The organism is Mycolicibacterium cosmeticum (assembly GCF_000613185.1).
GTDB lineage: Bacteria > Actinomycetota > Actinomycetes > Mycobacteriales > Mycobacteriaceae > Mycobacterium > Mycobacterium cosmeticum.
Genome location: NZ_CCBB010000003.1, coordinates 1523542 through 1579917 on the forward strand (window position 1 = coordinate 1523542; position 56376 = coordinate 1579917).

General features: G+C 69.6%; 58 protein-coding genes and 2 tRNA genes (2 of these 60 cut by a window edge). 40 read left to right on the plus strand and 20 right to left on the minus strand.

The window, feature by feature from the left end; all coding sequences use genetic code 11:
- The 9 genes from BN977_RS26530 to BN977_RS26570 all read left to right on the plus strand — a co-directional run.
- A protein-coding gene (locus tag BN977_RS26530; RefSeq protein WP_036402765.1) for an SDR family oxidoreductase crosses the window boundary here: on the plus strand, window positions 1–430 show its 3' portion. Its footprint begins 293 nt before the window's first position; 430 of the gene's 723 nt are visible here — the last part of the coding sequence; its start codon lies beyond the left edge, outside the window; it ends in the stop codon at window positions 428–430.
- Between the two features lie 30 nt (window positions 431–460).
- The gene (locus tag BN977_RS26535; protein WP_036402767.1) at window positions 461–1111 is read left to right on the plus strand and encodes a nitroreductase; all 651 of its coding nucleotides are present in this window, start codon (window positions 461–463) and stop codon (window positions 1109–1111) included.
- A gap of 85 nt (window positions 1112–1196) precedes the next feature.
- The gene (locus BN977_RS26540) at window positions 1197–2045 is read left to right on the plus strand and encodes a GNAT family N-acetyltransferase (protein WP_036402769.1); all 849 of its coding nucleotides are present in this window, start codon (window positions 1197–1199) and stop codon (window positions 2043–2045) included.
- Window positions 2042–2902 (plus strand): lysophospholipid acyltransferase family protein, encoded by an 861-nt coding sequence (locus BN977_RS26545; protein ID WP_051561925.1) that lies wholly within the window; start codon window positions 2042–2044, stop codon window positions 2900–2902. The genes BN977_RS26540 and BN977_RS26545 overlap by 4 nt, the downstream gene beginning before the upstream one ends.
- A 47-nt stretch (window positions 2903–2949) precedes the next feature.
- Entirely contained in the window at window positions 2950–4134 is a 1185-nt protein-coding gene (locus BN977_RS26550; protein ID WP_036402771.1) for a cysteine desulfurase family protein, read from the plus strand.
- Window positions 4134–5201 (plus strand): tRNA 2-thiouridine(34) synthase MnmA, encoded by a 1068-nt coding sequence (gene mnmA, locus BN977_RS26555; protein ID WP_036402774.1) that lies wholly within the window; start codon window positions 4134–4136, stop codon window positions 5199–5201. Before BN977_RS26550 ends, mnmA begins: the two co-directional genes overlap by 1 nt.
- 25 nt (window positions 5202–5226) lie before the next feature.
- Window positions 5227–6240 carry a uroporphyrinogen decarboxylase/cobalamine-independent methonine synthase family protein gene (locus BN977_RS26560; protein ID WP_036402777.1) on the plus strand — a complete coding sequence of 338 codons (1014 nt, stop codon included), beginning with the start codon at window positions 5227–5229 and terminating at the stop codon, window positions 6238–6240.
- Window positions 6241–6292: 52 nt separating this feature from the next.
- Window positions 6293–6943: a hypothetical protein gene (locus BN977_RS26565; RefSeq protein ID WP_131590222.1), complete on the plus strand. Its 651-nt coding sequence runs from the start codon at window positions 6293–6295 to the stop codon at window positions 6941–6943.
- A gap of 59 nt (window positions 6944–7002) precedes the next feature.
- Window positions 7003–7908, plus strand: a complete 906-nt coding sequence (locus BN977_RS26570) for an alpha/beta fold hydrolase (protein ID WP_036402781.1) — start codon at window positions 7003–7005, stop codon at window positions 7906–7908.
- Between the two features lies 1 nt (window position 7909).
- Here BN977_RS26570 and BN977_RS26575 read toward each other — a convergent pair whose 3' ends face one another.
- On the minus strand, window positions 7910–8308 hold the full coding sequence (locus BN977_RS26575; RefSeq protein WP_036402784.1) for an MmcQ/YjbR family DNA-binding protein: 399 nt from the start codon (window positions 8306–8308) through the stop codon (window positions 7910–7912).
- 72 nt (window positions 8309–8380) lie between these two features.
- Between BN977_RS26575 and ligA the strand changes: the two genes are divergently transcribed.
- Complete coding sequence (gene ligA / locus BN977_RS26580) at window positions 8381–10438, plus strand: NAD-dependent DNA ligase LigA (RefSeq protein ID WP_036402787.1); 2058 nt, start codon at window positions 8381–8383, stop codon at window positions 10436–10438.
- Between the two features lie 61 nt (window positions 10439–10499).
- Entirely contained in the window at window positions 10500–10754 is a 255-nt protein-coding gene (locus BN977_RS26585) for a metallothionein (RefSeq protein WP_024450478.1), read from the plus strand.
- Between the two features lie 3 nt (window positions 10755–10757).
- On the opposite strand, the gene BN977_RS26590 is transcribed toward BN977_RS26585, so the two are convergent.
- Window positions 10758–11417 (minus strand): ACT domain-containing protein, encoded by a 660-nt coding sequence (locus BN977_RS26590; RefSeq protein ID WP_036404513.1) that lies wholly within the window; start codon window positions 11415–11417, stop codon window positions 10758–10760.
- Window positions 11418–11490: 73 nt separating this feature from the next.
- On the opposite strand from BN977_RS26590, the gene gatC reads away from it, so the two are divergent.
- From gatC to gatB, 6 genes are all read left to right on the plus strand, one after another.
- Window positions 11491–11790, plus strand: coding sequence for an Asp-tRNA(Asn)/Glu-tRNA(Gln) amidotransferase subunit GatC (gatC, locus tag BN977_RS26595; RefSeq protein ID WP_024450476.1), 300 nt, complete (start codon window positions 11491–11493; stop codon window positions 11788–11790).
- On the plus strand, window positions 11787–13271 hold the full coding sequence (gene gatA, locus BN977_RS26600) for an Asp-tRNA(Asn)/Glu-tRNA(Gln) amidotransferase subunit GatA (protein WP_036402790.1): 1485 nt from the start codon (window positions 11787–11789) through the stop codon (window positions 13269–13271). Before gatC ends, gatA begins: the two co-directional genes overlap by 4 nt.
- 63 nt (window positions 13272–13334) lie before the next feature.
- Entirely contained in the window at window positions 13335–14498 is a 1164-nt protein-coding gene (locus BN977_RS26605; RefSeq protein WP_051561927.1) for a sensor histidine kinase, read from the plus strand.
- Between the two features lie 22 nt (window positions 14499–14520).
- Window positions 14521–15177: a response regulator gene (locus tag BN977_RS26610; protein ID WP_036402792.1), complete on the plus strand. Its 657-nt coding sequence runs from the start codon at window positions 14521–14523 to the stop codon at window positions 15175–15177.
- Between the two features lie 55 nt (window positions 15178–15232).
- On the plus strand, window positions 15233–16264 hold the full coding sequence (locus BN977_RS26615; protein ID WP_024450472.1) for an ATP-dependent 6-phosphofructokinase: 1032 nt from the start codon (window positions 15233–15235) through the stop codon (window positions 16262–16264).
- Between the two features lie 44 nt (window positions 16265–16308).
- Window positions 16309–17811 (plus strand): Asp-tRNA(Asn)/Glu-tRNA(Gln) amidotransferase subunit GatB, encoded by a 1503-nt coding sequence (gene gatB, locus BN977_RS26620; protein WP_036402794.1) that lies wholly within the window; start codon window positions 16309–16311, stop codon window positions 17809–17811.
- A 12-nt stretch (window positions 17812–17823) separates the two neighbouring features.
- Here gatB and BN977_RS26625 read toward each other — a convergent pair whose 3' ends face one another.
- Window positions 17824–18954 (minus strand): PQQ-dependent sugar dehydrogenase, encoded by a 1131-nt coding sequence (locus BN977_RS26625; RefSeq protein WP_046873324.1) that lies wholly within the window; start codon window positions 18952–18954, stop codon window positions 17824–17826.
- A gap of 160 nt (window positions 18955–19114) precedes the next feature.
- On the opposite strand from BN977_RS26625, the gene BN977_RS26630 reads away from it, so the two are divergent.
- The gene (locus BN977_RS26630) at window positions 19115–19936 is read left to right on the plus strand and encodes a DoxX family protein (protein ID WP_036402796.1); all 822 of its coding nucleotides are present in this window, start codon (window positions 19115–19117) and stop codon (window positions 19934–19936) included.
- Here BN977_RS26630 and BN977_RS26635 read toward each other — a convergent pair whose 3' ends face one another.
- Entirely contained in the window at window positions 19937–20335 is a 399-nt protein-coding gene (locus tag BN977_RS26635; protein ID WP_051561928.1) for a PH domain-containing protein, read from the minus strand.
- 275 nt (window positions 20336–20610) lie between these two features.
- On the opposite strand from BN977_RS26635, the gene BN977_RS26640 reads away from it, so the two are divergent.
- The 3 genes from BN977_RS26640 to ilvC all read left to right on the plus strand — a co-directional run bounded on the left by BN977_RS26640 (window position 20611) and on the right by ilvC (window position 24058).
- On the plus strand, window positions 20611–22467 hold the full coding sequence (locus BN977_RS26640) for an acetolactate synthase large subunit (protein WP_024450467.1): 1857 nt from the start codon (window positions 20611–20613) through the stop codon (window positions 22465–22467).
- Window positions 22464–22970 (plus strand): acetolactate synthase small subunit, encoded by a 507-nt coding sequence (gene ilvN / locus BN977_RS26645; protein WP_036402799.1) that lies wholly within the window; start codon window positions 22464–22466, stop codon window positions 22968–22970. Before BN977_RS26640 ends, ilvN begins: the two co-directional genes overlap by 4 nt.
- Before the next feature lie 74 nt (window positions 22971–23044).
- On the plus strand, window positions 23045–24058 hold the full coding sequence (ilvC, locus tag BN977_RS26650; protein ID WP_024450465.1) for a ketol-acid reductoisomerase: 1014 nt from the start codon (window positions 23045–23047) through the stop codon (window positions 24056–24058).
- A gap of 59 nt (window positions 24059–24117) precedes the next feature.
- Here ilvC and BN977_RS26655 read toward each other — a convergent pair whose 3' ends face one another.
- Genes BN977_RS26655 through BN977_RS26665 form a run of 3 tightly spaced genes read right to left on the minus strand, consistent with a single transcriptional unit; the run spans window position 24118 to window position 26215 of the window.
- Window positions 24118–24543 (minus strand): hypothetical protein, encoded by a 426-nt coding sequence (locus BN977_RS26655; protein ID WP_024450464.1) that lies wholly within the window; start codon window positions 24541–24543, stop codon window positions 24118–24120.
- Window positions 24540–24755 (minus strand): hypervirulence associated TUDOR domain-containing protein, encoded by a 216-nt coding sequence (locus tag BN977_RS26660; RefSeq protein ID WP_024450463.1) that lies wholly within the window; start codon window positions 24753–24755, stop codon window positions 24540–24542. The genes BN977_RS26655 and BN977_RS26660 overlap by 4 nt, the downstream gene beginning before the upstream one ends.
- 32 nt (window positions 24756–24787) lie before the next feature.
- Entirely contained in the window at window positions 24788–26215 is a 1428-nt protein-coding gene (locus tag BN977_RS26665; RefSeq protein WP_036402802.1) for a phytoene desaturase family protein, read from the minus strand.
- A gap of 61 nt (window positions 26216–26276) precedes the next feature.
- Here BN977_RS26665 and serA point away from each other — a divergent pair, with 61 nt between their 5' ends.
- From serA to BN977_RS26680, 3 genes are read left to right on the plus strand one after another with little or no spacing between them, the layout of a single operon-like run.
- Window positions 26277–27872: a phosphoglycerate dehydrogenase gene (serA, locus tag BN977_RS26670; protein ID WP_024450461.1), complete on the plus strand. Its 1596-nt coding sequence runs from the start codon at window positions 26277–26279 to the stop codon at window positions 27870–27872.
- Entirely contained in the window at window positions 27869–28879 is a 1011-nt protein-coding gene (locus BN977_RS26675) for a 3-isopropylmalate dehydrogenase (protein ID WP_036402805.1), read from the plus strand. The genes serA and BN977_RS26675 overlap by 4 nt, the downstream gene beginning before the upstream one ends.
- Before the next feature lie 5 nt (window positions 28880–28884).
- Window positions 28885–29472, plus strand: coding sequence for a hypothetical protein (locus BN977_RS26680; protein ID WP_036402808.1), 588 nt, complete (start codon window positions 28885–28887; stop codon window positions 29470–29472).
- A gap of 7 nt (window positions 29473–29479) precedes the next feature.
- Here the strand turns inward: BN977_RS26680 and ahpD are convergent, their stop codons facing one another.
- Both ahpD and BN977_RS26690 read right to left on the minus strand, forming a co-directional pair.
- A complete protein-coding gene (gene ahpD / locus BN977_RS26685; RefSeq protein WP_024450458.1) occupies window positions 29480–30013 on the minus strand; it encodes an alkyl hydroperoxide reductase AhpD in 534 nt (177 codons plus the stop codon).
- A 37-nt stretch (window positions 30014–30050) separates the two neighbouring features.
- Entirely contained in the window at window positions 30051–30638 is a 588-nt protein-coding gene (locus BN977_RS26690) for a peroxiredoxin (RefSeq protein ID WP_036402811.1), read from the minus strand.
- 181 nt (window positions 30639–30819) lie between these two features.
- On the opposite strand from BN977_RS26690, the gene BN977_RS26695 reads away from it, so the two are divergent.
- Window positions 30820–31425, plus strand: coding sequence for a dihydrofolate reductase family protein (locus tag BN977_RS26695; RefSeq protein ID WP_036404525.1), 606 nt, complete (start codon window positions 30820–30822; stop codon window positions 31423–31425).
- On the opposite strand, the gene BN977_RS26700 is transcribed toward BN977_RS26695, so the two are convergent.
- A complete protein-coding gene (locus BN977_RS26700; RefSeq protein ID WP_036402814.1) occupies window positions 31422–32609 on the minus strand; it encodes an MFS transporter in 1188 nt (395 codons plus the stop codon). The two genes, BN977_RS26695 and BN977_RS26700, sit on opposite strands and share 4 nt — an antisense overlap.
- Before the next feature lie 85 nt (window positions 32610–32694).
- Between BN977_RS26700 and BN977_RS26705 the strand changes: the two genes are divergently transcribed.
- The 5 genes from BN977_RS26705 to BN977_RS26725 all read left to right on the plus strand — a co-directional run bounded on the left by BN977_RS26705 (window position 32695) and on the right by BN977_RS26725 (window position 36477).
- The gene (locus tag BN977_RS26705; RefSeq protein WP_051561929.1) at window positions 32695–33873 is read left to right on the plus strand and encodes an alpha/beta hydrolase; all 1179 of its coding nucleotides are present in this window, start codon (window positions 32695–32697) and stop codon (window positions 33871–33873) included.
- Window positions 33874–33882: 9 nt separating this feature from the next.
- Window positions 33883–34665 carry a fumarylacetoacetate hydrolase family protein gene (locus BN977_RS26710; protein ID WP_024450453.1) on the plus strand — a complete coding sequence of 261 codons (783 nt, stop codon included), beginning with the start codon at window positions 33883–33885 and terminating at the stop codon, window positions 34663–34665.
- Window positions 34666–34668: 3 nt separating this feature from the next.
- Window positions 34669–36129: a glutamate--tRNA ligase gene (gltX, locus tag BN977_RS26715; protein WP_036402815.1), complete on the plus strand. Its 1461-nt coding sequence runs from the start codon at window positions 34669–34671 to the stop codon at window positions 36127–36129.
- A 130-nt stretch (window positions 36130–36259) separates the two neighbouring features.
- Window positions 36260–36334, plus strand: a tRNA-Gln gene (locus tag BN977_RS26720).
- Between the two features lie 70 nt (window positions 36335–36404).
- A tRNA-Glu gene (locus BN977_RS26725) sits at window positions 36405–36477 on the plus strand.
- 53 nt (window positions 36478–36530) lie between these two features.
- Here BN977_RS26725 and BN977_RS26730 read toward each other — a convergent pair.
- The 3 genes from BN977_RS26730 to BN977_RS26740 form a co-directional block, all read right to left on the minus strand.
- The gene (locus BN977_RS26730) at window positions 36531–37727 is read right to left on the minus strand and encodes a DUF1501 domain-containing protein (RefSeq protein WP_024450451.1); all 1197 of its coding nucleotides are present in this window, start codon (window positions 37725–37727) and stop codon (window positions 36531–36533) included.
- A gap of 12 nt (window positions 37728–37739) precedes the next feature.
- On the minus strand, window positions 37740–39017 hold the full coding sequence (locus tag BN977_RS26735) for a DUF1800 domain-containing protein (protein ID WP_051561931.1): 1278 nt from the start codon (window positions 39015–39017) through the stop codon (window positions 37740–37742).
- A 148-nt stretch (window positions 39018–39165) separates the two neighbouring features.
- Window positions 39166–39867 carry an IclR family transcriptional regulator gene (locus tag BN977_RS26740; RefSeq protein WP_024450449.1) on the minus strand — a complete coding sequence of 234 codons (702 nt, stop codon included), beginning with the start codon at window positions 39865–39867 and terminating at the stop codon, window positions 39166–39168.
- Window positions 39868–39944: 77 nt separating this feature from the next.
- Here BN977_RS26740 and leuC point away from each other — a divergent pair, with 77 nt between their 5' ends.
- From leuC to BN977_RS26755, 3 genes are all read left to right on the plus strand, one after another.
- Entirely contained in the window at window positions 39945–41390 is a 1446-nt protein-coding gene (gene leuC / locus BN977_RS26745; protein ID WP_024450448.1) for a 3-isopropylmalate dehydratase large subunit, read from the plus strand.
- 12 nt (window positions 41391–41402) lie between these two features.
- Window positions 41403–41996, plus strand: a complete 594-nt coding sequence (gene leuD / locus BN977_RS26750; protein WP_024450447.1) for a 3-isopropylmalate dehydratase small subunit — start codon at window positions 41403–41405, stop codon at window positions 41994–41996.
- A 202-nt stretch (window positions 41997–42198) separates the two neighbouring features.
- Window positions 42199–42864 carry an HU family DNA-binding protein gene (locus BN977_RS26755; RefSeq protein WP_036402820.1) on the plus strand — a complete coding sequence of 222 codons (666 nt, stop codon included), beginning with the start codon at window positions 42199–42201 and terminating at the stop codon, window positions 42862–42864.
- A gap of 92 nt (window positions 42865–42956) precedes the next feature.
- Here the strand turns inward: BN977_RS26755 and mutT1 are convergent, their stop codons facing one another.
- From mutT1 to cofC, 3 genes are read right to left on the minus strand one after another with little or no spacing between them, the layout of a single operon-like run.
- The gene (mutT1, locus tag BN977_RS26760) at window positions 42957–43949 is read right to left on the minus strand and encodes an 8-oxo-(d)GTP phosphatase MutT1 (RefSeq protein WP_407661213.1); all 993 of its coding nucleotides are present in this window, start codon (window positions 43947–43949) and stop codon (window positions 42957–42959) included.
- A 45-nt stretch (window positions 43950–43994) separates the two neighbouring features.
- Window positions 43995–46157, minus strand: coding sequence for an RNA degradosome polyphosphate kinase (locus BN977_RS26765; RefSeq protein WP_024450444.1), 2163 nt, complete (start codon window positions 46155–46157; stop codon window positions 43995–43997).
- Window positions 46158–46190: 33 nt separating this feature from the next.
- Complete coding sequence (gene cofC / locus BN977_RS26770; RefSeq protein WP_227456158.1) at window positions 46191–46871, minus strand: 2-phospho-L-lactate guanylyltransferase; 681 nt, start codon at window positions 46869–46871, stop codon at window positions 46191–46193.
- Between the two features lie 43 nt (window positions 46872–46914).
- Between cofC and BN977_RS26775 the strand changes: the two genes are divergently transcribed.
- From BN977_RS26775 to BN977_RS26785, 3 genes are read left to right on the plus strand one after another with little or no spacing between them, the layout of a single operon-like run.
- Entirely contained in the window at window positions 46915–47913 is a 999-nt protein-coding gene (locus BN977_RS26775; protein WP_234709671.1) for an NAD(P)H-dependent glycerol-3-phosphate dehydrogenase, read from the plus strand.
- A gap of 8 nt (window positions 47914–47921) precedes the next feature.
- Window positions 47922–49025: a cystathionine gamma-lyase gene (locus tag BN977_RS26780; RefSeq protein ID WP_109790353.1), complete on the plus strand. Its 1104-nt coding sequence runs from the start codon at window positions 47922–47924 to the stop codon at window positions 49023–49025.
- 40 nt (window positions 49026–49065) lie between these two features.
- Window positions 49066–50169, plus strand: coding sequence for a D-alanine--D-alanine ligase family protein (locus BN977_RS26785; protein ID WP_036402827.1), 1104 nt, complete (start codon window positions 49066–49068; stop codon window positions 50167–50169).
- Here the strand turns inward: BN977_RS26785 and BN977_RS26790 are convergent.
- The 3 genes from BN977_RS26790 to BN977_RS26800 are packed head-to-tail and all read right to left on the minus strand — an operon-like array spanning window position 50166 to window position 51510.
- Window positions 50166–50696 (minus strand): hypothetical protein, encoded by a 531-nt coding sequence (locus tag BN977_RS26790; protein WP_036402830.1) that lies wholly within the window; start codon window positions 50694–50696, stop codon window positions 50166–50168. The two genes, BN977_RS26785 and BN977_RS26790, sit on opposite strands and share 4 nt — an antisense overlap.
- A gap of 15 nt (window positions 50697–50711) precedes the next feature.
- Window positions 50712–51257: a DUF3515 domain-containing protein gene (locus BN977_RS26795; protein ID WP_024450438.1), complete on the minus strand. Its 546-nt coding sequence runs from the start codon at window positions 51255–51257 to the stop codon at window positions 50712–50714.
- A 10-nt stretch (window positions 51258–51267) separates the two neighbouring features.
- Complete coding sequence (locus tag BN977_RS26800; RefSeq protein ID WP_024450437.1) at window positions 51268–51510, minus strand: Lrp/AsnC family transcriptional regulator; 243 nt, start codon at window positions 51508–51510, stop codon at window positions 51268–51270.
- A 93-nt stretch (window positions 51511–51603) separates the two neighbouring features.
- Here BN977_RS26800 and BN977_RS26805 point away from each other — a divergent pair, with 93 nt between their 5' ends.
- Window positions 51604–52554 (plus strand): thiamine-phosphate kinase, encoded by a 951-nt coding sequence (locus BN977_RS26805; protein ID WP_036402833.1) that lies wholly within the window; start codon window positions 51604–51606, stop codon window positions 52552–52554.
- 27 nt (window positions 52555–52581) lie between these two features.
- The gene (locus BN977_RS26810; protein WP_036402836.1) at window positions 52582–53265 is read left to right on the plus strand and encodes a uracil-DNA glycosylase; all 684 of its coding nucleotides are present in this window, start codon (window positions 52582–52584) and stop codon (window positions 53263–53265) included.
- Between the two features lie 82 nt (window positions 53266–53347).
- On the opposite strand, the gene rpmB is transcribed toward BN977_RS26810, so the two are convergent.
- On the minus strand, window positions 53348–53542 hold the full coding sequence (gene rpmB, locus BN977_RS26815) for a 50S ribosomal protein L28 (RefSeq protein ID WP_024450434.1): 195 nt from the start codon (window positions 53540–53542) through the stop codon (window positions 53348–53350).
- 210 nt (window positions 53543–53752) lie between these two features.
- On the opposite strand from rpmB, the gene BN977_RS26820 reads away from it, so the two are divergent.
- Window positions 53753–55357, plus strand: a complete 1605-nt coding sequence (locus tag BN977_RS26820) for a fatty acid kinase ATP-binding subunit FakA (RefSeq protein WP_036404533.1) — start codon at window positions 53753–53755, stop codon at window positions 55355–55357.
- A 2-nt stretch (window positions 55358–55359) separates the two neighbouring features.
- A protein-coding gene (gene recG / locus BN977_RS26825) for an ATP-dependent DNA helicase RecG (protein WP_036402839.1) crosses the window boundary here: on the plus strand, window positions 55360–56376 show its 5' end (the start). It continues 1200 nt past the right edge of the window; 1017 of the gene's 2217 nt are visible here — the first part of the coding sequence; it begins with the start codon at window positions 55360–55362; its stop codon lies beyond the right edge, outside the window.

The following is a 56376-nucleotide window of genomic DNA, read 5'->3' on the forward strand; positions in this document are numbered from 1 at the left end:
AGTCGACGCGCTGCCCGAGAGCGGGTACATGCGGGCCAAGGTGGCCCAGGAGCACACCATCACCGCGTCGGGCCTGCCGTACACGATCGTGCGGGCCACCCAGTTCCAGGAGTTCGCCGAGGGCATCGTCGCGTCGCTGGACGCCGGCGACGTGGTCCGCGTACCGGACGCACTCATCCAGCCGGTCGCGGCCGACGATGTGGCGGCCGCGGTCGCCCGCGTCGCCACCGCGGGCCCGCGTGACGGCATCGTCGAGGTCGGCGGACCGGAGCAGATCAGTTTCGCCGACCTGGCTCGCGGGGTGCTGGCCGCCCAGGGCAGCGACAAGGCCGTCGTGGTCGACGCCCAGGCCACCTACTTCGGTACCCCGCTGCAGCGCGGCAGCCTGGTCACCGGGGGCGCGCGGCAGGAGCACGCCGATGTTCGATGACGAGCGCCGGGACCGGCGGGTGCCGCGGCCATGACCGACCTCGGCGATCTCGTGCGGGAGCGTCGTTCGACTCGGCTGTTCTTGCGGGACAAGCCCGTTGCCCGCGAACTGCTCGACGAAGCGCTCGCTCTCGCCATGCGTGCCCCGTCGAACTCCAACATCCAGCCGTGGCGGCTGTTCCTCGCCTCCGGCCCGCGCCGGGACCGGCTGGTCGAGGCTCTGCTGGCCGAGGCCTCCCTCGAGCTGCCGGTGACCACCGGGATCCCCGAGGCGTATCTGCCGCTGCGCCAAGAGCTCGGCGGCCTGGTCTACGGCTCGATGGGGATCGCCCGGCATGACCAGGACGGCCGGCGGCTGGCCCAGTTGCGCAACTGGGAGTTCTTCCGCGCCCCGGTCGGCGCGGTCGTCTGCATGCACCGCGATCTGGGCGTGGTCGACGCCCTGGGGGTCGGCATGTTTCTGCAGACCCTGCTGCTGGCGCTCACCGAGCGCGGCCTCGGCAGCTGTGTGCAGGTGTCCATCGCGGCGTATCCGGAGATCCTGCGGGCCCATTTGGGCATCCCGGACGAGTTCACCGTGCTGTGCGGGCTGGCGATCGGCTACCCGGACCCGGCGTTCCCGGCCAACACGTTGACGACTCCGCGCAATCCGGTGGCCGACAACGTGGTGTTCGTCGAGTAGCCGGCCACATTTCGTCACTGAGCGTGCACGGACACGTCACGCGCCCGATGCCATCCGGAGACCCGGGTGGGCGACCGTGCTGGTTATGAGCACCGCATCCGTACTCATACCGGCCGATGACACCGATCACGCGGCGCCCGCTGCCGCCGGCCCGCGCTACACCCTGCTGCTGTCCACCGACGCCGGCGACATCGAAGCCGCGCAGCGTCTGCGCCACCATGTGTTCACCTCCGAGCCCGGATTCGCCCTGACGTCCACCAGCCCCGGGTTCGAGGCCGGGCTGGACGCCGACCGTTTCGACCAGTTCTGCGATCACCTGCTGGTCCGCGAGGACACCTCCGGGGAACTGGTCGGGTGCTACCGGATGCTGCCGCCGCCGGGCGCCATCGCGGCGGGCAGCCTCTACACCGCAACCGAATTCGACGTCCGAGCGCTGGACACCCTGCGTCCCTCGCTGGTCGAGATGGGCCGCGCGGTGGTGCGCGCCGATCACCGCAACGGCGCCGTCGTGCTGCTGATGTGGGCCGGCATCCTGGCCTACCTGGACCGGTGCGGATACGACTACGTCACCGGCTGCGTGTCGGTGCCGACGCACCCGGCGCACGAAACCCCCGGCAGCCAGCTGCGCGGCGTCCGCGATTTCGTGCTCCGCAGGCACGGCGCACCGGCGGAATACACCGTGCGCCCGTACCGGCCGGTGACCATCGACGGCCGCAGCCTCGACGAGATCGATCCACCGGCACGGGTCAGCGTCCCCGCGCTGATGCGCGGTTACCTGCGCCTCGGCGCCGAGGTGTGCGGTGAGCCCGCGCACGACCCGGACTTCGGCGTCGGCGATTTCCCGGCCCTGCTGGACAAACGCAAGGCCGACGTGCGGTACCTGAAACGGCTGCGTTCGGTCGCGCAGGCCGGCGAGCTGGCGGCCGGCGCATGACCGGGCAGCACTCCTGGTTGCCGCAGGCCTCCTGCGACGCCAGCTGCATGCACGCCGGCGCCGCGCCACTGGGCTCGCGACCGGCGGTCTGGACCCGCACCACGCTGCGGGTCATCGGCGCCGCGCTGCTGATCACCGCCGTACCGCTGCTGGCGGTGCCGCTGCCCGGCCGGTCGCACATCCAACGGGGGTACTGCCGGCTGATGCTGCGCTGCATCGGCGTGCGAATCACGGTGTCCGGCGGACCGATTCGCAACCTGCGTGGCGTCCTGGTGGTCAGCGGGCACGTGTCGTGGTTGGACATCTTCGCCATCGGTGCGGTCATGCCGGGCTCGTTCGTGGCGCGTGCCGACCTGATCGACTGGCCCGCCCTGGGTGTGGTCGCGCGCCTGATGAAGGTCATCCCGATCGACCGGGGCAATCTGCGCCGGCTGCCCGGCGTGGTCAACGCGGTGGCCGCCCGGCTGCGCGCCGGCCACACCGTGGTGGCGTTCCCTGAGGGCACCACCTGGTGCGGGCTGGGGTACGGCCCGTTCCGGCCGGCCATGTTCCAGGCCGCGGTCGACGCCGGCCGCCCGGTGCAGCCGCTGCGGCTGACCTATCACCACCGCGACGGCCGCCCGTCCACGGTGCCCGCCTATATCGGGGACGACACCCTGCTGGCCTCGATCCGGCGCCTCGTCACCGCGCGGCGCACCATCGTGCATGTGCAGGTGCAGTCGCTGCAGTTGCCCGGCACGTCGCGGCGCGATCTGAAGGCGCGGTGTGAGGCGGCGGTGCGCGGGGGAACCGACCGCCGCGCACACGGGCATGGCCCAGGGGTGAGCGTACCGACGGGGAATGCCACCGCGGCTTGACCTGCGAGTCCGGTCGATGATCCGGCGACGGCTATCCTGGACAGGTTATGACCGCCGTCTATCTCGACCATGCCGCCACCACGCCGATGCACCCCGCTGCCATCGAGGCGATGACGGCTGTGCTGGCGACGGTCGGTAACGCGTCCTCCCTGCACACGTCGGGACGTGCGGCCCGGCGCCGGATGGAGGAGGCGCGTGAGGCGCTGGCCGGCCTGCTGGATGCCCGCCCGTCCGAGATCATCTTCACCGCGGGCGGCACCGAGAGTGACAACCTCGCAGTCAAGGGCATCTACCGGGCCCGCCGGGATGCGTCGCCGCAACTGCGCCGCATCGTCACCACCCCGATCGAACACCACGCCGTGCTGGACGCCGTCGAATGGCTGGTGCAGCACGAGGGTGCCGAGGTCACCTGGCTGCCCGTCGCGGCGGACGGATCCGTCACGCCCGAGGCGTTGCGCGCCGTCGTTACCGAGCACGACGATATCGCGCTGATCTCGGTGATGTGGGCCAACAACGAGGTGGGCACCATCCTGCCGATCGCTGAATTGGCTTCCATCGCAGCCGAATTCGACATCCCGATGCACAGTGACGCGATCCAGGCCGTCGGCCACATCCCGGTCGGCTTCGCGGCCAGTGGGCTGGCCGCCATGTCGGTGGCCGCCCACAAGTTCGGTGGCCCGATGGGAGTCGGCGCGCTGTTGCTGCGCCGCGACACCGCCTGTGTGCCCTTGCTGCACGGCGGCGGACAGGAGCGCGATGTCCGTTCGGGCACACCGGATGTCGCCGGTGTGGTGGCCATGGCCGCGGCCGCCCGGGTGGCGGTCGAGGGACTGGAGGCCACCGGCGCTCGGGTCCGGGCGTTGCGCGACCGGTTGATCGACGGCGTGCGGGAGACCATCGAGGACGTGGATGTCAACGGCGCGCTCGGCGACGGGCGGCTGCCGGGCAACGCCCACTTCACCTTTCGCGGTTGTGAGGGCGATTCGTTGTTGATGTTGTTGGATGCCAAGGGAATCGAGTGTTCCACCGGTTCGGCGTGCACCGCCGGGGTGGCGCAGCCATCGCATGTGCTGTTGGCGATGGGCGCCGACGCGGACACCGCGCGCGGCTCGCTGCGCCTGTCCCTGGGGCACACCAGCACCGACGCCGACGTGGACGCCGCGCTGGCGGCACTGCCCGCGGCGGTACAGCGAGCCAGGGCGGCGGCCCTGGCCAGTGCGGGGGTGCTGTGATGCGGGTCTTGGTCGCGATGAGCGGCGGCGTCGACTCCTCGGTGGCGGCCGCCCGGATGGTGGACGCCGGCCACGACGTCGTCGGCGTTCATCTGGCGCTGTCCAGCGCGCCGGGCACGCTGCGTACCGGGTCGCGCGGCTGCTGCTCGAAGGAGGACGCCGGCGATGCCCGCCGGGTCGCCGACATCCTGGACATCCCGTTCTACGTATGGGATTTCGCCGACCGCTTCAAGGAAGACGTGATCGACGATTTCGTCGAGTCCTACGCCCGCGGCGAGACCCCGAACCCGTGCGTGCGCTGCAACGAGAAGATCAAGTTCTCCGCCCTGTCGGCGCGCGCGTTGGCACTGGGCTTCGATGCGGTGGCCACCGGCCATTACGCCCGGCTGGAAGACGGCCGGCTGCGCCGCGCCGTGGACGCCGACAAGGACCAGTCCTATGTGCTGGGCGTGCTGACCGCCAACCAGCTGCGGCACGCGCTGTTCCCGATCGGCGATACCCCCAAGCCGCAGATCCGCGACGAGGCCGCCCGGCGCGGGCTCGCCGTCGCCGACAAGCCCGACAGTCACGACATCTGCTTCATCCCGTCCGGGGACACCCGCGCGTTCCTGGGCGCCCGGATCGGTGTCCGGCCCGGCGCCGTCGTCGACACCGGTGGCACCGTGCTGGCCGAGCATGACGGCGTGCACGGCTTCACCATCGGCCAGCGCAAGGGTCTCGGCATCGCCGGGCCCGGTCCGGACGGGGCGCCCCGCTATGTCACCGGGATCGATGCGGACACCGGCACGGTACGCGTCGGGCCGGCCGTCGAACTGGACATCACCACGCTGCGCGGGGACAAGCCGGTGTTCACCTCCGGCAGCGCGCCCACCGGTCCGGTGGAGTGCGTGGTGCAGGTCCGCGCCCACGGCGGCGTGGTGGACGCCGTCGTCGAGCTGCGCGACGGGCAGTTGCACGCCGAACTGCGCACCCCGCTGCGAGGTGTGGCGCCCGGCCAGACGATGGTGCTCTACCGGCCGGATCCGGCCGGCGACGAGGTACTCGGCAGCGCCACCATCGTGCGCTGAATGACGATCGAATAGTGTTGGCTGCGTGAGTATTTTCGCCGCCGCTACCGGTATCGGATCCTGGCCCGGCGCGTCGGCGCGCCAGGCCGCGGAGGTGATCGTCGGCGAACTGCACACGCTGCCGCACCTGGCCGAGCTGCCCGCCCGCGGGATCGGCGCCGATCTGATCGGCCGCGCCGGCGCGCTGTTGGTGGACATCGGCATCGACACCGTGCCCCGTGGTTATCGCATCAGCCCTGGCCGCAGCGCCGTGCTGCGCCGCGCGGTCAGCCTGCTCGACGAGGATCTCGACGCGCTGGAGGAGGCCTGGGAGAAGGCCGGTCTGCGCGGCAGCCAGGGCCGCACCGTCAAGGTGCAGGTGCCCGGCCCGATCACGCTGGCCGCCCAGCTGGAACTGCCCAACGGGCACCGCGCCATCACCGACGCGGGCGCCGTGCGTGACCTGGCGGCCTCGCTGGCCGAGGGTGTCGCCGCGCACCGGGCCGTGGTGGCCCGCCGGATCGGCGCCGAGGTGGTGGTGCAGCTCGACGAACCGTCGCTGCCCGCGGCACTGGCCGGCCGGCTGACCGGGGTGACCGGCATGTCGGCGGTGCATCCGGTCGACGCCGCGGTGGCCGGCTCGTTGCTCGACGAGTGTGCCCAGCGGGTGGGCGGCGCGCTGATGGTGCATTGCTGTGCCCCCGATGCTCCGTGGAAGCTGTTGCAGGGCAGTCAAATTCAAGCAGTCGCCGTCGATGCTGCGACGCTGGACGCCGCCGACCTGGATGGTATCGGGGAGTTCGTGGAATCCGGACGCACCGTCGTGCTCGGCGTCGTCCCTGGGACGGCGCCGTTGCGGCGCCCCGCGACCGACCAGGTTGCCGGCGCGGCGGCGGCGGTCACCGACCGGCTGGGATTTCCCCGTGCGGTGCTGCGCGACCGCATCGGCATCAGCCCGGCGTGCGGGCTGGCCGGTGCCACCGCGGACTGGGCGCGGACGGCGCTGAGCCTGCTGCAGCAAGCCGCCGACGGGCTGCATCAGGATCCGGACGCGGTCTAGCCCGCAAACATCGGTTCGCAGTATGGTGAGGTCCGGACGGCGGGGGAGCCCTGTGGATCGAGCGAAGCGGACGATGGCGGCGGGTGCCGTCGCGCTCTCGGTGTTCCTGCTGGCAGGCGGAACAACCACGGCCCTCGCCGGCGCCCGGCCGGGAGATCCCGGGGGGCATGTCGGGCAGGATCGCGACGCCCCCCGTGCCGAGCGTGGCGGTGGCGGCGGCAATGGCGGTGCGCCCGGCCGGACCCGCCCCGACACCGTGAGCCGGGCGCCGCAGGCCGTGGTCGGCTCCGGCCGGTCCCCGTCGATCGCCGGCGCCCTCAAACCGCCGGCCGGTTCCTCCGGGTCGCGCTCGCCCGCCACGGCGCCGGCCTTCGTCGCCCCCAAGGTGACGTTCGGCAACGGCCGCCACCCCGAACCCGCGCCGGACATTCCGACCGGGCCGGCGCCGCAGCCGGTGGCGGTCCCGCCGCCGGTGGCCGTGGTACCCCAGCCCGCACCCCTGGGCATCCTGCAACCGCCCACGCGTCCCAGCGCGCCGGTGGACCTGTCCGCGCTGCACGCCTGGGACAACACCCGGCCGGGGCAGCCGTGGACGTCCTGGTTCGGTCTGGCCGGATTGCTGCTCATCCCGCTGGCCGGCGCGGCGCTGGGCTACCGGCAGGCGCGCGCCGCCAAGGCGGCCGCCGGCCTGGTCGTGCGCTGACCCATCTAATTCGTTACCGGTGGTACCGGATACCGAAGGTCATGGCGTACGTTGTCTCCATGGACAACCCGCCCGAACTCCCCGGCGTGCAGCACCGCTACCTCGACCTCGGCGCCGGCGTGACGATCCACGTCGCCGACGCCGGACCCGCGGACGGGCCGCCGGTGATGCTGGTGCACGGCTTCCCGCAGAACTGGTGGGAATGGCGCCGCCATATCGAACCGTTGGCAGCCGACGGATACCGGGTGCTGTGCCCGGACCTGCGCGGTGCCGGGTGGAGTTCCACCCCGGCGGGGGACCACTATTTCAAAAACGACCTGGCCGACGACCTGGCCGGGGTGGTGGACGCCCTCGGCGTCGGTCCGGTGCGCCTGGTCGCCCATGACTGGGGCGGTCCCGTCGCGACCATCTTCATGCTGCGTCACCCCGAGAAGGTGGCGTCGTTCATGGGGATCAACACCGCAGTGCCGTGGCTCAAACGCGATCTCGCGGCCTTCGCCAACATCTGGCGGATGTGGTACCAGATCCCGATGCTGTTGCCCGTCATCGGGCCCAAGGTGATCGCCGACCCGAAGATGCGCTTCTTCCGGCTGCTGGGCTCCTGGGTCGGCGGTGACTACGTCACCCCCGCCGAGGACATGGAGTTCTACCGGGCATGCATGGCCCGGCCGGCCTATGCCGTTGCCGGCTCCAAGTGGTACCGCACCTTCCAGACCCGCGAGGCGTCCCGCTGGATCCGCGGCGAGTACGACCAGCACCACGTCACCGTCCCGGTCCGCTGGCTGCACGGCACCGGGGACTCGGTGCTGACCCCCGAACTGCTGCGGGTGTTGCCCGAGCACTGCTCGGACTTCGACCTCGAGCTGGTGCCCGGTGCCGGGCACTGGATCATCGAGGAGCGTCCGGACTTGGTGCTGGACCGGTTGCGGACGTTCCTGGCGTTGGGTGCCGATAAACCGGTATGAGTCAAGCCTTCTCGTCGAGCGCTCGGATCAGCTTCTTCGAGGCGATCAGCCGGAACGACGCGTCGACCAGTTCGCGCACCTCACCCCAGTCGACCGGGCCCGCGGTCAGGTCCAACCCGAGCCAGCCGAACGGCCCCATGTAGGCCGGGAAGAAGAACCGGCGGTCCTGCTCCAGCGCCCGGCGGTCGGACTCGTCGACCTTGACCAGCAGCGACGACGGGTACGCCGTCATCCCGCTGGCACCTTTGACGTTGCCGCCGAACATCGCGAACATCTTCGGCGCGCAGAACACCGGCCGGCCCCAGGACACCTTCTCGAACGCCTCGGGGAAGTCCAGCGCGATGGCGCGCACCTCGGCCAGCCCGAAATCGTCCTCGCTGAACATGACGGGATGCGGCACGGCAAGCAGTCTACGTTCGCCGGCGACGCCGACCCGCAAATCGTGTCGGCGGCCTCGACTAGCCTCACACAGGTGAGCTCATCGGACTCTGAGGTGCGTGGACGCTGGCAGGAACTCGCCGAGGAGGTGCGCGGGCACCAGTTCCGCTACTACGTCAAGGACGCACCCGTCATCTCCGATGCCGAGTTCGACACGCTGCTGCGCGAACTGCAGGCGCTGGAGGAGGCGCACCCGGAGCTGCGCACCCCCGACTCGCCGACGCAGTTGGTCGGCGGCGCCGGCTTCGCCACGGACTTCGCCTCGGCCGACCATCTGGAGCGGATGTTGTCCCTGGACAACGTCTTCGACAGTGACGAGCTGTCGGCCTGGGCCGCCAGGATCAGCGCCGAAACCGGTGAGAACACCGAGTATCTGTGCGAGCTGAAGATCGACGGTGTGGCGCTGGCGCTGGTCTACCGGGACGGCAGGCTGATCCGCGCGGCCACCCGCGGCGACGGGCGCACCGGTGAGGACGTCACCCTCAACGCCCGCACCATCGACGACATCCCCGAACGGCTCACCGCCTCCGACGAATTCCCGCTGCCCGCCGTGCTCGAGGTGCGCGGTGAGGTGTTCTTCCGGGTCACCGATTTCGAGGACCTCAACGCCGGCCTGGTGGCCGAGGGCAAGGCACCGTTCGCCAACCCGCGCAACAGCGCCGCGGGGTCACTGCGGCAGAAGAACCCGGCCGTCACCGCGCGGCGCCGGCTGCGGATGATCTGCCACGGCCTCGGCCATGTCGAGGGGGTGACGTTCGCGTCGCTGCACGACGCCTACCGCGCGCTGGGAGCCTGGGGCCTGCCGGTGTCCACCCACACCACCCGGGTGCAGGGCATCGCCGCGGTGGCCGAACGGATCACCTACTGGGGCGAGCACCGCCACGACGTCGAACACGAAATCGACGGTCTGGTGGTCAAAGTCGACGACGTGGCGCTGCAACGCCGGCTCGGCTCCACCTCCCGGGCGCCGCGCTGGGCGGTGGCCTACAAGTACCCGCCCGAGGAGGTCACCACCAAGCTGCTCGACATCCGGGTCAATGTCGGCCGCACCGGCCGGGTCACCCCGTTCGCCTATATGGAGCCGGTCAAGGTGGCCGGCTCGACGGTCGGGCTGGCCACCCTGCACAACGCCTCGGAGGTGAAACGCAAGGGTGTGCTGATCGGCGACACCGTGGTGCTGCGCAAGGCCGGTGACGTGATCCCCGAGGTGCTGGCGCCGGTGGTCGACCTGCGCGACGGCACCGAACGCGAATTCGTCATGCCCACAACGTGTCCCGAATGTGGCACCCCGTTGGCGCCGGCCAAGGAGGGCGACGCCGACATCCGCTGCCCGAACACCCGCAGCTGCCCGGCGCAGCTACGGGAGCGGGTGTTCCACGTCGCCGGCCGGGGCGCCTTCGACATCGAGGGCCTGGGCTACGAGGCGGCGATCGCGCTGCTGCAGGCCGGGGTGATCGCCGACGAGGGCGACCTGTTCACCCTCACCGCCGAAGATCTGTTGCGCACCGACCTGTTCACCACCAAGGCCGGTGAACTGTCCGCCAACGGCAAGCGGTTGCTGGCCAACCTCGGCAAGGCGAAATCCCAGCCGCTATGGCGGGTGCTGGTCGCGCTGTCCATCCGCCATGTCGGACCGACGGCCGCGCGTGCCCTCGCCGGTGAATTCGGCGAGCTCGACGCCATCGTGGCGGCCTCGGAGGAACGGCTGGCCGGCGTCGAAGGCGTCGGCCCCACCATCGCCGCCGCCGTCAAGGAGTGGTTCACCGTCGACTGGCACCGGGCCATCGTGGAGAAGTGGCGCGCCGCGGGCGTGCGGATGGCCGACGAACGCGACGCCGGTGTGGAGCGGACGCTGGAGGGGCTGTCGATCGTGGTGACCGGATCGCTGACCGGTTTCTCGCGGGACGAGGCCAAGGAGGCCATCCTGGCCCGCGGCGGCAAGGCCGCCGGCTCGGTGTCCAAGAAGACCGCCTACGTGGTGGCCGGTGACGCCCCGGGCTCCAAGTACGACAAGGCCGTCGAACTCGGGGTGCCGATCCTCGACGAGGACGGCTTCCGCGCGCTGCTGGAGAACGGTCCCGACGCCGACTGACGGTTTGTCGTGCGCGCGCGGCGGTTACCCCATCGTCGACACGACACGAGGGGATTTCGACATGGCGATCTGCGCTACCTGCGGTAACGACTACGACAAGGCCTTCACCGTCAGCTGGGGTGAGGACAACAGCGCAACCTTCGACTCCATCGAATGCGCGGCGGCCAAGGTGGCGCCCGAGTGCGCGCACTGCGGCTGCCGGATCCTGGGGCACGGCATCGAGACACCCGAGGCCATCTTCTGTTGCGCCCACTGCGCCCGCAAGGACAGCAACGCCGACGTCAACGACCGCTATCCGGTGCCCGCCGGGGCCTGAACCTCAGCGCAGGATGGTGGCCACGATCCCGGCCAGGTAACCCAGCCGGGCCACCTCCGACGGCCGGAAGGCCGGTCCGCCCGGGCGGCCGAGCAGCACCGCGGTGTGGTGGTCGCCCAGCGGCGCGGCCGCCAGCGTGGTGTCGATGTCACGCCACACCTGGGGCACCCACGCGGCGGTGCCGTCCAGGACCTCGGCGTGCTCGATCGGCAGCCAGGGCGCGGTCTCGGCCAGGGTTTCGGGTGCGCTGGGGCTGCCGACGACCGTGTGCAACCCGGCCTCCGTGTGACGCAGCACCGAACACCAGCCCACCCGAAGCACTTTCGGCGCCTCGTCGGCCAGCACGCGCAGCTTGTCGGCCCGCTCGCCGGCGGCCGCGATGTGGTCGATCAGCTCGAGTTCGCGGTGCGCCTCCAACAACCCGGTGTGTGGCCGGATGCTGTCGACGTACACACCCTGGATGTGCTCGGCGGCGGTGATCAGCGCATCGGGCATCGAGCCGACGGGCAGGTCGACCACCAGATCGTCGATCGCGTAGCCCGCGCCGCGCTCGACGACGTCGAGGGACAGGATGTCGGCGCCCACCGAGCCGAGCGCGACGGCCAGCGAGCCGAGGCTGCCCGGTCGGTCCTCCAGCTGGACCCGCAGCAGATATGACGGCACGGCCAACACCTTGTCACAGCCTCCGGGGAGCGGCGAATCTGGAGCGCGGCCCCAGCGACTAGGCTGCGTTGTCGTGTCACAGATCTCCCGGGACGAGGTAGCCCACCTGGCGCGGCTGGCCCGTCTAGCCCTGACCGACGGCGAGCTGGACAGCTTCGCCGGCCAGCTCGACGCCATCCTGGCGCACGTCGGCCGCATCCAGTCCGTCGACGTCACCGGCGTCGAAGCCACCGACAACCCGCTGAAGAGCGTCAACGTCACCCGCCCCGACGAGTTGGTGCCGAGCTTGGCGCAGGACCAGGCGCTGGCCGCGGCGCCGCGCGCCGAGGACGGCCGCTTCGCGGTGCCCCGCATCCTGGGAGAGCCCGAATGACCACCGAACTCATCAGGCAGGACGCCGCCACCCTCGGCGCCCGCATCGCCGCCAAAGAGGTGTCCTCGACCGAGGTGACCCAGGCGCACCTGGACCAGATCGCCGCCACCGACGAGCGCTATCACGCGTTCCTGCACGTCGGCGCCGAAGAGGCGCTGGCCGCGGCGGCCGAGGTCGACCGCCGGGTGACCGCCGGTGAGACGCTGCCCTCGCCGCTGGCCGGGGTGCCGCTGGCCCTCAAGGATGTCTTCACCACCATCGACGCGCCGACCACCGCCGGGTCCAAGATCCTGGAAGGCTGGCGGTCGCCCTACGACGCGACGGTCACCGCGAAGCTGCGCGCCGCCGGCATCCCGATCCTGGGCAAGACCAACATGGACGAGTTCGCGATGGGATCGTCCACCGAGAACTCCGCGTACGGGCCCACCCGCAACCCGTGGGACACCGACCGGGTGCCGGGCGGCTCCGGTGGCGGCAGCGCCGCGGCGCTCGCCGCATTCCAGGCGCCGCTGGCGATCGGCACCGACACCGGCGGCTCCATCCGGCAGCCGGCGGCGCTGACCGCAACCGTGGGCGTCAAACCCACCTACGGCACCGTCAGCCGCTACGGCCTGATCGCCTGCGCCTCGTCGCTGGACCAGGGTGGGCCGTGCGCGCGCACCGTGCTGGACACCGCGCTGCTGCACCAGGTGATCGCCGGGCACGACCCACGCGACTCGACCTCGCTCGACGCCCCGGTGCCCGATGTGGTGGCCGCGGCCAAGGCCGGCGCGGCGGGCGACCTGACGGGCGTGCGGGTCGGTGTCGTCAAGCAACTGCGCGGGGAGGGCTACCAGCCCGGGGTGCTCGCCTCGTTCAACGCCGCGGTCGAACAGCTCACCGCGCTGGGCGCCGAGGTCATCGAGGTGGACTGCCCGAACTTCGACCACGCGCTGGCGGCCTACTACCTGATCCTGCCCTCGGAGGTGTCGAGCAACCTGGCCCGCTTCGACGCCATGCGGTACGGGCTGCGGGTGGGCGATGACGGCACGCACAGCGCCGAAGAGGTGATGGCGCTGACCCGGGCCGCCGGGTTCGGGCCGGAAGTCAAGCGCCGCATCATGATCGGCACCTACGCGCTGTCCGCGGGCTATTACGACGCCTACTACAACCAGGCGCAGAAGGTGCGCACGCTGATCGCGCGCGACCTGGACCGGGCGTATCAGAGCGTCGACGTGCTGGCCACCCCCGCCACCCCGTCGACGGCGTTCCGGCTGGGGGAGAAGGTCGACGATCCACTGGCCATGTACCTGTTCGACCTGTGCACCCTGCCGCTGAACCTGGCCGGGCACTGCGGCATGTCGGTGCCCTCGGGCCTGTCGGCCGACGACGGACTGCCGGTCGGCCTGCAGATCATGGCCCCCGCGCTGGCCGACGACCGGCTGTACCGGGTCGGTGCGGCGTACGAGGCCGCGCGGGGCGCGCTGCCGAGCGCCCTGTAACCGGTCGGGAAATCACCCCGTAGGGGGAGTGCGGCGGGGTCTCATCGCCCTAACATTTGGGCGATGAACCGAGTGAACCGACTGCGGCACTGGCACTGGAGCACCTGGTTGGTGGTGGTCGTCGGTGCGATCATGTACGCGATCGCCTGGCCCACGCTGTTTCTGACCCACCAGGTGCCCGCGGGGGTGGCGCCCATCGTGGCGGCGCTGGCCGCCTGGCCGCTGCTGCTCGTCGTAACGAATCCCCTTCTCGGATGGTCTATCTCGGCGGGCGCCGCGGCGGCGATACCACTGTTCTTCGACCGGCTGCCCGGCTGGACCTACCCCTGGCAGGTGGTGCACCTCATCGAGTTGCTGGTGCTCATCGCCGCGGTGGCCTGGACCCGCTCGCTGCCGACGGTGCTCAAGGTGTGGGCCGCGTCGGCGCTGCTGTTCCTGATCGCCATGCCCGCCGACGCCGATGCCGGCTGGGCATTCGGCGTCACGGCCATCGTGTTCGGCGTGGTGCTGGTGCGCGGGCTGGTGCTGTCCCGCCGCAAGGTGGCGCAACTGGAGGAGGAGGGCGAGTTGGAGCGCGCCCGCCGCACCGTGTTGCAGGAGCGCAGCCGGATCGCCCGCGATCTGCATGACGTTGTGGCGCACCACATGTCGCTGGTGGTGGTGTCGGCGCAGACCGCGCCGTACCGCCACGCCGACGTGCCGCCGCGGCTGCAGGCGGAGTTCGAGACGATCGCCGCGACCGGCCGGCAGGCACTCAACGAGATCCGCGGCCTGCTCGGGGTGCTGCGCAGTGACACCGAGGTCGCCGAGCTGGCTCCCACCCCGACCATCACCGATCTGCCCGAGTTGTTCGCCGCCACCCAACGGGCCGGTGTGCAGCTCACCTGGCAGATCGACGGGCCGACGGTGCTGGTCGGCGAGCTGATCGGGGCGACGGCGTACCGCATCGTGCAGGAGTGCCTGGCGAACGCGGCCCGGCACGCCCCCGGCTCGCCGGTGGCGGCCGAGGTGAGCATCACCGTGGACGGGGTGGGCATCGAGGTCCGCAACCGGCCGGCGTCGACGGCGCCGTGGCCGGCACCCTCACCCGGGCTGGGCATCACCGGCATGCGCGAGCGTGCCGGCGCGGTCGGCGGCATCGTCGCGGTGCACGCCGATGACGACGAGTTCGTGGTCTGGTCCTATCTGCCGGCGGTCCCGGCTACGGTGGCGCCATGCCCGGTCTGATCCGACCTGCCCGCGGTCGCCGGTGATCACCACCTTCATCGCCGACGACCAGCCCATGGTCCGGCAGGGGTTCGGTGCGCTGCTGGCCGCGCAATCCGATATCCGGGTGCTCGGCGATGCGGGCAACGGCCGGGAGGCCGTGGGCGCGGTGTGCGACCTGGCCCCGGATGTGGTGCTGCTGGACGTCCGGATGCCCGTCCTGAACGGATTGGACGCCGCGCGCGAGATCCTGGCGCAGACGTCGTCGAAGGTGCTGATGCTGACCACGTTCGACATCGACGACTACGTGTACGCCGCGTTGCGCGCCGGTGCCAGCGGCTTCCTGCTCAAGGACGCCCCGGCCGAGGAGCTGATCCGGGCGGTGCGGGTGATCGCGGCGGGCGAGGCATTGCTCGCGCCGTCGGTCACCCGGCGGATGATCGCCGACCTGGTAGCACGCCCCACCGCACCGCGGCGATCCGCCGACGAGCTGGCCCGGCTGACCCCGCGCGAGACCGAGGTGCTGCACCTGGTGGCCCGCGGAATGTCGAATTCCGAGATCGCCGCCGAACTGTTCGTCTCCGAGGAGACGGTGAAAACCCATGTGGGGAACGTGTTCTCGAAACTGGGTCTGCGGGATCGGGCACAGGCTGTGGTGCTGGCCTACGAGACGGGTCTGGTGTCGCCGTTCGCGCGGTGACCGCACATCCCGCGCCGGTGCGCCCCGCCGGGACGGAACTGGCAGGATCTACACCATGCGTATTGGCGTGCTGACTGGTGGTGGTGACTGTCCCGGGCTGAATGCGGTGATCAGGGCGGTGGTGCGGACCTGCGACCAGCGCTACGGATCCTCGGTGGTCGGCTTCCTCGACGGGTGGCGCGGCCTGCTGGAGGACCGCCGCGTGCAGTTGGCCAACGACGACCGCAACGACCGGCTGCTGGCCAAGGGCGGCACCATGCTGGGCACCGCGCGGGTCAATCCCGACGCGCTGCGGGCCGGCCTGGACCAGATCAAGCAGACGTTGGAGGACAACGGGATCGACGTGCTCATCCCGATCGGCGGCGAGGGCACGCTGACCGCGGCGCATTGGCTCTCCGAGGAGAACGTCCCGGTGGTCGGGGTGCCCAAGACCATCGACAACGACATCGACTGCACCGACGTGACCTTCGGCCACGACACCGCGCTGCAGATCGCCACCGAGGCCATCGACAGGCTGCACAGCACCGCCGAATCGCATCAGCGCGTCATGCTCGTCGAGGTGATGGGCCGGCACGCCGGCTGGATCGCGCTGAACGCGGGCATCGCCAGCGGCGCGCACATGACGTTGATCCCCGAGCAGCCGTTCGACGTCGAGGAGGTGTGCCGCCTGGTCAAGAAGCGTTTCCAGCACGGCTCTTCGCATTTCATCTGCGTGGTCGCCGAGGGCGCCAAGCCGGCGGAGGGCACCATGTCGCTGCGCCAGGGCGGGATGGACGAGTTCGGCCACGAGAAGTTCACCGGGGTGGCCCAGCAACTGGCCCTCGAGGTGGAGAAGCGCATCAAGAAGGACGTGCGGGTGACCGTCCTGGGTCACGTGCAGCGCGGCGGCACCCCGACCGCCTATGACCGGGTGCTGGCCACCCGGTTCGGGGTGAACGCCGCCGATGCCGCGCACGCCGGCGAGTTCGGCATGATGGTGTCGTTGCGCGGTCAGGACATCGGCACGGTTCCGCTGGCCGACGCGGTGCGCCAGCTCAAGCTGGTGCCCCAGTCCCGGTACGACGACGCCGCCGAATTCTTCGGCTGACGGGGCGTTTTTCGGCCGACAGGCCTCCCACTAGGATCGACGCCATGTCTGTCGATACCGCCGAGCTCCTGGACTACGACGAGGTCATCGCCGCCTTCGACCCCGTCATGGGCATGGAGGTGCACGTCGAGCTGTCGACCGCCACCAAGATGTTCTGCGGCTGCGCCAACGAGTTCGGCGCCGCACCCAACACCCAGGTGTGCCCGGTCTGCCTGGGGCTGCCCGGCTCCCTGCCGGTGCTCAACGAGGCCGCCGTCGAATCGGCGATCCGGATCGGGCTGGCGCTCAACTGCGCCATCGCGCCGTGGGGGCGGTTCGCCAGGAAGAACTACTTCTACCCGGACCAGCCGAAGAACTACCAGATCAGCCAGTACGACGAGCCCATCGCGGTCAACGGCTACCTCGACGTCCCGCTGGACGACGGCACCACCTTCCGCGTCGAGATCGAGCGCGCGCACATGGAGGAGGACACCGGCAAGCTGACCCACCTGGGCAGCGACACCGGCCGGATCGCCGGGGCGACCACCTCGCTGGCCGACTTCAACCGGGCCGGGGTGCCGCTGATCGAGATCGTCACCAAGCCCATCGAGGGCACCGGCGAGCGGGCACCCGAGATCGCGCGCGCCTACGTCACCGCGCTGCGCGATCTGCTGCGTGCCCTGGATGTCTCCGACGTCCGGATGGACCAGGGGTCGATGCGCTGCGACTCGAACGTGTCCCTGAAACCCAAGGGCGCCAACGAGTTCGGCACCCGCACCGAGACGAAGAACGTCAACTCGCTCAAGAGCGTCGAGGTGGCCGTGCGCTACGAGATGCGCAGGCAGGCGGCGGTACTGACCTCGGGCGGCACCGTCACGCAGGAGACCCGGCATTTCCACGAGGCCGGGTACACCACGGCCGGGCGCAGCAAGGAGACCGCACAGGATTACCGGTACTTCCCGGAGCCGGACCTGGAGCCGGTGGCCCCCAGTGCCGAGCTGGTGCAGCGCCTGAGTACCACCATCCCCGAACTACCGTGGCTGGCGCGCAAGCGGATTCAGCAGGAATGGGGTATCTCCGACGAGGTGATGCGCGACCTGGTGAACAACGGCGCGATCGACCTGGTGGCCGCGACGGTGGCCCAGGGTGCCTCCAGCGAGGCAGCGCGCGCGTGGTGGGGCAACTTCCTGGTGCAGAAGGCCAACGAGAGCGGCGTCGAATTGGACGCGCTGCCCATCACGCCCGAGCAGGTGGCCGCGGTGGTCAAACTGGTCGACGACGGGAAGCTGTCCAACAAGTTGGCCCGCCAGGTGGTCGAGGGTGTGCTGGCCGGTGAGGGCGAGCCCGAGCAGGTGATGACCGATCGCGGGCTGGTGGTGGTGCGCGACGACTCGCTGATCCAGGCCGCCATCGACGACGCGCTGCAGGCTCAACCCGATATCGCCGAGAAGATCCGCGGCGGCAAGGTGCAGGCCGCCGGCGCCATCGTCGGCGCGGTGATGAAGGCCACCAAGGGCCAGGCCGACGCCGCGCGGGTGCGCGAACTGGTGATCGCCGCTTGTAGCTAGTTCAGCCGGTGGCTAGGTCTTGTCCGCGTTGCTGCGCGGGAAGCCGCCACCGGACGGGAACAGCGGGAACACCACGTCGTCGAGCTTCTCGGCGTCGCCGGAGGTCTTGTTGATGGTGCCGCCCCAGACGTTGCCGTCCGGGGACACCGCCAGCGCCCAGGCGTGCCCGTGCTGATCCTGGCGCACCACCTCGGGCTCGCCGGTCACCGCGCCGGTGTCCGGGGCCATCCGCACCGCGACCGTCTGCTTGGTGTTCACCAGGTTGACCAGCACGGCGCCGTCGAGCGCGGCGCAGCCGGCCACCCCGGGCTTGTCCGGCCAGCTCCACACCGTGGACACCTTGGAGTCCTTGCTGATCTTCTGCAGCCGGTCGGCCGTCGGGGTCCGGTCGGTGATGTAGAGCGACCCGTCGGCCGGGTCGGTGCACATCGAGCCCGCCGCACCCATCCCGGACAGCGCGGTGGTCGGCGGGGCCTGGTCGATGGTGGTCGGCTGCTCGATACGCAGCACCTTGCCCGCCAGCGAAGCCGGGTCGTTGGCCAGGGCCGGGTTGCCCGCATCCCCGGTCTGCACCACCAGCGTGGTCGGGCTGGTGAAGATCAGCGACCCGGCGTTACCGGTGGCGCCCTTCGGGATGCCGGTCAGCAGCGGCTTGGGCACGTCACCGTCGGCGATGCGGATCACCCGGTTGTCGGTCGGGGTGCTGATGTAGGCGTACATCAGCCGGTCCTGCGAGTAGGTGGGGGACAGCACGATGTCCAGCAGGCCGCCGTCACCGGACGGGTCGACCGGGATGACCACCTTCACCGTCGGCTCGGCCTTGGTCGAGACGTTCTTCACCGCGCCCGTCGTGCGCTCGGCGACCAGCGCCGACTGGCTGTCCGGGAGCATGATCAAGCCGCTGGTGCTCTCCAGGCAGCCCTGCATGACGCCGGGGGCCGGGCATGCCTTGGGGAAGGGCGTGCCGGGCAGCGGCGGGGGCGGCGGTGGTGACGACGAGGGCGGGGCCTCCATCTGCGGTTCGGTGGTGAACGGTTGCGACTGGGCGTCGTCGAACCGGGCGCAACCGGCGCCCACCACCATCACCGCGCACAGCACCGCGGCGCTGCGAAGCGCCGTGAGCGTCGGCCCGCCCTCTCTCATGCAGGCCAGACTACGGATGGTTTCGTCGGGCGCGCCATGAAGGTGCCCACCCCCGGCCCGTCGCGGCGCAGTGTCACGACTGTGCATCGGTGTGGATACGTGGGCATTTGTACCGCGCCAATCCCGAGTCTCGGCGTGTCTTGCACTTACCCTGGCAATCGTGACCGCTGAACCTCATGACGTGACCGATTGGCAACGGCCGGCGTCGGCGCGGCTGGTCGACCCCGAAGACGACCTTCCCTCGTCGACGTACGGGGGCGATTTCGAGACGACGGCGATCCCGCGGTACGACACCAGCGGGACCGCCAAACCCGACCAGCCGAGCTATCCGCTGCTCGGTGAGCCGGAACCGTTGCCCTATGCGGCACCGAATCCCTATGCGGCGGCTCCGGTCGCCCCGGCGGTTCCCACCGAGATCGAACCGCTCGACGCCGACCAGCGCATCCGCGCGGCGGGTCGGCGCGGCACCGCCGACCTGGGCCTGCTCCTGCTGCGCGCCGGGTTGGGGGCGCTGCTGGTGGTGCACGGTCTGCAGAAGGCTTTCGGCTGGTGGGGCGGGGCGGGCCTGGGCGGATTCCAGGGGTCGCTGACCGAGCTCGGCTACCAGCACGCCGGTCTGATCACCTACGTCGCGGCCGGTGCGCAGATCGGTGCGGGCGTGCTGCTGGTGCTCGGGCTGTTCACCCCGCTGGCCGCCGCGGCCGCGCTCGCCTACCTGATCAACGCCCTGCTGGCGTCGGTCGCCGCGAGCCCCGATCACAGTTTCGTCAGCTTCGTCGTGCCGTCCGGGCACGAGCATCAGGTCACCCTCGTGCTGGTGGCCGCGGCGCTGATCCTGACCGGCCCGGGACGCTACGGGCTGGACGCCGGCCGGGGCTGGGCCCGTCGGCCGTTCGTCGGATCGTTCCTGGCGTTGCTGCTGGGTGTCGGGGTCGGCGTCGGTTTCTGGGTGCTGCTCAACGGCGCCAATCCGATCGGTTAGTCACTCGTACGGGTTGGGCACCCGGCCGCCGCTGGCGGCGGTCAGCAACGGCAGCGTGGAGAAGGTGACCGCGGGCAGCACCAGTTCGCTGCCGTCGGTGAGCCGGGCCCTGGCCCACGAACTCCTGGTGAAGCGCAGCCCGTCGATCTGCGACCAATCCACCGTGCGGCTGTGCAGCAGCGTGCGGGCGGTGACGTGGTCCCGGTCGGCCACCGTGCGATACCGAATGATGGCCGCTGACAACAGGATCGGTAGGACGAGCAGCACCGCGGCGTAACCGGGCCAGGCGAAGATCAGGGCGAGCAGACCCAGGGTGAAGAACCCCACCCCGAAATGGGCCATCGGGGAGATGCGGATGACGACATCGGTCTGTGCACGAGCGGAACTCACGCCCACCATCTTCGCACCGCGTCGTCGGCCCACCGTCACGCATCGGTGTTCGGCTGGGGCAATTTGACCTTTGACCAGTACGCGGGCTACCGTCGGTTGTTATGCAGACCCCCGAGATTCTCGTAGTACTTGGTTGGCGCGTTGATGCCGCGCTAGCCCTCACTCGGGCATAGCACACAGCATCGACGCGCCAACCCTCGTACAGCGGCTCCCGCTGACGGGGGTTTTTTCTTGCCCAAGTACCGAACAGTCATGAATCCCACCCCCGAGACGAAGAGGACACCGTGAGCGCTCCCACCACGCGGCCCCCCGAATCCGCCCAGCGCGCGAACGCACATGTGGCGCCCGCCAAGACGGCACCGCAGCCCAAACATGTTGCGCCCATTGAACTTACCGGCGCCCAGTCGGTTGTTCGCTCCCTGGAGGAGATCGGCGTCGAGGTGATCTTCGGGATCCCCGGCGGGGCGGTGCTGCCGGTGTACGACCCGCTCTACGACTCGCAGAAGCTGCGCCACGTGCTGGTCCGGCACGAGCAGGGCGCCGGGCACGCCGCCAGTGGGTACGCCCACGCCACCGGCAAGGTCGGTGTGATGATGGCCACCTCGGGGCCGGGCGCCACGAACCTGGTCACCCCGCTGGCCGACGCGCAGATGGACTCCATCCCGGTCGTCGCGATCACCGGGCAGGTCGGGCGCGGCCTGATCGGCACCGACGCCTTCCAGGAAGCCGATATCACCGGCATGACCATGCCGATCACCAAGCACAACTTCCTGGTGCGCGACGGCGACGACATCCCGCGGGTGATCGCCGAGGCGTTCCACATCGCCCAGTCCGGCCGCCCCGGCGCGGTGCTCGTCGACATCCCGAAGGACATCCTGCAGGGCCAGTGCACCTTCTCCTGGCCGCCGGTGATGGACCTGCCCGGGTACAAGCCGAACACCAAGCCGCACAGCCGGCAGGTCCGCGAGGCCGCCAAGCTGATCGCCGAGGCCCGCAAGCCGGTGCTCTATGTCGGCGGCGGCGTGATCCGCGGCGAGGCGACCGCCGAACTGATGGACCTGGCCGAACTGACCGGCATCCCGGTGGTCACCACCCTGATGGCGCGCGGCGCGTTCCCCGACAGCCACCCCCAGCACATGGGCATGCCGGGCATGCACGGGTCGGTCTCAGCGGTGGCTGCGCTGCAGAAGAGCGATCTGCTGATCGCCCTGGGCACCCGCTTCGACGACCGCGTCACCGGCAAGCTGGAATCCTTCGCTCCCGACGCCAAGGTCATCCACGCCGATATCGACCCGGCCGAGATCGGTAAGAACCGGCACGCCGACGTGCCGATCGTGGGCGATGTCCGCAACGTCATCACCGACCTGCTGGAGGTGCTGCGCCGCGATGGCGTCAATGCGGCGTCGCTGAAGCTGGACAACTGGTGGGAGTACCTGTCCAGCATCAAGGCGACCTACCCGTTGAGCTACGGCCCGCAGAGCGACGGCAGCCTGAGCCCCGAGTTCGTCATCGAGAAACTGGGCCAGATCGCCGGTCCGGAGGCGCTCTACGTGGCGGGTGTGGGCCAGCACCAGATGTGGGCCGCCCAGTTCGTCAAGTACGAGAACCCCAAGACGTGGCTGAACTCCGGCGGTCTGGGCACCATGGGCTTCGCCATCCCGGCGGCCATGGGCGCCAAGTTCGCCAGGCCGGAGGCCGAGGTGTGGGCGATCGACGGTGACGGCTGCTTCCAGATGACCAATCAGGAACTGGCCACCTGCGCCATCGAGGGCGCGCCCATCAAGGTGGCGCTGATCAACAACGGCAACCTCGGCATGGTGCGGCAGTGGCAGACGCTGTTCTACGAGGAGCGCTACAGCCAGACGAACCTGTCGACGCACAGCCACCGGATCCCGGATTTCGTGAAGCTGGCCGAGGCGCTGGGTTGTGTCGGATTGCGGTGTGAGCGCGCCGAAGACGTCGAAGACGTGATCAACCAGGCGCGGGCCATCAACGACCGCCCGGTGGTCATCGACTTCATCGTCGGCGCCGACGCCCAGGTGTGGCCGATGGTCGCCGCCGGCACCAGCAACGACGAGATCCAGGCCGCGCGCGGCATCCGGCCGCTGTTCGACGACGAAGGAAACGAGGGACACGCGTGAGCGCCACGACCCACACCCTGAGCGTCCTCGTCGAGGACAAACCCGGCGTCCTGGCCCGGGTCGCGTCGCTGTTCTCGCGGCGCGGGTTCAACATCCAGAGCCTGGCCGTCGGGGCCACCGAGCAGAAGCACCTTTCCCGGATGACCATCGTCGTCGAGGTCGAGGACTTCCCGCTGGAGCAGGTCACCAAGCAGCTCAACAAGCTGATCAACGTCATCAAGATCGTCGAGCAGGACGAGGAGCAGTCGGTCTCGCGCGAGCTGGCGCTGATCAAGGTGCGCACCGATCCGGCCACCCGCAGCCAGGTGATCGAGGCGGTCAATCTGTTCCGTGCCAAGGTGGTGGACGTGTCCACCGAGTCCCTGACGATCGAGGCCACCGGGACCCCTGCCAAACTGGAGGCGTTTTTGCGGGTGCTGGAACCGTACGGGATCCGTGAGATCGTGCAGTCCGGCATCGTGTCCCTGGCCCGCGGTCCGCGCGCGATCGGCGCGGCCAAGTAACTTGAGTCCGCGCGCCATCGGTACGGCCAAATAGCTTCAACGAACGACAAAAGAGACAAGAGAAGGAAAAGTCAGTGGCAATCGAACTGTTCTACGACGACGACGCGGATCTGTCGATCATCCAGGGCCGCAAGGTCGCGGTGATCGGCTACGGCAGCCAGGGCCATGCCCATTCGCTGTCGCTGCGTGACTCGGGTGTGCAGGTCAAGGTGGGCCTGAAGGAGGGCTCGAAGTCCCGCGTCAAGGTCGAGGAGCAGGGCCTGGAGGTCGACACCCCGGCCGAGGTGGCCAAGTGGGCCGACGTGATCATGCTGCTGGCGCCCGACACCGCGCAGGCCGAGATCTTCCGCAACGACATCGAGCCCAACCTGGAGGACGGCAACGCGCTGTTCTTCGGGCACGGCCTGAACATCCACTTCGGCCTGATCAAGCCGCCGGCCAACGTCACCGTCGGCATGGTCGCGCCGAAGGGCCCCGGCCACCTGGTGCGCCGCCAGTTCGTCGACGGCAAGGGTGTGCCGTGCCTGATCGCGATCGACCAGGACCCCAAGGGCGAGGGCCAGGCGCTGGCGCTGTCCTACGCGTCGGCCATCGGCGGCGGTCGTGCCGGTGTCATCAAGACCACCTTCAAGGAAGAGACCGAGACCGACCTGTTCGGTGAGCAGGCCGTGCTGTGCGGTGGCACCGAGGAGCTCATCAAGACCGGGTTCGAGGTCATGGTCGAGGCCGGCTACGCCCCCGAGATGGCCTACTTCGAGGTGCTGCACGAGCTCAAGCTCATCGTCGACCTGATCTACGAGGGCGGCATCGCCCGGATGAACTACTCGGTGTCCGACACCGCGGAGTTCGGCGGCTACATCTCCGGCCCGCGTGTCATCGACGCCGACACCAAGGAGCGGATGCGCGGCATCCTCAAGGACATCCAGGACGGCAGCTTCGTCAAGCGCCTGGTGGCCAATGTCGAGGGTGGCAACAAGGAGCTCGAGGGTCTGCGCAAGGCCAACGCCGAGCACCCGATCGAGGTCACCGGCAAGAAGCTGCGCGACCTGATGAGCTGGGTCGACCGGCCGATCACCGAAACTGCCTAGTTTTCCCGCGATTTGTGCACGTTCCGTAACGCCAGGCGGTACGGAACGTGCACAAATCGTTATGGGGTGGCCTCGTGCCCGTCGCGACCCTTGGTGCGACGGTCCTCTTTCATCTCGGCCTCGAACACGTGACGCCGGCCGCCCATCAGCTCGTCGCGGACCCGCTTCTCGTGCTCGCGGAACCGCTGCCAGTAGTCGTCGTCGAATTCCTCGACCACTTGGAACGTCCAGCGGCCGCGGATGACGTTGCGGCCGATCATGTCCTCGCTCAGCCGGTCGGCGGCCTCGGTGTGCCCGGCGGCGCGCAGGGCATCGGCGGCCTCACCGAGCAGCAGGTCGGCGTGGCCCATCAACTGGTGGAACGAATACAGATGGCCCCGCGCGCGCTCGACGTACTCCAGCGCCTCGGACACTTTGCCCACGGCCTCGACGGTCTCGTCGCTGACGCCGGCCGGGCGGGCGTGCGCGTCGTCCAGCTTCGTCATGACGACCGCTTCTTCAGCGCCTCGGGTTTGTGCACGGCGTCGCGTCCGGACTTGTCGCTGCGCACCAGGTACTGCGGATCGTCCGAGCTCGCCCTGACCTGACGGCCGGCCGCCTCGGTGTCGGAGGTGATCTTCTTCTCCACCGTGCCGGGCACCGTGGTCCCGTGGCTGCGCCACGACACCTTGTCGCCTCTCTGCAAGTCGTCGCTCATACCAGCCGATATACCCACAAATCCGGAAAGACTCACGGGGCCAGGGCCGGCAGATTCCGGATCCCGAACTCCCTTCTGAGCACGGTGCGGGCGGCGTAGTACCCCGCCATCCCGTGCACGCCACCGCCGGGCGGGGTGGCCGATGAACACAGATACGCCTTCGGGATCGGGGTGCTCCACGGGTCCAGCCGAGGGGTGGGGCCGGTCAGCGCGCTGACCATGTTGTTGCCGCCCACCCCGATATCGCCGCCGACCAGATTGGCGTTGTGGTCGGCCAACCGCGATGCCGGCACGCTGCGCACCGCGACGACGACATCGCGGAAGCCGGGGGCGAACCGCTCGAAGATCTCGGTCACCGTCTCGGCCATGTCCCGTGAAGAGCCGTGCGGCACATGCGCATACGTCCACAGCGGGCGGCGGCCCGCGCTGTCGACCCGGCCCGGGTCGGCCAGGTGCGGTAGCGCCGCCAGCACCATCGGCCACTCGGCGTGCCGGCCGGCCGCGACCTCGGCCTCGGCCAGCGCCATCGTTTCCCGGCCGCCGCCCAGATGCAAGGTCGGTGCGTGCGCCAAACGTGGATCGCTCCACGGGATCTCGCCCGACAGCACGAAGTCGACCTTGGCCACCCCTGGGCCGTAGCGGTAGCGGCGCAGCGCCCGGGCATAGCCCGGCGGCAGGGTGTCACCGTAGATGGACAGCAGGGCGGTGGGTGCGGTGTCGTAGAGCACCACCCCGCCCGGCGCCGCGGTCACCTCGGTGCCGAGCACGAGCTCGCCGCCGTGGTCGAGCAGGTCGGCCAGCAGCGCATCGACGACGGCCTGTGATCCGCCGACCGGGATCGGCCAGCCCACCGCGTGCCCGAGGGTGGCCAGCATCAGGCCGGCACCGCTGGACACCAGCGACGGCATCTGTGAAATGGTATGTGCCGCAACACCGCTGAACAACGCCCTGGCGTCATCGCCACGCAGGGCGCCCCACAGCGGGCTGCCCTGCACCAGCAGGCGCGGGCCGACTTTCAGCGCGGCCGACATCGGTGGCACCGACCTCTTGTCGCCGAGGATGAGCCGCACCACCGCGTCGGCGTCGTCGACCAGCGGGCCGAGCAGGCGCCGCCACGAGCCGCCGTCGTCGAGTTCGGCACAGGTGTGGGCGATATCGCGATACCCGATCGCGGCCGGCCGGCCGGGCAGCGGGTTGGCATAGGAGATGTCCGGGACGGCCAGCCGCACCCCGCGCGCGGGCAGGTCGTAGCCGTCGAAGAACGGTGATGCCAGCGCCAGCGGATGCACGGCCGAGCAGATGTCGTGGCGGACGTCGGGGTACTCGGGGTCGGGCAGGGTGCGCGCCCCGCCGCCCGGGGTGGGTTGGGCCTCGATGACCCGCACCGCCAATCCGGCGCGGGCCAGGATCACGGCGGCGGTCAGCCCGTTGGGCCCGCTTCCGACGACGGTGACGTCCATGACCTCATCCTGGGGGAACGCCCGGTGTTTCGTCGAGATTGCCGCCCACTATCCTGACCGCGTGAGTCTTCCCGTTGTACTGATCGCCGACAAGCTCGCCGAATCGACCGTCGCCGCCCTCGGCGACCAGGTCGAGGTCCGCTGGGTGGACGGTCCGGACCGCCCGAAGCTACTGGAAGCGGTCGCCGACGCCGACGCGCTGCTGGTCCGGTCGGCCACCACCGTCGACGCCGAAGTGCTGGCCGCGGCGCCCAAGCTCAAGATCGTGGCCCGCGCCGGGGTGGGCCTGGACAACGTCGACGTGGACGCCGCCACCGCCCGCGGTGTGCTCGTCGTCAACGCGCCGACCTCCAACATCCACAGCGCCGCCGAGCACGCGCTGGCGCTGCTGCTGTCGGCCGCGCGGCAGATCCCGGCCGCCGACGCCACGCTGCGCGAGCACACCTGGAAGCGCTCGTCGTTCTCGGGCACCGAGATCTACGGCAAGACCGTCGGCGTGGTCGGGTTGGGCCGGATCGGCCAGCTGGTCGCGGCGCGGCTGGCGGCGTTCGGCGCCCACATCGTCGCCTATGACCCGTACGTCTCCCAGGCCCGCGCCGCTCAGCTCGGCATCGAGCTGCTGAGCCTCGACGAGCTGCTGGGCCGCGCCGATTTCATCTCGGTGCACCTGCCCAAGACCAAGGAGACCGCCGGGCTGATCGGCAAGGAGAACCTGGCCAAGACCAAGCCCGGCGTGATCATCGTCAACGCCGCCCGCGGCGGCCTGATCGACGAGCAGGCGCTGGCCGACGCGATCACCAGCGGCCACGTGCGGGCCGCCGGCCTGGACGTGTTCGCCACCGAGCCGTGCACCGACAGCCCGCTGTTCGAGCTGCCGCAGGTGGTCGTCACCCCGCACCTGGGTGCGTCCACCGCCGAGGCGCAGGACCGCGCGGGCACCGACGTGGCCGCCAGCGTGAAGCTGGCCCTGGCCGGCGAGTTCGTGCCCGATGCCGTCAACGTCGGCGGGGGAGCCGTCGGCGAGGAGGTGGCGCCCTGGCTGGATCTGGTGCGCAAGCTCGGCCTGCTGGTCGGCTCGCTGGCCGACGCCGCCCCGGTGTCGCTGACCGTCCAGGTGCGCGGCGAGCTGGCTGCGGGCGGCACAGAAGATGTTGGCATCCTGAAGCTCTCGGCATTGCGGGGCTTGTTCTCGGCCGTGGTCGACGAGCAGGTGACCTTCGTCAACGCCCCCGCGCTGGCCAAGGACCGCGGCGTCACCGCCGAGATCACCACCGCCAGTGAGAGTCCCAATCACCGCAGCGTCGTCGACGTGCGCGCGGTCTACGCCGACGGCGGTTCGCTGAACGTGGCGGGCACCCTGTCGGGCCCGCAGCTGGTGCAGAAGATCGTCCAGATCAACGGCCGCAACCTGGATCTGCGCGCCGAGGGTTACAACCTGGTGGTCAACTACACCGACCAGCCGGGTGCGCTCGGCAAGATCGGCACCCTGCTCGGCGGGGCGAACGTGAACATCCTGGCCGCCCAGATGAGCCAGGACGCCAGCGGCGACAGCGCCACCGTCATGCTGCGCCTGGATACCGATGTCCCCGAGAACGTGCGCGCCGCCATCGCCGAAGCGGTCGGCGCCACCACACTGGAAGTGGTTGACCTGTCGTGAAGTTAGCTGTCATCGCCGGCGACGGCATCGGTCCCGAGGTCATCGCCGAGGCGCTGCGGGTGCTCGACGCCGTGCTGCCCGGCGTCGAACGCACCGAGTACGACCTGGGTGCCCGGCGCTACCACGCCACCGGTGAACTGCTGAACGAGCAGACCATCGAGGAACTGCGCGGCTACGACGCCATCCTGCTCGGCGCCATCGGCGATCCGTCGGTGCCCAGCGGCGTGCTGGAGCGCGGGCTGCTGCTGAAACTGCGCTTCGCCCTTGATCATCACGTCAATCTGCGGCCGGGCCGGCTGTATCCGGGTGTCACCAGCCCGCTGTCGGGGGTGACCGGCATCGACTTCGTCGTCGTGCGCGAGGGCACCGAGGGCCCCTACACCGGAAACGGCGGCGCGCTGCGCGTCGGCACCCCGCATGAGGTGGCCACCGAGGTCAGCGTGAACACGGCGTTCGGCGTGGAGCGGGTGGTGCGGGATGCGTTCGCGCGCGCCCAGTCCCGGCGCAAGCACCTGACACTGGTGCACAAGACCAACGTGCTGACCTTCGCCGGCGGCCTGTGGTCGCGGATCGTCGCCGAGGTCGGCAAGGAGTACCCCGACGTCGAGGTGGCCTATCAGCACATCGACGCGGCCACCATCCACATGGTCACCGACCCGGGCCGGTTCGACGTCATCGTCACCGACAACCTGTTCGGCGACATCATCACCGACCTGTCGGCCGCGGTGTGCGGCGGCATCGGGCTGGCCGCCAGCGGCAATATCGACGCCACCCGGACCAATCCGTCGATGTTCGAGCCGGTGCACGGTAGTGCGCCCGATATCGCCGGGCAGGGCATCGCCGATCCGACCGCCGCGGTGATGAGCGTGGCGCTGCTGCTGGCCCATGTGGGACAGGACGACGCGGCGGCCCGGGTGGACAAGGCGGTCGCCGAGCACCTGGCGACCCGCGGCGACGCCAAGCTGTCGACCGGTGCGGTCGGCGACCGGATCCTCGCGCTGCTGTAGCTGCGGTGGGCGCCGTCGCGACGCTGCGCCGGCAATGCTGGCTGTTCGCCACCGGATCGGCCTTTTTCGCCACGGCGACCGTACCGGGATTCTCGGCGCTGGCCGGCTCCGGGGCGGCGAACGCGTTGTGCTTCGTCGGGTCGTGGTTCTTCACCAGCGCGGCCTGGATGCAGCTGCGGCTGTCCGGCCGGGGCGTGCCGTGGTGGTCGTCGGCCGTGCAGTTCGCCGGCACCGTACTGTTCAACGTCAGCACGGGGGCCGCGGTGTGGGCGCACACGGTGCTCGGGGAACGGCGCTACGTCTGGGCCCCGGATGCCACCGGGTCGACGGCCTTCCTGATCTCAGGGGTGCTCGGCGTCGTGGTCGTCGGGTGGTGGGCGCCCAGATCGGTTGACTGGCAAGCCGAATGGATCAACCTGGCGGGCTGCGTGGCCTTCGGAGTGTCGGCGCTGGCCGCGTTCGTCACCAGGGCCGGGGCGACGGTCGACGCGCCGCTGGCCAATCTCGGTACGTTCGTCGGGGCGTTGTGCTTCCTGGTCGCGGCGCTGCTGGTCCTGCCGGACAAGCGGCAGGACCAGCAGCCCACAGATTAGACCCGGATCAGACCGCCGCGAGCGCGTCGGCCGTCGAGAGCGCCTGCGCCACCCCGGACACGATGGCGGCCAGCCGGATCGCCTCGAAGATGACGGTCCGGTCCACCCCGGCGTCGCGCAGCACGGTCTCGTGCGCGGCCAGGCAGTGCCCGCAACCGTTGATCGCCGAGACGGCCAGCGACCACAGCTCGAAATCCTCTTTGGCGACACCGGGATTGGCGATGATGTTCATCCGCAAGCCGGCGCGCAGATCGTCGTAGCGCCCGTCGAGCTGGCCCTTGGTGCGGTAGAACACGTTGTTCATGCCCATGATCGCCGCCGCGCCCAGCGCCGCATGGTAGGCCTCCTCGGACAGCACATCGAGCGCGTCCTCGGAGATCTCCCGCAGCAGCCGCTGCGATTTGGTGGCGGCGGCCGTCGCGACGAAGGCGCCCCACAGCTGCTGTTCGGACAGCTCGGTGCTGCGGGCGATGCTGCCGAGGTTGAGCTTGAGGTCCTTGGCGTACTCGGGCAGCGCCTCTTTGATGTTGTCGATACTCATGCGCGATCCCGCTCCGCTTCTCGCTCGATGCTCACGCTCAGACCGCCTCGGCCAGCAGCTCGCCGGCGTTGATGGTGGGGTCACCCTTACGCCAGTTGCAGGCGCACAGTTCGTCGGACTGCAGGGCGTCGAGCACCCGCAGGACCTCGTCGACATTGCGTCCGACCGAACCCGCCGTCACGGAGACGAACTGGACCTCGTTGTTCGGGTCGACGATGAAGGTGGCCCGGTCGGCCACCCCCTCGGAGTTCAGTACGCCTGTCGCGGTGGACAGTTCGCGCTTGAGGTCCGACAGCATCGGGAACGGCAGCTTCTTGAGGTCTTCGTGCTGGGCCCGCCACTGGAAGTGCACGAACTCGTTGTCCACCGACACCCCGAGCACCTGGGCGTCCCGATCGGCGAACTCGTCGTTCAGCTTGCCGAAGGCCGCGATCTCGGTGGGGCAGACGAAGGTGAAGTCCTTCGGCCAGAAGAACACGATCCGCCACTTGCCGGCATGGTCGGCGCTGGTGACCTTGGTGAAATAGTCGTCGGGCTGCTTGGCATCGACCTTGGACAGGTCGCCGCCGATGACGGCAGTGAGATCGTACGCGGGGAATTGATCACCGATGGTGAGCAACGGCATCTCGAACGCCTTTCTAAACTGGAACAATTCCAATGTTTACTGCTTCGATTCTGCGTGTTCGGCGGGCGCTCGACAACACCTCCCTCCGTGATTGTCGACACATACACAGGGTGAAACATCATGTGCAATAGCCCGTTTGGCGGTCGCGATGAGTTTCGGCGGCGGTGTGGGTCTGATCACCATGGGACACATCCAGATAGAACTGTTCGCCACTCTCGATCTCGTCGCGCAGGCACCGGGCGGCCCCGACGAGGACCCGGACGGGTTCGCCTTCGGCGGCTGGCAGGCGCCGCTGGTGGACGACGTCACCGGGGCGCAGATCGCCGCGGCCTACCAGGGTGTCGACGCGCTGCTCCTCGGCCGGCGCACCTACGACATCTTCGCCGCGTATTGGCCGCACCAGGATGACGCCTTCGGCACGCTGTTCAACCGCCTCCCCAAATACGTGGCCTCGCGCGGCACGCCCGAGCTGTCCTGGGCGGGGTCGACGCAGCTGGGCCCGGATCTGGTTGGCGCGGTCCGTGAGATCCGGGATCGGCACGACCGGGTGTGCGTCGTGGGCAGCCTCAACCTGGTGCAGACCCTGTTGCGTGAGAAGCTCTTCGATCGGTTGGATCTCTGGGTGCACCCGATCGTGCTGGGCGCCGGCAAGAAGGTGTTCGACGGCGGCGCAGTGCCCGCGAACCTCACCCTGCTACAGCCGCCGGCCGCCAGTCCGAAGGGCACCGTGCACCTGCGCTACGCGCTGGCCGACGGCATCCCCGAAACCGGGGATATGAGCGCCTAACTCGGGCCGTGCGGATCGGTGGGCAGCACCGGGATGGCGACCACCGGGAACAGCGCGCACACCGCGAACGCCGCCGGGTAGCCGAACACTCCGATCAGCGCGCCGAACAACGGTGCGGCGGCGGCGGATGCCAGGTGCTGACTGGTGTTCTGGGTGCCCAGCGCGCGGCCGCTCCAGAACGGGCCCGCGATCTCGGCGATCGCGGTGAAGGCCAACCCGTTGTCGGACACCGTGATCACCGAGGCGATCACCACCAGGGCGACGCTGACGGGGGAGTGCAGCCAGTCGGTGACGGCCAGCAGTGCCATCGACGCCGCGGCGCCCGCGGCGATGGTGCGGATCGGCCGCAGCCGCGACCCCGTCACGTCTGACCAACGCCCCGCGGCGATCCGTCCTGCGGCACCGAGGATCTGGGCGAGCGTCACCAACAGCCCCGCCGAGGCCGCCGACCATCCGCGGGTGGTCATCAACCACACCAGGGTGAACGTCCAGACCACCGACTGCGGCACCACCAGCAGCACCGAGACGGCGTGGATGCGCCACAGCACCGACGAGCCGCGGTAGGGGTTGGCCAGGTGCTCGTCGGGGGCCTCGGCGCGCGGCGGCCGCGGCGGGTCGATCACCCCGGCCAGGCACATGACCGCGGCCAGCGCGCACACGATCGCGGGGAACAGCAATGCCGTTGCGACACCGTGAGATTCGGCAAGCCGGGGAATGATCAGCGCGCCCAGCCCCACGCCCAGTGGTGTTGCGGTCTGCCGGATGCCCATCACCAGGCCGCGTTGTTCGGGCGGGAACCAGCCCACCACCAGTCGCCCGCTCGCGGAATTGCTGCTGGCCGCGGCCATTCCGCCGATCAACAGGAAGGCGCCGACCGCGACCAGGGACTGCACCGAGGCCGCGGCGAACGCGGCCGCCGCCGTGAGTGCCGAGCCCAGCGTCAGCACCAGGCGTTCGCCGAACCGGTCGACGACATAGCCCCACAGGATCAGCGTCGTCACCATGCCCAGGCTCGGCATCGCCGACAAGGTGCCCGCCCGCGCCAAATCCAGCCCGCGTTCGGTGTGCAAGGTCGGGATGAGGAATGCGGCCCCGTTGATGAAGACGTTGGCGCAGGTGGTCGCGGTGAGCGCGATCACCAGCATGGACCAGCGACGGGCGGTGCCGATAGTCGTGGTGGTCATACCGTCATGGTGTCACGTCGTTCCCATGATATTGAACGATTATCCCACAATATGAGAGACGTGGGAACTGTCATAGCCTGGACCGGTGAACCTGCGCAGACTGGCCGGCCTCGTGCTGGCGTTGGGGATCGCGGCCACCACACCGATCGCGCACGCGGCCCAGGCCGACTGGTCGGGCCTGGATGCCCGCAACTTCGGCGCCCCGATCCCGGCGCCCGGCAAGCTGATCGCGTCGGTGCCGCTGAACCCCGCCCTGAGTGTCCCGGACGCCGCGCGGGCCTTCCGGATCCTGTATTCTACAGTGGACCAACATGATTCACCGGCGGTTAGCACCGCGGCGGTATTCGTGCCCGCCGGCCGGGCGCCCGAGGGTGGCTGGCCGGTGATCGCCTGGGCGCACGGCACCGTCGGGCTCGGCGATGACTGCACACCGTCGGCGCTGCCGCGCAGCGAGCGCGACAACGAGTACCTGTCGCACTGGCTGGACCAGGGGTACGTGGTGGTGGGCTCCGACTATGCCGGGCTGGGCACGCCAGGGCTGATGAGCTACCTCAACAGCGTCTCGACCGCGCACAGCGTCGTCGAATCGGTGATCGCCGCGCACCAGCTGGACCTGCCGCTGTCGCCGAAGTGGGCGCTGGTGGGCCAATCACAGGGCGGCAGCGCCGCCGTCAACAGCGCCCGCTGGGCCACCGAATTCAGCCGCGGCGCCGGGCTGGACTACCGCGGGGTGGTGGCCACCGGCACCCCGTTCAATGTGGAATCGATCGTCAAACAGGCCGGGCCCGACATGACGCTGCCCCCGAACGTGGGCCCGGCCGCCAACAGTTACACCGCCTACATCCTGGCCGGGTTTCGGGACGCCCGCCCCGATCTCGGTGTCGACGGCGTGCTGACCCCGGCCGGGCGCAGCGCCGTGCAACAAGCCGAGACGCTGTGCAAGCCGGCGTTGGACAAGGCCCTGGCCGGCATGACGCCGAGCGGGTTCTTCCGGGCGCCGCTGGCATCGCTGCCCGGGCTGGCCGACGCGCTGGACGCCTACCTGGGCACGCCCACCGACGGGTATGACCGGCCGATCTTCCTCGGCGTGGGACTGCGTGACCGCGACGTGCCGCCGACGCTGTCCATCGCGCTCGACGAACGGCTGCGGGCCAGCGGCCAGGACGTGACGCTGAAGGTCTATCCCGACCAGGACCACTCGGGCACGGTGCTGGCGTCGATGGCGGACTCCACCCCTTTTCTGGCGGCGCAGTTCGCTCACTAGGCTGGACCAATGCGTCTTGGTCGAATCGCCAGTCCCGACGGTGTCGCCTTCGTAGTCATCGAAGGCGACCCGAACTCCGATGCGGTGTGCCGTGAGATCGCCGAGCAGTATCTGTCGCGCAACCCCACTTTCACCGGCCGCAGCTGGCCGCTGGCCGATGTGCGGCTGCTCGCGCCGATCCTGGCCAGCAAGGTGGTCTGCATGGGCAAGAACTACGCCGCGCATGCCCGCGAGATGGGCGGCGAACCGCCCGAGGATCCGGTGATCTTCCTCAAGCCCAACACCGCCATCATCGGCCCCAACGTGCCCATCCAGCTGCCCGCCGACGCCCACCCGGTGCACCACGAGGGCGAGCTGGTCGCCGTCATCGAACGGCCGTGCAAGGACGTGCCCGCGGCGAAGGCCGCCGACTACATCCTCGGCTACACCATCGCCAACGACGTCTCGGCGCGCGATCAGCAGAAGAAGGACGGCCAGTGGATGCGGGCCAAGGGGCACGACACCTTCTGCCCGGTGGGCCCGTGGATCGAGACCGCCGTCGACCCGTCCGGGCTGGACCTGCGCACCGAAGTCAACGGGCAGGTGCGTCAGGACAGCAACACCGCGCTGTTGCTGCACGACGTCGGGGCGATCGTGGAATGGGTGTCGGCCGTGATGACGCTGCTGCCCGGCGACCTGATCCTCACCGGAACCCCAGAGGGTGTCGGCCCCATCGAGGACGGCGACACCGTGAGCATCACCGTCGAGGGCATCGGCACCCTCACCAATCCCGTTGTGCGTAAAGGAAAATAGACGATGGCTGTGCGCGTACGTTTCTGTCCGTCCCCGACCGGCCACCCGCACGTCGGCCTGGTGCGCACCGCGCTGTTCAACTGGGCCTACGCCCGGCACACCGGCGGCACCTTCGTGTTCCGCATCGAGGACACCGACGCCGCCCGCGACAGCCAGGAGAGCTACGACGCGATCCTGGACGCGCTGCGCTGGCTCGGGCTGAACTGGGACGAGGGCGTTGAGGTCGGTGGGCCGCACGGCCCATACCGCCAGTCGCAGCGCGCCGACATCTACCGCGACGTGATCGCCCAACTGCTGGCCGCCGGCGAGGTGTACGAGGCGTACTCCACCCCCGAAGAGGTGGAGGCCCGGCACATCGCGGCGGGCCGCAACCCGAAACTGGGCTATGACAACTTCGACCGCGACCTGACCGACGAGCAGCGGGCGGAGTTCGCGGCGCAGGGGCGTAAACCCGTGCTGCGGTTGCGGATGCCCGATGAGGACCTCTCCTGGACCGACCTGGTTCGCGGACCGGTGAGCTTTCCGGCCGGCTCGGTCCCGGATTTCGCGATCACCCGGGCCAGCGGAGATCCGCTGTACACCTTGGTCAATCCTGTCGACGACGCGCTGATGAGAATCACCCATGTGTTGCGCGGTGAGGACATCATGCCGTCCACTCCGCGCCAGATCGCGCTCTACCGTGCGCTGATCCGGATCGGAATCGCCGAGTGGGTCCCCGAATTCGCCCATCTGCCAAGCGTTCTGGGGGAGGGCAACAAGAAGCTGTCCAAGCGCGACCCGCAGTCGAACCTGTTCCTGCACCGCGATCGCGGGTTCATCCCGGAGGGGTTGCTCAACTACCTGGCCCTGCTCGGCTGGGGTATCGCCGACGATCACGACGTCTTCGGGCTCGACGAGATGGTCGCCGCCTTCGATGTCGTCGACGTCAACTCCAACCCGGCGCGTTTCGACCAGAAGAAGGCCGACGCCATCAACGCCGAGCACATCCGCGCGCTCACGCCGCAGGACTTCACCGCCCGCCTCGATGCCTACCTGGGCGCGCACGGGCACGACACCACCCTGGACGACGCCGCCTTCGCGGAGGCGGCCGCGCTGATCCAGACCCGCATCGTGGTGCTCGGCGACGCGTGGGAGCTGTTGAAGTTCTTCAACGACGACGCCTATGTGCTCGACGACAAGGCGGCCGCCAAGGAACTCGGCCCGGACTCCGCGCCCGTCCTGGACGCCGCCCTGACGGCCCTGCAGGGCCTGGCCGAGTGGACCGCCCCGGCCATCGAGACCGCGCTCAAGGCGGCCCTGCTGGACGGTCTTGAGCTCAAGCCGAGGAAGGCGTTCGGACCGATCCGCGTCGCCGTCACCGGTGCGACGGTGAGCCCGCCGCTGTTCGAATCGATGGAACTGCTGGGCGCCGAGCGCAGTCTGGCCAGGTTGCGAGCGGTGCGGGCCGGGGCAGACCGGCCCTAGGCGGGCCGGTGTGAAAAGCACTCCGAAATCTTTGGTAGTCTGCTCGTCGGCCCGGAAAGCGCGGGTGGGCGGACCCCCACCACGTGATTCGGACCGAAAATGCCTGTGACCTGCGGTGATAGGCAGCCCTTGGGGTATGGTGTAATTGGCAACACAGCTGATTCTGGTTCAGCCATTCTAGGTTCGAGTCCTGGTACCCCAGCCAATGCAGTACGGTCCGGCGATTAGGTCAGCACCCGCTCGTCAGCTATGCTTTCCCTCCGGATCACGTTCTAGCCCCCGTCGTCTAGCGGCCTAGGACGCCGCCCTCTCACGGCGGTAGCGTGGGTTCGAATCCCATCGGGGGTACAACGGGAAAGTCCCGGGACTGCGAAGTCCCGGGACTTTCGTCGTATCGGGGGTCAGAGGAATCCGATGGGCTTGCGGCCCGCCCCGACCGACGGCTCGGGATCCGAATTCAGTGTCCCGCTCAGCAGCTCGTAATAGATGTCACGAAAATCGGTCGTGGTCTTCAGGTCGCCGTCGTCCAGGTCGGTGAGGCTGGGCTCGTCCCCGTAGAAGCCACCCTTGACCCGCGGGCCGGCGATGAACACCGGGCCCGAGGTGCCGTGGTCGGTGCCCTGGGACGCATTGGCCCCCACCCGCCGGCCGAACTCGGAGTAGACCATCACCACCACATTGCGGCCGTGTGCGGTGCGTCCCATCTGGCGCAGGAACGGGGCCAGCGCATCGTCGAGAGCCTTGAGCAGCCGCTGGTGCTCGCCCCGCTCGTCGGCGTGGGTGTCGAAGCCGCCGAGGGTCACCATGTACACCCGCGTCGGGACACCGGCCTTCACACACTGGGCCACCAGGTCCAGGTCCTCGGCCAGCTGCCGGCCCGCGGTGATGGTCGGATCGGGCAGCGGTTTGTCGGTGAACGCACTGAACGCCGAATCGGTTGTCTTGTAGGCCTGGTAGTTGCTGCGGACCGCGGCCATCGCCGGTGAGTCCCGGGGATCGGGTGAGCTGAGCGCGTCCAGGGTCTCGGCCACGTCATCGGGGACCTGCGGGATGCTCACGGAAAGGCCTGCGGCGACGTGCTTCTCGCCGACGGCCAGCGGTGGCAGCACCGACCCCACGTTGACCGCGCGCAGCGGATCGTCGCCACTGCTGTCCAGCCAGCGTCCGATCCAGCCCGAGGACGCGGGTGCGGTCGGCGAGGCGGTCTGCCAGATGTCCATGGAGCGGAAGTGGCTGCGGTCCTGTTTCGGATAGCCCACGCCGCGGACGATCGCCAGCTGGTTGTCCGCCCAGATGTCCTTGAGCCCGGCCAGCGCCGGGTTCAGCCCCAGCCGGCCGTCGAGGTCGAGCACCTCGTGCGGTGCGAACGCCAGATCGCGGCGCGCGTCGTGATAGGCGTTGTCGGTGACCGGGATCACGGTGTTGATCCCGTCGTTGCCGCCGTAGAGGGTGAGGATCACCAGGATGCCGGCGTCGGTGGCCAGTGGGCGCTGCTGCCCGTGGTGCAGCAGCTGGGGAAGCGTGACGGCCGCGCCCGACAGCAGACCCGCGGCCCCCACACTGGCGATCAGGAAATTGCGTCGGTTCATCTGGGGCATGGGTGTATCTCGCTAGGACGTCAGGTATTCGGGGGTGTTGACCGCGGCGATGACCAGCCGGACCGGATTGCCGGCCAGCGGTTTGAGGGCGGCGGCCGTGCTGTCCGACCAGGCGCCGATGCCGAGGAGGTATCCGGCCGCGTCGACGCGATCGGCCACGCCGGCGTCCTGCACGACCGAGATGTCGCCCACCGGGACGAATTTGTTGGCCGCCCATACGCGCGCGGCCGTGCTGGTGGTGGACAACCAGGCCCGGCCGCGGGGCCAGCCGCCGACATCGTAGGGATAGAAGGGGCGTTGGCCCATCACGGTCAGCACCGCACTGCAGCCGGCGATGGTGTCGGGGCCGTCCAGCGGGACCGCGAGCGCGCGGACGACACCCATCAACCATTCGACCGGCGGAGTCACCATGCTGCCCGCCGCGGCGGTGAAGGCCGGGTCGAGGAAGATGGCTTTGGTCAGTGCCTTCAGATTCCGGTCGGGTCCGTACGCGGCGACCAACCGGGTGAGGGTGTCCGGCGTCGCGGGGGAATCCGAGGCCAGCAGCCGCCACAACTTTCCGGCGATGAAACCCGCCGAGCCGGGCTGGCCCAGCACGATATCGCAGAACGCCCTGTCGTCGTGGTTACCGGTGACACCGAGCACCGTCTTGGGTGAGGTGTCGTGATTCTCCGGTGCGACGATCGTCGTCGCGCCCGGTGCGACATACCGTCCGGTCAGTGCCCTGGCGCCTTCGCGGACGTCGGTTTCGGTGTAACCGTTGTTGTGCCCCAACGTGAACAGCTCCATGAATTCGCGGGACAGGTTCTCGTTCGGGGCCGCCTTGGTGTTGCGCACGGCGTCGAGCCACTGCGCCATCGCGGCGTCGGTCAGCATCGCGTAGGCGAGCACCCGGAAGTCGCCGAGGGCCAAGGTGCGCAACTTCTGATTCTGGGCGGCCATCAGCTCGGCGGCCACCACCTTCTCCGCCGACGTGGCGAAGTGGTTGTGCCACACCAACGTCAATTTCTCGTGGACGGGCTGCTGCACGGCGGCCATCCGGCGCAGCCACCAGGCCGAGAGTTCCTGCATTTGCCCGTACAGCCCGCTGATGAACTGGGTACGGACCTGCTGGTTGGCGTTGTCCGGCGGCAGCGGCGGTGTGACCGGGGCCGGCATCGGGGTGGCGACCGCCCCCGGGTCGGCGTCCGGATTCATGTTCAGCGCCTTGTCCAGATAGACCGACCAGTCCTGGCCCACCACGGCATCCACCTGGCGGCCGGACGTGCCGAAGCCCGCCCTCCGCAACATCCGCGCGGTGGCGAGCCATTGGGGGGACTGCGTCGCCGTGGTTCCTCCTCCGGGCCGACGTGTCGGCCGATTCACCCAGAAGGATAGAGCCATTTGCTGTGTTTGCTAGGCCCAGTCGCGGAACTGGCCGCATCTGCGCGGTCGCGGCTCACAGTCTGCGGGTCAGCGCCTCGGATGCGGCCAGCAGATCGGCGGCCCAGCGGGCTCCGGGGCGGCGCCCCATCCGGTCGATCGGTCCGGACACCGACACCGCGGCGATCACCGTGCCGCGGGCGTCGCGCACCGGCGCCGACACACTGGCCACCCCGGGTTCGCGTTCGGCGGCGCTCTGCGCCCATCCGCGTTTGCGGACCTCGGCCAGCGTGCGTTCGGTGAATTTCGCCGACGGCAGCACCGCCTGTTGGGTGGCCGCATCGCTGAACGCCAGCAGGACTTTGGCTCCGGATCCGGCGGTCATCGGCAACCGGGTGCCGACCGGGACGGTGTCGCGCAGTCCGGCGGGCGGTTCCAGCGCGGCCACACACACCCGGGCGGTGCCCTCCCGCCGGTACAGCTGCACGCTCTCGCCGGTGATTTCGCGCAGCCGTGGCAGGATCGCCGCACCGGCGGCCACGAGGGGATCGTTGACGTGGCCGGCGAGTTCGGTCAGCGCGGGGCCCAGCCGCCAGCGGCCCTCCGGGTCGCGGGCCAGCAGCCGGTGCACTTCCAGCCCGGCGGCGAGCCGGTGCGCGGTGGCCCGCGGAAGCCCGGTCCGTTCGCACAGTTCGGCCAGACCGCAGGGCGATTCGGCCACCGTGTGCAGGACACCCACGGCTTTGTCGAGGACGCCGATGCCGCTATCCTGTCTCATAGGGAGATACTAGCGTTCCGTATCGTGAGATTGCCAGCCCGTCACGTCCGGACGCCCCGACACGAATCGAGACAGTCATGGAGCAAAGCCAGAAGCCGAAGACCCTGGCCGAAAAGGTGTGGGACGACCACGTTGTGGTGCGCGGCGGGGGTGCCGGGGCCACCAAGGAACCCGACCTCATCTATATCGATCTGCATCTGGTGCACGAGGTCACCAGCCCGCAGGCGTTCGACGGTCTGCGGCTGGCCGGTCGGCCGGTGCGCCGGCCCGATCTGACGATCGCCACCGAGGACCACAACGTGCCGACCATCGACATCGACAAGCCGATCGCCGATCCGGTGTCGCGCACTCAGGTGGAGACGCTGCGGCGCAACTGCGAGGAATTCGGTATCCGCTTGCATCCGATGGGCGATGCCGAGCAGGGCATCGTGCACATCATCGGTCCGCAGCTGGGTCTGACCCAGCCGGGCATGACGGTGGTGTGCGGGGACAGCCACACCTCCACCCACGGCGCATTCGGGGCGATCGCCATGGGTATCGGCACCTCCGAGGTCGAACATGTGCTGGCCACCCAGACGCTTCCGCTCAAGCCGTTCAAAACCATGGCGGTCAATGTCGACGGTGTGCTGCCCCCCGGCGTCAGCGCCAAGGACATCATCCTGGCGGTCATCGCCAAGATCGGTACCGGCGGCGGGCAGGGGCACGTCATCGAATACCGGGGCAGTGCCATCGAATCGCTGTCGATGGAGGGCCGCATGACGATCTGCAACATGAGCATCGAGGCCGGCGCCCGGGCCGGGATGGTGGCTCCCGACGAGACCACCTACGAATTCCTCAAGGGCCGGCCGCACGCGCCGACCGGTGCCGACTGGGACGCGGCGGTGGCGGCCTGGAGCCGGTTACGCACCGACGAGGGCGCCGAATTCGACACCGAGGTGTACATCGACGCCGCCACGCTGAGCCCGTTCGTCACGTGGGGCACCAATCCCGGGCAGGGCGTGCCGTTGTCGGCGAACGTGCCCGACCCGGAATTGATGGCGGGTGACGACGAGCGCCAGGCCGCGGAAAAGGCATTGGCATATATGGACCTTCGAGCGGGTACCCCGATGCGGGACATCGCCGTGGACGCGGTGTTCGTCGGGTCGTGCACCAACGGCCGCATCGAGGACCTGCGGGTGGTGGCCGAGATCCTCGACGGCCGCAAGGTCGCCGACGGCGTCCGGATGCTCGTCGTCCCCGGCTCGATGCGGGTGCGTGCGCAGGCCGAATCCGAAGGCCTGGGGGAGATCTTCACCGCCGCGGGGGCCGAGTGGCGGCAGGCCGGGTGCTCGATGTGTCTGGGGATGAACCCGGATCAGCTGGCGCCGGGGGAGCGCTGCGCCTCGACGTCCAACCGGAATTTCGAAGGCCGTCAGGGCAAGGGCGGGCGCACCCATCTGGTGTCGCCGGCCGTCGCCGCCGCCACCGCGGTGCGCGGCACGCTGTCCTCGCCCGCCGATCTGGCCCCCGCACCGACCCGCTAGAAGGAGACCCTGATGCAAGCTTTCACCACTCACACCGGGATCGGCGTCCCGCTGCGGCGGTCCAATGTGGACACCGATCAGATCATTCCGGCGGTGTATCTGAAGCGGGTCACCCGAACCGGTTTCGAGGACGGATTATTCGCCGCCTGGCGGACCGATCCGTCCTTCATCCTCAATCTGGCGCCCTTCGACAAAGGGTCGGTATTGGTCGCCGGCCCCGATTTCGGCACCGGATCCTCCCGCGAACACGCCGTGTGGGCCCTCATGGATTACGGCTTCCGGGTCGTCATCTCGCCCCGATTCGCCGATATCTTCCGGGGCAATGCGGGCAAGGCGGGCCTGTTGGCGGCGGAAGTCACACATGACGATGTGGAACTGCTGTGGAAGTTGATCGAGCAGAATCCGGGTCTGGAAATCACTGTGAATCTTCAAGATCGGAATATCACCGCTGGAACGGTCATGGTGCCGTTCAAGATTGACGACTACACCGCCTGGCGGCTGCTCGAAGGACTCGACGATATAGGCCTTACGCTGCGGAAACAGGACGAAATCACGGCTTTCGAGCAGCGCCGTCCGAGCTTCAAGCCGACCACTTTGCCGGCCTGATTTCGGGCCTTCCGGGGGCCCAAATCCCGCCCGGCAACCACATTCTCGGACGGCCGTACCACCGCCCAAGTGGGGCAACCGAATCCAAAAAAGTTCCTCAGCTATGCCTGAAACTGCGCGTGGCTCTTGGAAATCTGCAGCACATGGGTTTACCGTGTCCTCTAGTCGGTCCAAAGTGGACCACTGACTTCGGAGGGTTTGGATGAACAAAGCAGAGCTCATCGACGCACTCACAGCCAAGTTGGACACCGATCGTCGACAGGCTACTGCGGCGGTTGAGAACATCGTCGACACGATTGTGCGGGCTGTGCACAAGGGCGAGAGCGTCACCATCACCGGCTTCGGTGTCTTCGAGCAGCGTCGTCGCGCCGCTCGCGTTGCGCGCAACCCGCGCACCGGTGAGACCGTCAAGGTGAAGCCGACCTCGGTGCCGGCATTCCGTCCCGGTGCTCAGTTCAAGGCGGTTGTTTCTGGCGCGCAAAAGCTCCCGGCCGATGGTCCGGCCGTGAAGCGTGGTGTGGCCGCCGCCCCGGCAAAGCGCACCGCCGCCAAGAAGGCCGCCCCGGCCAAGAAGGCTCCGGCCAAGAAGGCTCCGGCCACCAAGGCCGCCGCCAAGAAGGCCCCGGCCACCAAGGCTCCGGCCAAGAAGGCCCCGGCCAAGAAGACCGTTGCGACCAAGGCCGCACCGGCGAAGAAGGCTCCGGCCAAGAAGGCCCCGGCCACCAAGGCCCCGGCCAAGAAGGTTGTCGCCAAGGCTCCGGCCAAGAAGGTCGCCGCGAAGGCTCCCGCCAAGAAGGCCGCCACCAAGGCTCCTGCCAAGAAGGCTCCGGCCAAGAAGGCAGCGCCCGTCAAGCGCGGTCGCAAGTAGAACACCCCGATATCGACACGAATACGCCGTGGATCAGCAAGATCCACGGCGTATTCGCGTGCGATCAGCCTTATGGGCTCACTGCGGCGGGTTTACTCCGTGACGGCCAGCGGGCTGCCGATGTGATCGGCGGCCACCAGACGCTCGCCCGCCAGTGACAACACCCAGGTGCTGCCCTTGCGGTTGCGCGACTTGTCCGGCTTCACCCCGTCGCGTTCGCACCACCACGCGATGAGATCCGGAATGACCTTGCCCTGCGTGCAGATCACCGGCGTGCCCCCGGCCTGGACCGCTTCCCCGGCGATCTCGAGCACACGGGAACGGCCCCGCCCGCGGTGGTCGATATAAGACTCCTCGGTCAGCGCCGGTTCGTCGACGATCGGCACGCCGAGCTCCTCGGCCAGCGGCTCGAGCGTCTGCCGACAGCGCGTCCGCGGCGCCGCGTACAGCCGGTCGGCACCGAACGCGAGCAACTGCCCGACAAGTGATTCGGCCTGCGCCCGGCCCCGCTTGTCCAGTGGGCGTTTCCGGTCGTCACCCTTGTACCGGGACCTCCTGCCGGCCAGTCCGTGCCGGACGATGAGCACCGTGCTGGTATGCGCGGGTGCTTTGGTGAAGCGTCGCAGCACCTTCCGGTCATGGGGGTATTGCAGGTGCTCCAGCGCCCGCGCGGGCGGCAGCCAGAGTAGTTGGTCCACCTCGGCATTGGGGATGAACTCGCCGTCGATGGTGCGCGCCGCCCAGTACCGCACCTTCTTGATGTCGGCGTCGACGGGATAGCTGACCGCCGGGAGGCGGCGACCCAGCTGACAGGCGTACCCGGTCTCCTCGAGGATCTCGCGCACCGCGGTGACCGGTTCGGTCTCACCAGGGTCCACCTTGCCCTTGGGCAGCGACCAATCGTCATACCGGGGGCGGTGCACGACGGCGACCTCGATAGGACTGTCGCCGCCGGCGACGGTGATCGGACTGTCGCCGCCGGCGACGGTGATCGGACTGTCGCCGTTCGCGCCGGAACCGTTCTCCCGCCACAGCACCGCGCCCGCCGCGTAGATCGTCCTGGGGCGGGTCACCGTGTTCGGCACATCAACTCCTATGCGGTCGTGTGGCGGCAGCGGCGCGTGGAGCCGTCACGGATGCCGATGGCGTTCCATCATCGACACCTGGTGATCGCGTACCGTCTGGCCCTCGAGTGGCAAAGCTGTCCAGTGACCGTCGGCCCGCAGTTCCCAGCACCGGGTGGCCGGATCCATTGCGGACTCGAAGATGTCATCGAGCTGGGCTGTCAGCCGGGAATCCTTCACCTGAGCCATGACCTCGACGCGGCGGTCGAGATTACGATGCATCATGTCGGCGCTGCCGATCCAGAACTCGTTGATGGCGTTGAAGTGAATAATTCGCGAGTGCTCCAGGAAGCGGCCCAGGATCGAGCGGACGACGATGTTCTCGGAGAAACCGGGCACTCCCGGCTTCAGCGCACAGATCCCGCGCACCACCACCTCGACCCGCACCCCGGCCTGGGAAGCGCGGTAGAGCGCGTCGATCACCTGCTCGTCGACGAGCGCGTTGGCCTTCAGCCGGATTCGGCCCTCCGCGCCGTCGCGGGTCGCGGCGATCTCACGCTCGATCCGTTCGACGATGCCTCGGCGCACGCCGTACGGCGCGACCAACAGGTTGCGGTAGGACTCCTTGCGCGAGTAGCCGGTGAGCGAGTTGAACAGGTCGGTGAGGTCGGCGCCGACTTCCGGTGAGGCGGTCAGCAGGCCGACATCCTCATACAGGCGGGCGGTTTTCGGGTTGTAGTTGCCGGTACCGATATGGCAATACCGTCGTATGGTCGAGCCCTCGCGCCGCACCACCAGTGCGGTCTTGCAGTGCGTCTTCAACCCGATCAGCCCGTACACCACGTGCACGCCGGCCTGTTCCAGCGTCCTGGCCCACTTGATGTTGGCCTGTTCGTCGAAACGCGCCTTGATCTCCACCAGCGCCACCACCTGCTTGCCGGCCTCGGCAGCGTCGATCAACGCGTTGACGATCGGCGAATCACCGGAGGTCCGGTACAGCGTCTGCTTGATGGCCAGCACGTTCGGATCCGCGGCGGCCTGCTCGATGAACCGCTGCACGGTGGTGGAGAACGAATCATAGGGGTGGTGCACCAGCACGTCACCGTCGCGCAGTGTGGAGAAGATACTCTTCGGGGTTTCGCGCTCGCCGAAAGCCGGTGGGGTGGCGGGCACGAACGGGCGGTCCTTCAAGTCCGGCCGGTCCACACCGTAGATCTGCCAGAGCGAGGACAAGTCGAGCAGGCCCGGTACCTGGATGACGTCACCGGGATGCACGTCGAGTTCGCGCAACAACAGCTCGAGCATGTTCTCGGTCATGTCGCCGGCGACCTCGAGGCGCACCGGCGAGCCGAACCGGCGCCGCGCCAGCTCCCGCTCCAGCGCCTGCAGCAGGTCCTCGTCGCGATCCTCGGCCACCTCGAAGTCGGCGTTGCGGGTGATCCGGAAAGCGTGCTGCTCGACGATCTCCAAGCCGGGGAACAACACCGGGAGGAACACCGCGATGAGCGTCTCCAGCGGTAGGAACCGGACCGGTCCCGCCGTGCCGTCCTCGGATTGCCTGGCCGGCAGTTCGACGAACCGGTCGACGTTGTCGGGCACCTTGATTCGGGCGAAGTGCTGGGTGCCGTCGTCGGGCTGGCGGACGGTGATCGCGAGGTTGAGGCTCAGGCCGCTGACGAAGGGGAACGGGTGGGCCGGGTCCACCGCCAGCGGGGTGAGCACCGGGAACACCTGCTCGTGGAAGTACGTCGACAGCCGTTCGCGCTCGCGCTCGTCGAGATCGTTCCAAGTGACGATGACGATGCCGTGCTCGGCCAGGGCCGGCCGCACCGATTCGAGGAAGACCTGGGCGTGCCTGCTCGCCAACTGCTGGGTGCGCTCACCGATGCGCCGCAGTTGTTCGCGCGGGGACAGGCCGTCGGCCGAGCGCACCGACAACCCCATCTCGTCGCGTCGCTTCAGCCCGGCGACCCGAACCATATAGAACTCATCGAGATTCGAGGAGAAGATGGCGAGGAATTTGGCGCGTTCCAGCAGAGGCAGCGACGGGTCGGCGGCCAGTGCCAGCACGCGGGCGTTGAAGTCCAGCCAGCTCAGCTCGCGATTGAGGTAGCGATCTTCCGGCAACGCGTCCACCGGCGACGCCGAGGTGGCCGCCGGAGGTGCGTCGGGAGTGCTCTCGGGTGACGTCCACTCGGCATCGGCAGGTCGCGTCTCGGCTTCGGTCATGTACCGATCATTGCGCATCGCGGCGGGACGGGTCTACCCGTCGCACCCTGTGCAGGTGAGATTGCCGACCACCCGGCTGGTTGCGGGGCCGACGCCGAGCCGCAGGGCTGCCGCCAGATCATCCGGGGTGTCGATATCGCAGCGCAAGCCGGGCCAGTCGCCGGTGAGTTCGACCGCGCCCGAATCGGTATGGCGGCGTGCGGAATCCGTGCCGAAGCGGGGATCCAGCGGGGAGTCGAACGCGAACAGTGCCGAGGTGCCGGTGCCGTGCCGGTCGCCGACGAAACTGCGTCGGTGGCGTGCGGCGGTGACGATGGCATCGGAGAGCTCGTCGGCCCGCAGCGCCGGAAGATCACCCTGAAGCACGACGATATCCGTTGTGGCATGCGATCTTTCGGCTTCCATCAGGGCGTTGTTCAGGGGGTTGGGGTGGCCGTCCGGCGTCGGATCGGTCAGCGCCCTGGCGCCCAGGTCGACGGCCGCCGCGGCCGCCGCGGGGTCCGGAGTGACGACGGTGATCGACCTCACCGCCGGCGCGGCGGCCGCGGCGGCGATGGTGTCGGTCAGCATGGCGAGCACCAGACGCTGACGGGTGGCCGCGGACAGCACCGGCGCGAGCCGGGTCTTGGCGGCGTTGAGCCGCTTGACCGCGATCACCAGGCCCACCTGTGGCAGCACCCTGGGTGCGCCCGTCGCCGACTGCCCCTGCCTCACACTTGCCATCCTGCCAGCAGAGCGTGGCGCGTTAGGGTGAGGCGTGGTCGAAGCCGCGGTGATGGGTGCCGGTGCCTGGGGTACGGCGCTGGCGAAGGTGCTTGCCGATGCCGGTAACGGTGTCACGTTGTGGACCCGGCGGGCCGAGCTCGCCGAGGAGATCAACGCGACCCACCGCAACCCGTTCTATCTCGAAGACACCCTGCTGCCCGAGCGCATCCGGGCGACCAGCGATCCGGCGGAGGCGCTGGACGGCGCCTGCACCGTGCTGCTCGGGGTGCCGTCGCAGACCATGCGCGGCAACCTCGAACAGTGGAAGCACCTGATCGGTGCCGATGCCACGCTGGTGAGCCTGGCGAAGGGTATCGAGCTGGACACCCTGATGCGGATGAGCCAGGTGGTGGTGCAGGTCACCGGTGCCGACCCAGCTCGGGTGGCGGTGGTGTCCGGGCCGAACCTGGCCAAGGAGGTGGCCGACGAGCAACCCGCGGCCACCGTGGTCGCGTGCACCGATTCGGGCCGGGCGGTGGCGCTGCAGCGGGCGTTCTCCACCCCGTACTTCCGGCCGTACACCAACGCCGACGTGGTGGGCGCCGAAATCGGCGGCGCGTGCAAGAACGTCATCGCGCTGGCCTGCGGGATGGCCGCGGGCGTCGGACTGGGGGAGAACACCTCGGCCGCCATCATCACCCGCGGCCTGGCCGAGATCATGCGGCTGGGAATCGCGTTGGGAGCCAAAGGGGCGACCCTGGCCGGGCTGGCCGGTGTCGGGGACCTGGTCGCGACGTGCACCTCGCCGCGGTCGCGTAACCGGTCGTTCGGGGAGCGTCTCGGCCTGGGCGGCTCGATGGACTCGGCCCTGCACGCCGCCGAGGGGCACGTCGCCGAGGGGGTGACCTCGTGCCAGTCGGTGCTGGCGCTCGCGTCCAGTTACGACGTCGAGATGCCGCTCACCGATGCCGTGCACCAGGTGTGCCACCGCGGGTTGTCGGTCAAGGAAGCCGTCATGCTGCTGCTCGGGCGCAGCACCAAACCGGAATAGGGGCCATGGTGAGCACCGGTTACGGGGACTCCACCCGGAGCGTGAAGGCCGTTGGCGCGCATGCCGTTCCGGGTGATCCCATCGCTCCCGCGCCGGTGCCCGCGTCGGCGTACCATCTGGCCGCCGATGAATCGGCGGACTTGGACACCTACGGTCGGGTGTCGAATCCGACCTGGCGTCAGCTGGAGTCGGCGCTGGCCGAACTGGAGGGCGCGTCCGCCGCGCTGACCTACGGTTCGGGGATGGGGGCCATCACCTCGGTGCTGCGCGTCCTGACCCGGCCGGGTGCGACGCTGGTGGTGCCCGCCGACGGCTATTACCAGGTGCGTAGATACGCCGTGGAATACCTTGCCCCGCAAGGGGTTACCGTCATCGAAGCGACGGCCGCGCAGATGTGCGAGGCGGCCGCGGGCGCCGATGTGGTGCTGGCCGAGACGCCGGTGAACCCGACCCTGGACGTGGTCGACCTGCACCGGCTGGCCACCATCTGCCGGTCCAAGGGCACCACCCTGGTGGTGGACAACACGGCCGCCACCCCACTGGCGCTGCAGCCGCTGTCCCTGGGCGCGGACCTGGTGGTCGCCAGCGCCACCAAGGCGCTGTCCGGGCACAGCGACCTGCTGGCCGGCTACGTCGCCGGCTGCAACGAGGAACTCATGGCCCGGGTGGAGCGTGACCGGCTGCTGGCCGGGCCGATCCTGGGCACCTTCGAGGCGTGGCTGGTGCTGCGCAGTCTGGGCACCGCGGGGCTGCGGATCGAACGGCAATGCCGCAACGCCGCGGCGGTGGCGCTGATGCTGCGCGACCATCCGGCCGTGCGGTCGGTGCGCTATCCCGGCCTGCCCGGGGACCCGTCGTATCCGGTCGCGGCCGAGCAGATGAAACGCTTCGGCGGTCTGGTGGCCGTGGAGTTGGCCGACGCCGCTGCCGTGCACGCCTTGGTCGAACGCAGCTCCCTGCTGGTCGCCGCGACCAGTTTCGGCGGTCTGCACACCTGTGTGGACCGCCGGGCCCGGTGGGGCGACCCCGTCGGCGACGGGTTTGCCCGGCTGTCGCTGGGCATCGAGGACACCGACGACATCGTCGCCGATATCGAGGGCGCACTGGCCTGAGACTCCTCGTCGCGCCGTCAGCCGGTAACGTCTCCTGATTGTGAGTGCCCGTATCCGCGTCGCCGTCGTCTACGGCGGACGCAGCTCTGAGCACGCGATCTCGTGTGTTTCGGCAGGCAGCATCCTGCGCAATCTCGATCCGGAGCGGTTCGAGGTGGTCGCCGTGGGCATCACGCCCGAAGGGTCCTGGGTGCTCACCGACGGGCGCCCGGACACCCTGGCCATCACCGACGGCCGGCTGCCCGAGGTGACCGGTGCCTCCGGGACCGCGCTGGCGCTGCCCGCCGATCCGCACCGCAGCGGTCAGCTGCTCTCGCTCGGCGAGGCCGCCGGCGACCTGCTGGCCACCGTCGACGTGGTGTTCCCGGTGCTGCACGGCCCGTACGGGGAGGACGGCACCATCCAGGGACTGCTCGAGTTGGCCGGCGTGCCCTATGTCGGGGCCGGGGTGCTGGCCAGCGCCGCGGGCATGGACAAGGAGTTCACCAAGAAGCTGCTCGCCGCCGAGGGGCTGCCGATCGGGGACCAGGTGGTGTTGCGCGCCCACCACGCGACGGTGGAGCTGGAGGACCGTGAGCGCCTGGGCCTGCCGGTCTTCGTCAAACCCGCCCGTGGTGGATCGTCCATCGGCGTCAGCCGGGTGACCGCCTGGGATCAGTTGCCTGCCGCGATCGAGCAGGCCCGCCGACACGACCCGAAGGTGATCGTCGAGGCGGCGGTGCCGGGACGCGAGCTGGAGTGCGGCGTGCTGGAGTTTCCCGACGGCCGCGTCGAGGCCAGCACGGTCGGCGAGATCCGGGTCGCCGGGGTCCGCGGCCGCGACGACGGCTTCTACGATTTCGCCACCAAATATCTGGAGGACGCCGCCGAGCTCGACGTGCCCGCCAAGGTCGACGACGCCGTCGCCGAGGAGATCCGGCAGCTCTCGATCCGGGCGTTCCGGGCCATCGACTGCCAGGGGCTGGCCCGAGTGGACTTCTTCCTCACCGACGACGGCCCGGTGATCAACGAGATCAACACCATGCCCGGCTTCACCACCATCTCGATGTACCCGCGGATGTGGGCGGCCAGCGGCGTGGACTATCCGACGCTGCTGGCGGCGATGGTGGACACGGCCGTGGCCCGCGGCACCGGCCTGCGTTAGTTCTTCGGGCTGGCCGCGGCGAGCGCGGCCTGAGCGGTGCGGATGTCGCCCATCCCGGACTGGACGGTGGACACCACGGTGTTGAGCGCGCCGCGATCCCCGTCCGGGGTCAGGGCGTCGCAGTGCGTTCCGGCCTCGATGAAGCGGGCCGCCGCCGAACTCATCGGCGCCGTGACGTCCTCCACCGGCGCCGGCAACGTCTTCTCGATCGAGTGCCCGACACTGCCGATCCGGCCGCACGCGTCGCGCATGGTCGGGTAGTCCTGGGCGTCCATCGCGGTCTGGAAGTCGGCCAACGCGATGTTCAGCCGCTTCAGCGCGCTCTGGGTGGTGCTCTGCCAGCGGGCGGCCGCGGCGCCCTTGGCGGCGACCACGCCGGGCGACGGTGCGGTCGGCGTGCCAGACATCAGCGCCACCGCGTCGGTGGCGTGGGGCAGCGGGCCGTCGTCGGTCAACGGTTGCATCAAGACGGCGGCGGCGACGGCGGCACTTCCCGCCGCGGCGGCCGTGAGTTTGCTGAGTCGCATCTCTCCTATAGTGCCTCAGGCGGGCGCCGCTGGCGACAGCGGTTGGGCCGGCATCACCTGCGCGATGGTCCGCGACATCACCTGAATCGGGCTGGGGCCCGACCCCTGCGGCAGTGTGAGCGCCACGTAGATGCCCCGGTCGACGGCGAACCAGGTGCTCGCGCCGTCGCCCTTGACCTCGAACCAACTGACCTCGTCGACCACCTGCAGCGGCGCCCCGACCACGAAACCGCCGGGTCGGTCCAGCCCGCAGCGCAGGATCACCGGATCGGCGGTCGGATCGCTGCGCTGCCACGCCGCGGCACCGGCAGGCACCGGCTCGGCGGCCACCGCGCGGCGGTAGTCACCGAGCTGGTCGGGCAGGCTGGCCAGCAGCGCCGCACATTGTGGGCTGTTCGCGGCGGGCGCGGGCGCCCCGGCGATGGCGACCGGGCGCGGCGCCGGATCGCTCTGCCGGATCGCCGCCAGGGTCAGCAGCACGATCACCGCGGCCAGCGCGACACCGGCCGCCGCGATGATCAGGCCCCGTGGTGGACCGTCGTGAGTATCGGGCTCGGGCACCTGCGCAACTCTATGGGGCGGCCCCGTCGGCGATCGGACAGGTCAGCGTGCGGGTGATCCCGGGGACCTGCTGCACGCCGGCGGCGACGGTGTCGTGCAGTTCGGTCAGGGAGTCCGCGCCGATCCGGGCGACCACGTCATACGGGCCCGTCACGTACTCGGCCGAGCGCACCCCGGGCAGCCCGGCCAGTTGTTTGGCAACGACCTCGGCGCGGCCCACCTCGGTTTGAATCAGCATGAAAGCCTCCACCACCGGGTGTGCCCTCCGTTCCACTACATAGACTCGGCGCCGCAGGGCCCAAACGTACCGCAGGTCGCGTGACTGTTCGAGGTGGAGGCAGGTGAGATGACGGACAGCGAGCCCACGCTCGCCCAGCTCGGGGAATTCACCGTCATCGACCGGATCACCGCGGGGCGGGTGCAACCACCGACCGTCGTGCTCGGCCCCGGTGACGACGCCGCCGTCGTGCTGGCCGCCGACGGCCGGACGGCGGTGTCCAGCGACATGCTGGTGCAGGATCGGCATTTCCGGCTGGACTGGTCCAGCCCGCACGACATCGGCCGCAAGGCGATCGCGCAGAACGCCGCCGATGTCGAGGCGATGGGCGCCACGGCGACGGCCTTCGTGGTGGCGTTCGGGGCGCCCAAGGACACGCCCGCGGCCGCCGCGATCGCGCTGAGCGACGGGATGTGGACGGAGGCGGCGATATTCGGCGCCGGCATCGTCGGCGGCGATCTGGTGAGCGCACCGCTGTGGGTGATCTCGGTGACGGTGCTCGGTGACCTCGGTGGCCGCGCACCCGTGCGCCGCGATACCGCCCGCGCGGGCGACATCGTCGCGGTGGCCGGCGAGTTGGGCCGCTCGGCAGCGGGATACACCTTGTGGCTCAACGGGATCGGGGAATACGGCGACCTACGGCGTCGTCACCTGGTGCCCACCCCGCCGTACGGGCAGGGCCCCGCCGCGGCCCGTGCCGGCGCCAGTTCGATGACCGACGTGTCCGACGGCCTGGCGGCCGACCTCGGTCATGTCGCCGCCGCGTCCGGGGTGCTGATCGACCTGTCGGCCGAGTTGCTGCGCCCCGACCACGACGTGCTGGCCCCGGTGGCCGCCACCGCGGGTGCCGATGCCTGGGATTGGGTGCTGGGCGGTGGTGAGGACCACGCCCTGGTGGCGACCTTCGCCGGAGCGCCGCCGCCGGGCTGGCGCACCATCGGGCGGGTGCTCGACGGGCCGGCCGGTGTGCTGCTGGACGGCCGGCCGTGGCGGGGAAGCGCGGGCTGGCAGTCGTTCTGAGCACCGGGCACGCTAGTTTTGGCGCTCGTGACACCACGCCCTCTGACTGACCTCGTCGAGCCCGGCTGGGCGCGTGCGCTCGAGCCGGTGGCCCCCCAGGTTGCGCGGCTGGGGGAGTTCCTGCGCGAAGAGCTGGCGGCCGGGCACCGTTATCTGCCGGCCGGCGAGAACGTGTTGCGGGCCTTCACGTTCCCGTTCGAGGCGGTGCGGGTACTGATCGTCGGCCAGGATCCGTACCCGACGCCGGGGCATGCCGTCGGGTTGAGTTTCTCGGTGGCGCCCGACGTCCGGCCGGTGCCGCGCAGCCTGGGCAACATCTTCAACGAGTACAGCACCGACCTGGGTTACCCCGTGCCGGCGACCGGTGACCTGACCCCGTGGGCGCAGCGGGGGGTGATGCTGCTCAACAGGGTGCTCACGGTGCGCCCGGGCAGCCCGGCCTCACACCGCGGCAAGGGCTGGGAGGCGGTCACCGAGCGGGCGATCCGGGCGCTGGTGGCCCGACCGCAGCCGTTGGTGGCGGTGCTGTGGGGTCGCGATGCGGCCACCCTGAAGCCGATGCTGGCCGAGGGCGGCTGCGCGGTGATCGAGTCGGTGCACCCGTCGCCGCTGTCGGCGTCGCGCGGATTCTTCGGGTCGCGGCCGTTCAGCCGGACCAACGAACTGCTGGAGAAGATGGGGGCCGAGCCGATCGACTGGCGGTTGCCCTGACTGGGGATGCTGGGATGATCAGACGCAAATAGGCCGGGGGACCGAAGTCCACCGGCCTATCGGCACGACGTACGGCTGAAGATCAGCCGCGGGTGACCTTGCCCGCCTTGAGGCAGGAGGTGCAGACGTTGAGGCGCTGCTTGTTGCCGCCGGGGCGGGCGACGGCGCGCACGGTCTGGATGTTCGGATCCCAGCGACGGCTGGTCCGGCGGTGAGAGTGCGACACCGACTTGCCGAAGCCGGGGCCCTTTGCGCAGATATCGCACACGGCAGCCATACCTAGAACTCCTCGTATCAGTACTTGGGGGCCTGGATGCTGCGCCGCAAATGGCGTCGCGAGCTGACCCGACAACCTGACCAGGATACCGGCCGGGTCGGTGGATCACCAAAACGGTCCACAACCTGTGCAGCAGCGCACCGGATTGTCGGGCGCGGTGGCTAGGCTGGCGCGGTCCGGTGCGGTCAGGTGAGGAGTGATGTGTCCGAGATTTCGGGGGCTCGGCTCGACGCTCCCGGCCTGCGCGGCTGGGCGCACGACGCCGTCGGGCACCTGATCACCCACACCGACGAGATCAACCGCCTGAACGTCTTCCCGGTGGCGGATTCCGACACCGGCACCAACATGCTGTTCACCATGCGTTCGGCCGTGGTGTGGGCCGATGACCGCGCCGGTGACGACGCCGCGTCGGGGGTGGCCGGGGTGGCGGCCGCGCTCGCCGAAGGTGCCCTGCACGGTGCGCGCGGCAATTCCGGGGTGATCCTGTCCCAGATCCTGCGGGCGCTGGCCGAGGTCACCTCCGGGCGCGGCGTGACCGAGATCGACGGGCCGGTGCTGGCCGAGGCCCTGCGCCGCGCCGAGGGGCTGGTCGTGGCATCCATGGGGGAAGCGGTGCCCGGCACCATCGTGTCGGTGCTGCAGGCCGCGGCCGGCGCCGCCGAACAGCAGGCCGGCGCGGGCGCCGACGTTTCGTCAGTGGTGGGTGCTGCGGCCGAGGCGGCCGCGACCGCCCTGGCCCGGACCACCGACCAACTCGACGTGCTCGCCGAGGCCGGCGTGGTGGACGCCGGTGGGCGTGGCCTGCTGGTGCTGCTGGACGCCATGACGGCAACCTTGACCGGTACCGCGCCACGACGGCCGAGCTACCAACCGGCCGCCGGTCAGGCCGAGGCGGTGACCACTACCGCCACGCCGCAGTTCGAGGTCATGTATCTGCTCAGCGACTGCCGCCAGGACGGCGCCGGACGGCTGCGCGGGCTGCTGGACGGTCTCGGTGATTCGGTGGCCATCGGCGACGCCGGCGCCGGGCGGTTCTCGGTACACGTGCACACCGACGACGCGGGCGGCGCCGTCGAGGCGGGCCTGTCGGTCGGGTCGTTGAGCCGGATCCAGATCACCGCGCTGGCCGGGGCGCACCCGCACGCGCACCGGACCCGGGACCGTGCCGTGCTCGCGGTGGTCGACGGCGACGGAGCGGCGGAGTTGTTCACCGGTGAGGGCGCCCGCGTGCTGCGGGCCGGTGCCACCCCGATCACCGCCCAGCAGTTGTTGCGGGCGCTGGTCGAGGCGGATGCCGCGCAGGTGATGCTGTTGCCCAACGGCTATATCGCCGCCGAGGAACTGGTCGCCGGCTGCACCGCGGCGACCGGCTGGGGTATCGACGTGGTCCCGGTCCCGGCGGCGTCCATGGTGCAGGGGCTGGCCGCGCTGGCGGTGCACGACGCCGGCCGCCAGACCGTCGACGACGGCTACACCATGGCGCGGGCCGCCGCCGCCACCCGGCACGGGTCGGTGCGGGTGGCCGCCGAGTCGGCGCTGACGTGGGCGGGGGCGTGCAAGGCGGGCGACGGACTGGGCATCACCGGTGACGAGGTACTGATCGTCGCGCACGATATCGCCACTGCGGCATCGGGTTTGGTGGATCTGCTGTTGGCGTCCGGCGGCGAGCTGGTGACGGTGCTGATGGCCGCGGGTGTCGACGACACGGTCGGTGACCAACTCCGCAAACACGTGCACGAACGGCATCTGGGTATCGAGGTGACGTGTTATCGCACCGGCCATGACGGGGACGCACTGCTGATCGGAGTGGAATAGGCGTGGTCGCGCTCGGAGATCGCTTGGTCAACGTCCTGGGGGCGAAGGCCGCCGCCAAGTTGGAGGAGGCGTTCGGTCTGCAGACCGTCAACGACCTGCTGCGGCACTTCCCGCGCAAGTACAGCGACGGCATCTCGGTCAGCGGCGAGGGTGAGGACCTCGAACTCGCGGAGGGTGATCACGTCACCCTGGTCGACGTCATCACCGAGACGGTGGCCAAACCGATGCGCCGCCAACCCGGTAAGCGGCAGCGGATGTACCTGCGGGTCACCCTCGGCAACCGTAGGCCCGAGGTGACGGCCACCTTCTTCAATGCCGACTATCTGATGAAGGATCTGGTGAAGGGCACTCGGCTGATGATGTCGGGTGAGGTCAAGTTCTTCCGGCAGACCGTGCAACTGGACCATCCGGCGTTCCTGGTGCTCGAATCCCCGAGCGGCCGCACCATCGGTACCAAATCACTGAAGACCATCGCCGAGACCTCCGGCGCCGATGATCTGCTGGCCGCCTTCGACCGGGAGTTCTTCCCGATCTATCCGGCGACCGCCAAGGTGCAGAGCTGGGACGTGTACGGGTGTGTGCGGCAGGTGCTCGCCGTGCTGGACCCGGTGCCCGAGGTGCTTCCGGAAGAGATTGTGCGGCAATGGAATCTGATCTCCGAAGATCAGGCGTTGCGCGCTGTTCACCTGGCGCAGAACTCGATGGAGCGGGCCCGGGCGCAGGAGCGGCTGGCGGTCGACGAAGCCGTCGGCCTGCAATGGGCGCTGGTGTCGCGGCGCTACAGCGAACTGGGCGAGACCGGCCCGGCCGCCCCGCGACGCGACGACGGCCTGGCCGCGGCCCTGCTGCGGCAGCTGCCGTTCGAGCTGACCGCCGGGCAGCGGGAGGTGCTCGACGTCATCTCCGCCGACCTGGCGGGTACTCGGCCGATGAACCGGATGCTGCAGGGTGAGGTCGGTTCCGGCAAGACCATCGTCTCGGTGCTGGCCATGATGCAGATGGTGGATGCGGGTTTTCAG

What these genes read in the sequence shown, in the direction of transcription:
- BN977_RS26735 (WP_051561931.1), bottom strand. Translation starts at nt 39,017, where the DNA reads ATGTTGCGGAGGGCGGGCTTCGGCACGTCCGGCCGCCAGGTGGATGCC.
- BN977_RS26625 (WP_046873324.1), bottom strand. Translation starts at nt 18,954, where the DNA reads ATGAGAGAGGGCGGGCCGACGCTCACGGCGCTTCGCAGCGCCGCGGTG.
- mnmA (WP_036402774.1), top strand. Translation starts at nt 4,134, where the DNA reads ATGCGGGTCTTGGTCGCGATGAGCGGCGGCGTCGACTCCTCGGTGGCG.
- gatA (WP_036402790.1), top strand. Translation starts at nt 11,787, where the DNA reads ATGACCACCGAACTCATCAGGCAGGACGCCGCCACCCTCGGCGCCCGC.
- BN977_RS26695 (WP_036404525.1), top strand. Translation starts at nt 30,820, where the DNA reads ATGGGACACATCCAGATAGAACTGTTCGCCACTCTCGATCTCGTCGCG.
- BN977_RS26730 (WP_024450451.1), bottom strand. Translation starts at nt 37,727, where the DNA reads ATGCCCCAGATGAACCGACGCAATTTCCTGATCGCCAGTGTGGGGGCC.
- BN977_RS26755 (WP_036402820.1), top strand. Translation starts at nt 42,199, where the DNA reads ATGAACAAAGCAGAGCTCATCGACGCACTCACAGCCAAGTTGGACACC.
- BN977_RS26805 (WP_036402833.1), top strand. Translation starts at nt 51,604, where the DNA reads ATGACGGACAGCGAGCCCACGCTCGCCCAGCTCGGGGAATTCACCGTC.
- BN977_RS26615 (WP_024450472.1), top strand. Translation starts at nt 15,233, where the DNA reads ATGCGTATTGGCGTGCTGACTGGTGGTGGTGACTGTCCCGGGCTGAAT.
- BN977_RS26710 (WP_024450453.1), top strand. Translation starts at nt 33,883, where the DNA reads ATGCGTCTTGGTCGAATCGCCAGTCCCGACGGTGTCGCCTTCGTAGTC.
- BN977_RS26765 (WP_024450444.1), bottom strand. Translation starts at nt 46,157, where the DNA reads ATGACCGAAGCCGAGACGCGACCTGCCGATGCCGAGTGGACGTCACCC.
- BN977_RS26605 (WP_051561927.1), top strand. Translation starts at nt 13,335, where the DNA reads ATGAACCGAGTGAACCGACTGCGGCACTGGCACTGGAGCACCTGGTTG.
- BN977_RS26740 (WP_024450449.1), bottom strand. Translation starts at nt 39,867, where the DNA reads ATGAGACAGGATAGCGGCATCGGCGTCCTCGACAAAGCCGTGGGTGTC.
- BN977_RS26655 (WP_024450464.1), bottom strand. Translation starts at nt 24,543, where the DNA reads ATGACGAAGCTGGACGACGCGCACGCCCGCCCGGCCGGCGTCAGCGAC.
- BN977_RS26535 (WP_036402767.1), top strand. Translation starts at nt 461, where the DNA reads ATGACCGACCTCGGCGATCTCGTGCGGGAGCGTCGTTCGACTCGGCTG.
- leuD (WP_024450447.1), top strand. Translation starts at nt 41,403, where the DNA reads ATGCAAGCTTTCACCACTCACACCGGGATCGGCGTCCCGCTGCGGCGG.
- BN977_RS26585 (WP_024450478.1), top strand. Translation starts at nt 10,500, where the DNA reads ATGGCGATCTGCGCTACCTGCGGTAACGACTACGACAAGGCCTTCACC.
- BN977_RS26665 (WP_036402802.1), bottom strand. Translation starts at nt 26,215, where the DNA reads ATGGACGTCACCGTCGTCGGAAGCGGGCCCAACGGGCTGACCGCCGCC.
- BN977_RS26660 (WP_024450463.1), bottom strand. Translation starts at nt 24,755, where the DNA reads ATGAGCGACGACTTGCAGAGAGGCGACAAGGTGTCGTGGCGCAGCCAC.
- gatB (WP_036402794.1), top strand. Translation starts at nt 16,309, where the DNA reads ATGTCTGTCGATACCGCCGAGCTCCTGGACTACGACGAGGTCATCGCC.
- BN977_RS26540 (WP_036402769.1), top strand. Translation starts at nt 1,197, where the DNA reads ATGAGCACCGCATCCGTACTCATACCGGCCGATGACACCGATCACGCG.
- BN977_RS26570 (WP_036402781.1), top strand. Translation starts at nt 7,003, where the DNA reads ATGGACAACCCGCCCGAACTCCCCGGCGTGCAGCACCGCTACCTCGAC.
- BN977_RS26790 (WP_036402830.1), bottom strand. Translation starts at nt 50,696, where the DNA reads ATGCGACTCAGCAAACTCACGGCCGCCGCGGCGGGAAGTGCCGCCGTC.
- rpmB (WP_024450434.1), bottom strand. Translation starts at nt 53,542, where the DNA reads ATGGCTGCCGTGTGCGATATCTGCGCAAAGGGCCCCGGCTTCGGCAAG.
- BN977_RS26550 (WP_036402771.1), top strand. Translation starts at nt 2,950, where the DNA reads ATGACCGCCGTCTATCTCGACCATGCCGCCACCACGCCGATGCACCCC.
- leuC (WP_024450448.1), top strand. Translation starts at nt 39,945, where the DNA reads ATGGAGCAAAGCCAGAAGCCGAAGACCCTGGCCGAAAAGGTGTGGGAC.
- ahpD (WP_024450458.1), bottom strand. Translation starts at nt 30,013, where the DNA reads ATGAGTATCGACAACATCAAAGAGGCGCTGCCCGAGTACGCCAAGGAC.
- gltX (WP_036402815.1), top strand. Translation starts at nt 34,669, where the DNA reads ATGGCTGTGCGCGTACGTTTCTGTCCGTCCCCGACCGGCCACCCGCAC.
- BN977_RS26690 (WP_036402811.1), bottom strand. Translation starts at nt 30,638, where the DNA reads ATGCCGTTGCTCACCATCGGTGATCAATTCCCCGCGTACGATCTCACT.
- BN977_RS26545 (WP_051561925.1), top strand. Translation starts at nt 2,042, where the DNA reads ATGACCGGGCAGCACTCCTGGTTGCCGCAGGCCTCCTGCGACGCCAGC.
- BN977_RS26700 (WP_036402814.1), bottom strand. Translation starts at nt 32,609, where the DNA reads ATGACCACCACGACTATCGGCACCGCCCGTCGCTGGTCCATGCTGGTG.
- BN977_RS26635 (WP_051561928.1), bottom strand. Translation starts at nt 20,335, where the DNA reads ATGGTGGGCGTGAGTTCCGCTCGTGCACAGACCGATGTCGTCATCCGC.